The sequence below is a fragment of the Flavobacterium sp. Leaf359 genome (assembly GCF_001423985.1).
Classification (GTDB): Bacteria; Bacteroidota; Bacteroidia; order Flavobacteriales; family Flavobacteriaceae; genus Flavobacterium; species Flavobacterium lindanitolerans.
In genome coordinates this window covers 283,127-340,797 of sequence record NZ_LMPW01000010.1, presented here as the reverse complement: position 1 = coordinate 340,797, position 57,671 = coordinate 283,127, and the positions used below count along the sequence as shown (strand labels likewise).

Sequence of the window (57,671 nt, the reverse complement as noted above, 5' to 3'; positions counted from 1 at the left end):
ATTGTGCATTTAAATCATCCAAACCAGAAACCAAAACTCCTTTTGATCCTGCCGATTTAAGCTGCTGCGCCGCTTTTATCACTTCTTCTTCTCTTGCAATTTTTTGAGTTCCAACAGAAGCACCTGTGATGATATTATAAATTTTAACCAAAGCATGTTTTTGGTCTGTAATTGTCAATGGTATACGCTTATCAGCATTTGCTCCTGATAAAGACATATTTGACTCTAACTGGATGTGCTTAGACATTTTTCCGTTTTTCGGAACACGTCCTTTTGCATATCCTGAGTCAAATCCTCCACCTTGCCAGTCTCCCAAGAAATCAGCACCAACAGAAACGATTACTTCTGATTTAGAGAAATCATAATCTGCCAAAGCTCTTTCTCCATATGCCATTTGGAAAGCATCCAAAGCATTGGATTCAGAAACCGCATCATAAACTACATGTTTTGCAGAAGGATTCTTTGCAATGAATTCAGCAATCAGCTTATCAGTAGATGGACTCGCCATTGTTCCTGTAAGCAATACTACCTGACCTCCATTTGCTTTTGCATCGTTTAAGCTAGCTTTAACTTTTGCATCAACATCAGACCATGAAGCGGCCTTTTTTGCAATTTTAGGCTGTTTTAGACGAGTACTGTCGTATAAAGAAAGAACGGAAGCATGAACTCTTGCATTAGCACTAAGTTTTACTCCGTCAACAATATTGTTTTCAACTTTAATTGGACGACCTTCACGGGTTTTGATCAAGATGTTAGCAAAATCAAATCCGTCAGCCATAGTTGTTGCATAATAATCTGCAACACCAGGAATAATTTCTTCCGGCTGTACTACGTAAGGAATCGACTTAATTACCGGACCTTCGCAAGCCGCCAAAGATGCTGCTGCTGTACTAAATCCTACATATTTTAAGAAATCACGACGTGATGTTGATGTTGCTGATAATGATTCTTTGTCTCCTAAAAACTCTTCCACAGGAATTGGTTCTGCGAATTCGTTATTTCTGAGCGTCTCAACAATAGAACTATTATCGTTTAGTTCTTCAACACTTTTCCAGTATTTTTTGTTTGATGACATCGTATATATATATTAGCTTCTTAATAATTGATTAATAGTGACACTTACCGCATTCCAATCCGCCCATTTCAGCGGCAGTAAGTTTGTCTTTACCATACTTCTTAGCAAGCTCAGCATGGATTTTTTCGTAGTATGCATTACCTTCCATCTTAACATCTGTCTTGCGGTGGCAATCTACACACCATCCCATTGTAAGCGGTGAGTGTTGTTCCATAAGTTCAAATGTTTCAACCGGACCGTGGCAAGTCTGACATTCAACACCAGCAACAGAAACGTGCTGAGAGTGGTTGAAGTAAACAAAGTCAGGAAGATTATGAATTCTAACCCATTTTACAGGCTGTGTTTTTCCGGTATATTTTTGAGCTGCCTTATCCCAACCCACCGCATCGTATAGCTTTTGGATTTCTCCATCATAGAAAGCTTTACTGTGCTCCGGAGTTGCAGTAGTTTCGGCAACTTCTGAGATATTCTTGTGACAGTTCATACAAACATTCAAAGAAGGAATACCTGCCGTTTTACTAACTCTTGCAGAAGAGTGGCAATATTTACAGTCGATACCGTTATCACCAGCGTGGATTTTGTGAGAATAGTGGATAGGTTGGATTGGCTGATAACCCTGATCAACACCAACCTGCATTAAATAACCATATACGAAGTATCCGCTGGCTAGCATCAGGAAGATTACAGTAACCAAAACCAGGAATTGGTTTCTGGCAAAAGCAATCCAGATTGGAATAGTAGGCTCTTTCTTAATTGGCTCAACACCGTTTGCTTTAGCAATCTTGCCAAGAACATTGTTCACTAAGAACAACATCACAACCAACATTGCCATAACAAGAGCTAACGCACCAAGGATTACATTGTTAGAAACACCAACACCGCCTTGTGCCATTTCGCCACCTGCAGCACCAGGACCAGGCGCAGGAGCTTCAGCTTTTGGCTCAGAGGTATATGCCAGGATATTGTCAATATCAGCATCAGACAACTGAGGGAATGCAGTCATTACCGACTTGTTGTTTTCGTTAAAAACTTTTACCGCAGCAGCATCACCGGCCTTAATCATTGCCTGGCTATCTTTAATCCAGGCATGAAGCCATTTTTTGTCATGTCTTTCAGTCACGCCTCTCAAAGCCGGACCTGTCATCTTCGCGTCTAATTTGTGACACGCAGCACAGTTGGCATTAAAAAGCGCTTTACCGGCAGCAACATCGCCAGCACCTGCAGCAGGAGCCGCGGCTTCGGCAGCTGGAGCAGCTGGATCTTGAGCAAAAGATGAAACGGAAAATGTTAGCATTAGCGCTAAACTGAACAGTAATATTCTTGAAATCGAATTATGGTTACCCACCTTTTTCATATTTAAAAATGATTATCGACTAATTTTGGTATGATTTTTTCTCATAAGAAAATAACGAGAAAATTCAATACGTTCTTTAAAACTTGCACAAAAATACGACTTATGAACTATTCTCAAAACCTTAAATAAGTCTTAAATACCAATTTATATTAATTCTAAATAATTTTTTTAGATTTGGTTAAAAACAGAAATATTACATTTGTACAAAATTAACTTCATTATGAGAATTTTAAGTCCGAAATCCCTATTCTTAAACGCTTCTTTCATAGCATTTTTAACAGTTTCAGCCCATTCACAAGAAAAAAATATTAAGGTCACACAAGACCCAAAATTTGAACAATTGCTAAACGAAAAGCGTAAAATCAACTCTTCTTTAACCGTAAATGAAAGGTATAAAATTCAGATTTTTAATGGCGATAGTGAGAACGCCAAGAAAATGCTGCAGGATTTCAAGAAAGAGTTCAAAACCCTGGATGGTACCATTGTTTTCAATACGCCAACCTACAAGGTATGGATTGGAAATTTTAAGACCAAAATTGAAGCTGAACGCAATCTGGCCGATTTAAAGAAAAAGTATCCAAACGCACTGCTTATAAAGCCCGGCAAATAGATTAAACGATAAAAACAAAAAACCCGATGCTTTCGCATCGGGTTTTTTTATCTAATTATTTCAGTTTCTTCTTAACTGCAACTTCCTGGAAGGCTTCGATAATATCCATCTGTTCGATGTCATTATAACCTTTAATCTGGATACCGCAATCATAACCTTTCGACACTTCTTTAACGTCGTCTTTGAAACGTTTCAAGGTTGCCAGTTCTCCGGTGTAGATAACTACTCCGTCACGGATTAAGCGGATTTTAGAACTTCTGAAGATTTTCCCGTCTGTAACCATACATCCGGCAATTGTACCCACTTTAGAAATCTTGAACGTTTCACGAATTTCAGCAGTTCCGGTGATTTCTTCCTTCATTTCAGGAGAAAGCATTCCTTCCATCGCATCTTTCAGGTCATCAATGGCATCATAGATGATAGAGTAGTTACGGATATCGATTTCTTCTTTCTCTGCCAATTGTTTTGCATTTCCGGAAGGTCTGACGTTAAATCCGATAATAATCGCATCAGACGCAGAAGCCAGGTTGACATCGGTCTCAGTAATCGCACCAACACCTTTATGAATGATCTTGATTTCGATTTCTTCTGTAGACAGTTTAGAGAACGAATCTGCCAATGCTTCAACAGACCCGTCAACGTCTCCTTTAATAATAATATTCAATTCTTTAAACTGACCTAAAGCAATTCTTCTTCCAAGTTCTGCCAGGGTAGTATGTTTCTTGGTTCTTGCAGACTGCTCACGGATTAACTGTGTTCTCTTAGCCGCGATTTGCTTCGCTTCTCTTTCGTCTTCAAAAACGTTGAACTTGTCACCCGCTGTTGGCGCTCCGTCCAAACCAAGAATAGAGATTGGTGTTGAAGGTCCTGCTTCTTTAACGGCATTTCCTCTTTCATCATACATAGCCTTAACCTTACCGTGGTTTTTACCGGCCAATACATAATCACCTACTCTTAATGTTCCGGCCTGAACCAGAATTGTAGTCACATAACCTCTACCTTTATCCAACTGTGCTTCAACAACAGTTCCGACCGCAGCTTTAGAAGGATTGGCTTTCAAGTCAAGAATTTCTGCTTCAAGCAATACTTTTTCCAAAAGCTCCTTAACTCCGGTACCAATTTTAGCCGAAATATCATGCGATTGGTATTTTCCACCCCAATCTTCCACCAATAAGTTCATTCCTGCCAATTGTTCCTTAATTTTTTCAGGATTAGCAGCCGGCTTATCAATCTTGTTAATCGCAAAAATCATTGGAACACCAGCTGCCTGAGCATGGCTGATTGCTTCTTTGGTTTGCGGCATAATATCGTCATCGGCAGCAGCCACAATAATGGCGATATCGGTTACCTGAGCTCCTCTGGCACGCATCGCCGTAAACGCCTCGTGACCCGGAGTATCAAGGAATGTAATTTTTTGTCCGTTATCCAGAGTTACCGCATAGGCTCCAATGTGCTGTGTAATTCCTCCCGATTCACCCGCAATTACGTTTTCTTTACGGATATAATCCAAAAGGGAAGTTTTACCGTGGTCAACGTGACCCATCACCGTTACTATCGGAGCTCTTGTTACCAAGTCCTCTTCTTTATCTTCGATAATTTCCTGAGCTTCTTCAATATCAGTTGTAATAAATTCAACATCATAGCCAAATTCATCAGCCACGATTGACAATGTTTCTGCATCCAGACGCTGGTTCATGGTCACCATGATACCCAAAGCCATACAAGTACCGATAACTTTAGTAATTGGCACATCCATCATGGTAGCAACTTCACCAACAGTAACGAATTCTGTTACCTTGATTGTTTTGCTTCCTTCTTCCAGTGCTCTTTGCTCATCATCAGATTTCTGACGGTGCGTATCTCTTTTATCTCTTCTGTATTTGGCAGCCTTAGATTTATTTCCTTTACCCTGAAGTTTTTCCAGGGTTTCTCTGATTTGGTTTTTAACCTCTTCTTCTGTTGGCTCAACTTTTGCCACAACAGCAGGTCTGTTACCTTTATTGAAACCAGGTCTGGCATTTCTATTGGCGTTGTTACCGCCTGCATTATTGCCCCCCGGACGCGGACCATTTCCGGTCTGCTGACCTTGACCACCTCCTTGCGGAGTTCCAGGCTTACCAGGAATTCTCTTCCTTTTATTCTTGTTATTGTTGTTGGCATTAGCACCCGCAGCACCAGGAGTACCCGGCTTATTTGGAGCCGCCTTCGGATCTTCCTTCTTCTTTTTAGGCTTGTTAAATTGAGACAAGTCAATTGTCTGGCCCGTGAAAGTAGTTCCTGATAATTTTTGATATTGTGTTGCTATCGCTTCTTCAGCAACAGGCTGGTCATTTTCAGCCTTTGGCGCAACTGTTTCTTTTTTAACTTCCTTCACAACCTCAGGCTTCACCTCTTCTTTTGAAACTTCAACAGGCTTTGGCGTTTCAACCGGAGCCGCTTGTTTTTCAACAACTTCCTGTACAGGCTCAGCAGGTTTTTCTGGAGCAAGAGTTGGCTCAGTGGCTTTTGGAGCTGGTTCTGTCGCCGGAGCTTTTTGCTCCAAATCGATTTTCCCCACTTGCTTAGGACCGCTCAATACAGCCTTAGCTTTGATGACTTCCTGACGTTGGCGTTCTTCTTCCTGTTTGCGTTTTTCCTCTATCTCACGCTCTCTTTCAATACGCAATGCCTCTTTCTCTTTTCTTTTTTCTTCCCCAACTTCTTTAGAAGCCTCTTTTCTCCCCTTATCGCCAGCAAATTGACTTTGCAGAATGTCATACTCCTTATCAGATATTTTTGCGTTTGGGTTAGCATCAATAGCAATACCCCTATCCTTAAGATAGTCAACGGCTCTATCTAACGAAATATTCAATTCCCTTAAAACCTTGTTTATTCTTATTACTCTTTCTTCAGACATAAAATCTTTTTATTATTACCTTTTTTGTTGTGTTGTTGCTGAGTTTAGTCTTCGAACTCTTCTTTTAGAATCCTTATTACATCAAGAATTGTTTCTTCTTCCAAATCTGTTCTTCTAACTAAATCATTAACATCTTGTTTCAAGATACTTCTTGCAGTATCAAGGCCAATTTTTGCAAATTCCTCGATTACCCAAGCATCGATTTCATCAGAGAATTCTGTTAATTCAACATCATCTTCTTCTTCAGCGATATTACCCTCACGGATAACATCCAATTCATATCCGGTCAAAAGACCAGCCAGCTTGATATTGTGTCCGCCTCTACCAATTGCTTTTGATACTTCTTCCAATTTCAGGAACACATCAGCTCTTTTAGTTTCTTCGTTTATTTTAATTGAAGAAACTTTTGCCGGGCTTAATGCTCTTGTAATAAACAATTGCGTATTGGTTGTATAATTAATAACATCAATATTCTCATTTCCTAATTCACGAACAATACCGTGAATTCTTGAGCCTTTCATACCAACGCAAGCTCCAACAGGGTCAATTCTATCATCATAAGAATCTACAGCTACTTTTGCTTTTTCCCCAGGAATCCTAACCACACCTTTAATTGTAATCAGTCCGTCAAACACTTCCGGAATTTCCTGCTCAAACAATTTTTCCAGGAACTTTTCAGATGTTCTAGACATAACAATCTGCGGCTTATTTCCTTTTAGCTCCACATTCTCGATTATACCTCGAACGTTATCTCCTTTTCTGAAAAAGTCTGACGGAATCTGTTTTTCTTTAGGAAGCACAATTTCATTTCCTTCATCATCCACCAAAATTACGGCTCTTGGACGAACATGGTGCACTTCTGCAGTATAAATATCGCCAATTAAATCTTTAAATTGCTTATACAGGTTCGTATTATCGTGTTCGTGTATTTTTGAAATCAGATTTTGGCGCAAAGCAAGAATAGCTCTTCTTCCCAGGTCAATTAACTTTACTTCTTCAGAAACTTCTTCGCCAATTTCGAAATCCGGCTCGATCTTTCTTGCTTCCGTCAATGTAATTTCTTCATTTTCGAAATCCAGATCTTCATCGGCAACAATAACTCTTCTTCTCCAAATTTCCATATCGCCTTTATCAGGATTGATAATGATATCGAAATTATCGTCAGAACCATACTTCTTCTTCAATGCATTTCTAAACACATCTTCCAAAATCGCCATAAGCGTTACACGATCAATCAGCTTGTCGTCTTTAAACTCTGAAAATGACTCGATTAATGCAATATTCTCCATGCCTATTCTTTAAATTAAAATGTTATTGTAACAATTGCTTCTTTTATGTCAGTATACGGAATCTCCTGTCTTTTCTCAACAGTTTCTTTTCCTTTACCTATTTTTTTAGGTTCTCTTGCAGTCCATACCAATGTGATGAATTCCTCATTTGCATCAGCAAGTTCTGCAGTTATAATATCGGTCGCAGTCTTTACCTGTAGTGTCCTACCTATGTTTTTCTTATACTGCCTTACCAGTTTCAGCGGAGCCGAAACACCTCCCGATGCCACTTCCAAAGAAAAATCCTGTTCTTCACGGTCGAGATTATGCTCTATAGCACGACTGATGTCAATACAGTCCTGCAAAGTTACACCATTATCACCATCTAAAGTAACAATAATTTTGAAAGCATCGGTTATCGTAAGATCGATAAGAAAAATGGATGGTTTTTCTTCCAGGCCCGCTTTTAATAACTCACTAACTTTTTCCTTAAATGTCATATTTTTATAAAAAGAGGGGACTATTTGTCCCCTCATTATTTAAGTTTTAATAAATAACGCTGCAAATATAGTGTTTTTTTTCTATATTGAAAATCATTGTAGTATATTGTGCCATATTAAATTAAATTCTTACCTTTATGTAAGAAAAAACAAACTGTATAATCACATACTTATACTTAAAATTATGAAAAAAATTTTAGTTCCAACCGATTTTTCTGACCACGCAGAATATGCCCTGAAAGTTGCCGCCCAGATTGCTAAAAAAAATAACGGAGAAATCGTGCTTCTCCATATGCTGGAACTTCCGGGACAAGGAAGTGATGCGATAGGCTCCGGAAGCGACATTCCTGAAATCATGTTTTTCAAAAACAAGGCCATCGAAAAACTGGAAAGCCTGATGGACATCAGCTATCTTGAAGGAATTCCGGTATCAGAAATTATACAGTTCGAAAAAACATTCGAAGGAATCATTAACATCAGCAAAAAAAACAATGTGGACCTGATTGTCATGGGCTCTCATGGAGCGAGTGGCTTTCAGGAAATGTTTATCGGGTCCAACACCGAAAAAGTGGTTCGCTCTTCAGACATTCCTGTATTGGTCATCAAAAAAGAAGAAGGAGAATTTAGCGTAGAAAAATTTGTTTTTGCCTCTGATTTTACAGACGAAATAAAAGGTTCTTTTGCCAAAGTCGTAGAATTTGCAAAAAAATTCAACGCACATCTCAACCTGGTAATGATCAACACCCCGAACAGCTTCAAGTCTACTGAAGTTTCCAATAAAATCATGCAGGATTTCGTTTCCAATTTTGACATTAGCGACTATACTTTCCACATCTACAACGATACGAATGTGGAAAAAGGCGTTCTGAACTTTGCAAAAAGCATTAATGCCGATTTAATTGGAATGAGCACTCACGGAAGAAAAGGACTTTCCCACTTCTTCAACGGAAGCATCAGCGAAGACTTAGTCAACCATGCACAAAGACCGGTCGTTACTTTCAAAATTTAATAAAAACCGATTATAAACAAAAAAACCTCTCAAAATTTGAGAGGTTTTTTGTTGGCCTACTAGGACTCGAACCTAGAACGACTGAACCAAAATCAGCTGTGTTACCATTACACCATAGGCCAGCAGTGCTTGATTGCGGGTGCAAATTTAGCACAAAAAACATATTGCGCAAATTTTTATTCAATTTTTATTGAATATTTTTTTTTTAGCTTTTCGTTACATAAAAAAGCATTTTCTTTGCAAGTATAAATTTTATTAGTTCTGTATGGTATCTTTCAACTTTAAAAAATGGAATACAATTTTGGGATGGACAGCTTTTGCTATTGCATTGGTGACTTACTCCCTGACTGTTGAACCCACATTAAGTTTCTGGGATTGCGGCGAATACATCTCTACTGCCGCCAAGCTCGAAGTAGGCCACCCACCGGGAGCCCCGCTTTATCAGATGATGGGCGCATTCTTCGCCATGTTTGCGACAGATGCCTCAAAAGTGGCTTTAATGGTTAACATGATGTCTGTTTTTTCAAGTGCATTTACCATTCTTTTTATGTTTTGGTCGCTGACCTTATTATTAAAAAAGCTGGTTTCAAGATTTTCCGAAATCGACAAAAATACCTCAATCGCAATTTTAGGCAGTGCATTTGTAGGTTCACTGGCTTATACTTTCTCAGACAGTTTCTGGTTTAATGCCGTAGAAGCAGAAGTTTACGCTATGGCCAGTTTGCTTATAGCCGTATTGTTCTGGTTGGGATTACGATGGGAACAAGATATGGACACGCCTCGCGGAAACAGATGGCTGCTTCTTATTTCATTGATTGTGGGACTTTCTTTCGGGGTTCACTTCATGGCATTGCTTACTATTCCTTCTATCGGATTCTTATACTACTTCAAGCATTACAAGACCGTTACCGTAAAGAATTTCATTATTGCCAACATAGTAGTCGTTTCAATATTACTTTTCATCTTCAAACTGCTTTTGCCTTTAACAATGGGATTCTTTGGAAAAACCGAAGTTTTCATGGTCAACAGCTTAGGAATGCCTTTTGATTCAGGAACTATTTTTGTTGCATTGCTGCTTGTAGTCTTATTCTACTTCGGATTAAAATACACCAAACAAAAAGGCTATATACAGTACAATACTATGATTTTGTGCGTCCTTTTCATCCTGATTGGATTCTCTACCTGGATGATGCTTCCAATACGCGCCAATGCCAATACGGTTATCAACGAAAACAAACCATCAGACGCGAGAGAAGTTCTTGCTTACTACAACAGGGAGCAGTATGGTGTAAACCCATTATTCTACGGTCCGCAATTTTCGGACACCTATGCCGGATTAGACAAGGACAACCCTTATCTTGACAAGGCTCCAAACTACGAAAGAGACTATAAAACCGGAAAGTATGTAATCGTAAACAATTACAAAAACGCCGAACAAAATACAGACGACAACCATAAGGCTTTCCTGCCAAGAATGTGGAGTCCGGAGCATGCTGAAAACTACATGACATTTACCCATGTATTGAATTTCAGAATGAATCCTAATTATGCCTACGAAGAAGAACTTCCAAGATACGGCATTAATCCAAACGATTTGTCTGAAGAGGAATTGGCACACTACACCTCACAATTGCGTGCCGAAATGGAGAAGAATGTGGATGAGTTCCGCAAAGCCTATGCTTCGGGACAGATTGATACTGAAGGATACCATAAATTTCTTAAATCCTATGGTGATTACCTAATCATTGACAAACCTACAACAGCAGACAACTTTAAGTTCATGTTCGAATACCAGTTCGGATATATGTACTGGAGATATCTGATGTGGAATTTCACAGGAAGACAGAACGATAACCAGGGAAAATATGACAACCTGGACGGAAACTGGATGAGCGGAATCAATTTTATTGACGAAGCGCGTCTGGGCTCTCAGCAAAACCTTCCAACGGACGTTTTGAACAACAAAGGACGCAATCTGTATTATTTCCTTCCTTTCATTCTGGGAATCATCGGATTAATCTATCATGCAAATAAAGACCTGAAAAGTTTTTACGTATTGCTTGCCTTATTCTTATTTACCGGACTGGCATTAAAAATTTACCTGAATGAAAGGCCGTTTGAGCCCCGCGAAAGAGATTATGCTTTGGTAGGTTCTTTCTATGTGTTTGCCATCTGGATAGGATTTGGTGTCTATGCGATATTTGATTTTATCAAAAAATGGCTCAACCCTAAAATTGCTGGGCCGGTTGTTATTGCAACTACCTTATTGGCTGCTCCGGTTTTAATGGCTTCTCAAAACTGGGACGACCATGACCGTTCCGGCAAATATACAGCAATTGCAATGGCAAAAGCGTATCTGAATTCCTGCGAACCAAACGCCATTCTGTTTACTATTGGAGACAATGACACCTTCCCGCTTTGGTATGCTCAGGAAATCGAAAACATCAGAACCGATGTTCGTATTGTAAACACCAGCTTATTTATGACGGATTGGTATATCGACCAGATGAAGGCAAAAGCCTACAGCTCTGAGCCATTACCAATAACCTTTAAACACGAGCAATATGTGGGAGATAAACTGGATTACTCAATACACAGGCCTCAAACAGACAAGAGATGGAACATTAACGATTTTATGAATTTCCTTTCTCTGAATGACCCAAGAGCGCTGTATGAGCTTCCAAACGGACAAAAAATCCACTATTTCCCGACTAACAAAATCAGGATTCCTATCAATAAGGAGGAAATTATTGCCAACAAGGTAGTTTCTCCTAAATATTACGACTCGATTGTTCCTTATATTGATATTGACATCAAGGACAGGGCACTTTACAAAAACCGTTTGATGATGTTAAATGTCGTGGCCAACAATAACTGGAAACGTCCTATTTATTTCACCGGAGGAAGCTTTGGAGATGATGATTACTTATGGATGAAAGATTATTTACAGTTGGACGGAATGGTTTACAAACTGGTTCCTGTAAAAACAGCGCTTTCAAAAGCTCCTAGCCCAATGGATATGGGTCAGATTGATTCTGACAAGATGTATGATATTGTCATGAAATGGGATTGGGGCAATGGTGGAAGTACCAAGATTTACCATGACCCTGAAACGCGCAAAAACAGCATCAGCTACAGAACAAATCTTGCCCGACTGATGGAACAGCTAATCAATGAAGGCAAGCCTAAAAAGGCAAAAGACATTATTGATTTGGCGATGAAGCAAATGCCAATAGACCAATACGGATACTATGCTTTCGTTGAGCCATTTGCCGGAGGTTATTATGAAGTGGGCGAAAAAGAAAAAGCAAGGGAAATTCTGAAGAAACTAATGAAAAAGTACCAGGAAAGCCTGACTTACTTCAAAACCTTCTCCGCTACAGAACAGAACGATTATTATGTTGACATTGTTACCGACATTGAGCGTTACAGAGGACTACTTGAAGTCATGAAAGACCGCGGCGATAAGGAATTCTATGAAGCAAACAAAAAAGACTTCAATTCTTACAACGCAATGTTTAAACGTTTTGAACGAGATAACGAATAAATAAAATTCCCTGTATGGGATTCCCGATGTGCCAATTTGAAATTCAAATTGGCACATCTACTTTAAAAAGACTTGAGATGGGTTTATGGGTAAAAACAAATCGGTTAATTAAATGGGCTTTTCCAAAATACATCTGGGACATTCCTAATAACGCCAATACAATTTATCTTACGTTTGATGACGGCCCGATTCCCGAAATCACAGAATGGGTGCTTGATGTATTAAAAGAACACGACATAAAAGCCACTTTCTTTTGCATTGGCGACAATATTGAAAAGCATCCTGACATCTTCCATAGAGTAATCCGGGAAGACCATGCGATTGGCAACCATACCTTCAACCATCTGAAAGGTTGGTCGACACCTAAAAAAGACTATATTGAAAACAGCATGTTATGCGAAAAAGCCATCCAACAACACGTTAAAGGCGACGGACAGGGAACAAAGCTTTTTCGCCCTCCGTATGGAAAAATAAGTCCATCCCAATCCAGATTATTGAGAAGGCTTGGCTATAAAATTGTTATGTGGGATGTTATAAGTATGGATTTTGATAAAAACACCACGCCGGAGAAATGCCTTGAAAATGTAATGAAGAATACGGCAAGCGGAAGCGTAATTGTTTTCCATGACAGCATAAAGGCTTTCGGAAACCTTCAATTTGTATTGCCTGAAGCGATACGCCGTCTGAAAGAGAAAGGATTTGTTTTTGACAAGATTAGCTAAAGCTGCTCCTGCACCAAACCGATTATAGTATTAGCATCCAGCTCTCCGGATTGTCTCCAAACCATCTGGCCTTCCTTATATATCATAAGCGTCGGGAGCCCTTTAATACGCAAAGCATCAGCCAATTCCTGGTTTTTGTCTACATCAATCTTAATTACTTTTGCCTTGTCTCCCAAAGCAGCGGCCACATCTCTAATCACGGGATGCATTGATACAGACTGTTCATTCCAATCTGTATAAAAATCAATTAAGACTGGTACAGAGGCGTTGATAAGTTCTCCAAATTTTGACATAATTGAAAATTTACTTTGACTTTATTTCTAAATTACAACAATTTTTTATACAAATGTAGCATATTTGCTGAATTATGCTACATTTTCACCTTTTTTTAGTGTAATGACTGTAATTTCCGGCCAAATACCCACCCTTCCCGGATAGGCATGGAATCCAAAGCCCCTGTTTACGTAGATATAACGCCCCACATTTTCATATAATCCGGCCCATTGTTTGTAAATATATTGGACCGGGCTCCACTTGAAAAAACCGGGAATTTCAATTCCAAACTGCAAACCGTGCGTATGCCCGCTTAATGTAAGGTGGTATTTTGTCTGGTGATTTTTTATCTCATATTCCCAATGCGAAGGGTCATGGCTCATCAATATCTTAAAATCGGAATCTGTCAAACCTTCCGACGCTTTTGTTAAGTCGCCTGCTTTTTTAAAATTATGCCCCCAGTTTTCAACTCCAATCAAAGCAATTTCATCGGTCCCGTTACTGATTTTTACATTCTGGTTGAGCAATAACTTAAAATCAATCTGCCTGTGCAAATCTTTAATAGCTTCAAAATTTTCTGATTTCGCCTTGTCGGATGGCCATTCCACATACTCGCCATAATCATGGTTTCCTAAAACAGAATATTTTCCAAGTTTTGGGTTGTGTATTTTTTTAAATGTATCAATCCAGGGATGCATTTCTGTAGCATGTGTATTCACTATATCGCCCGTAAACAGAACCAGATCCGACTGCTGTTCATTAATCAAATCAACCGCATATTGGATTTTCTCGGGGTTATCAAAACTGCCACTATGCACATCAGATATCTGGGTGATTGTCGTTCCGTCAAAACTATCTGGCAGGTCCGGAAAAAACAAAGTCTGCCTTATAACCTTAAAATTGTACTTCCCTACCGTCATACCATACAAAAGAGAAACAAAAGGAACCGCGGCAATTCCAAGTGCCACCTGACTTATAAACTTTCTTCTGTCCGGAAGAAAATGTCCCCTGTCATTATTACCCAAAAAATGAGTAATGATTCCTGAAAAAACACGATAAATATCTTCTCCAAACAAAATAAAAGTCAGAACCAATTTTGGCAAAAAGGTCAACAAAACAAGTCCGATAGTTATTAATGATTGCCGATTCTGCCCCACAGTCCTGTCAAACTGGGTAAACGAATAAATGACAAAAATAATGATGGCAAGTGAAATAAGTTGGTACGGAATCAGAATCCATTTCGCTCTTGTAATTGTCTTGAATGCCTGAAATGCATATAGTTCTACCAAAACAACAAAAGCAATAAAAAATATCCAGCGAAGCATTAGTTTGATTTAGAATTTAAGCAAAGTAAATAAATAATGCTACTGCTCTGGATTTAATTGGATAAATTTTAACTATAACAGGATTTAATTACCCGAATTGGCTTCCTATTTTATAACCGAATTATCACATAATAAAATTTGTATGTTAAAATATTTAGAAATCGTAAATACGGAAAGCCGTAAAAAGAATATTTGACAAAACTAAATCTTGTCTTATTTTTATTTAATCTAAATAAATAACTTTGTGGCGTTTAGAAACCCACAAATTATGAAAAAAATATACTTAGTAGTAACAACAATCTTTACCTGCAGTCTTTTACAGGGTCAAATATTTCAGGAAGTCACCAACCAGACGTTTCAAGGCGTGTTTTATGGCGATGCTGCTATAGGCGATTTTGACAGCAACGGAAGAACCGATTTTATCATTTCGGGTGCCAGGCCGGGCTATACAGGATATTCAGGACTCTATAAAAACAATAATGGTGCTTTTACTGAAAACCTAAATGCTGCCATTAGCCAGATAATGTATTCCTCAATAGCTGTTGGTGACCTCAACGGCGATAACAAACCGGATTTCATCATTACGGGAACTAAAACAGGAGAAAATGCTTCTGTCGTTTTCGAAATTTATTATAACAATGGCGACGGTACATTTACTAAAAACACAACTTCCGGAATTCCGGGTGTAAACTTTGGTTCGGTAGCAATTGCAGACCTGACAAATGATGGTGTGGCAGACATTGTTGTGAACGGAAACTTAGGCACCGAATACATCACAAAAGTTTTCCAACAAAATTCTGACGGTACTTTTTCTGACCTGAATGCCGGACTAATGGGTACTTACTTTAGTGCTATAAAGGTTTTTGATGCCAATGCAGACGGATATCCAGATATTCTGGTAACCGGATTCAGCACCAATTATATCCCTGAAACCAAATTATATACCAATTCAGGAAGCGGTTCTTTTACAGAAAAGCCGACAACTATACCAGGCATTTATTTTTCATCTATCGATGCTTTAGACATTAACAATGATGGACATTTGGATTTGTTGATTTCCGGAACCGATTATACGCCAACTCCAAGCCTTACTATATACACGAATGACGGTTTCGGAAATTTCATTCTCCAGGAAAACAACTTTACAGGAACCTATAACGGGAACTCAAAATTTGTAGACTATAACAATGATGGACTAATTGACATTTTTTCAATTGGGAGTAATGCAGCCGGTACAAACACAGTAGTATTATACAAGCAGAACCTTGACGGCAGTTATACGTTAGACACAGAAAACAGTGCTCCTATTGTTGGTGTGAATATGTCAAAAGGTATATGGCTGGATTTTGACAACGATGGCGATTTGGATTTGCTTAGCATTGGTTTTGAAGGTGGCAATGTGGCACAAACAAGGTTATACAAAAACAAAACAATCAATCAGGAAACTTGCGGCGAGCCGGGTAACAATACCGGAGATTTAGGCTGCGTGACTTTCACCTATGAAGGAACAAGCGTAACTTATACTACCGTTCGTGGTAGCGACGGTAATATCTGGCTGCAACAAAATCTTGGAAGTGTCAGCGTTGCCACTGCTCAAAACGATGAAGCTTCTTACGGCGATTTGTTCCAATGGGGAAGATGGGACGACGGACACCAAAAAAGAAATTCAGTTACAGGAACAGTTCCAACACCAAACAATCCGTCCGGGCTAGCTACAGGAAGCGAAACTTATTATACAGGTTGGTGGACACCAAACGCTTTAAGCGACAAATGGGAAGCTGCCACTCCTTCAGCTGCAACAGAAGTAAACGGTTGCGACCCATGTAAGGCATTAGGAAACGGATGGAAACTTCCAACAGAAGCAGAATGGACCGCAATCAAGGAATCGCAAAACATACAAAACCCTGCGACAGCTTTCCAAAGCGTTTTAAAACTTCCTGCATCAGGATACAGGGCTGCATCGGGGTCATTTAGTTTCATTGGAACAAGAGGTTATTTCTGGAGTTCTACAACAAGTTCATCAGGAGCTAAATATATGTATGTAGGCAGTACAATAGCCAACCCATCAGCAGGTGGTCCGAGAGCTCAGGCAGCAGCCATCAGATGTATGAAATATCCGCAAACCACATCAACCTATTGCACTGTTTCGGTAGATTATGATGTAGAACCCATCACAATGGTTAATTTCTCTGACATCAACAACCTAACTTCAGAAGTTGTAAATATGACTCCGGCTTATGAAGATTTCACTTCAATTGTAGGAAACGTAGTCAGAGGCAATACCTATCAATTAACTGTAAAAGGAAACACAGTTGGCCAATTCGAACATGATATAAGAGCATTCTTTGACTGGAACAAAGACGGGGTTTTCGATATGCAGACAGAATACTATCATGCCGTACTGATGCCTTCATCCGGAGTTGATGCCATAGAAGCAACAATAAGCATTACTATTCCGGCTACAGCAGTTATAGGTGATACAAGAATGAGAATCATCAAAGACCAATGGAATATTTATGAAGAGGGAGAATTTGATGCCTGTCTGAATGCCTATTACGGTCAGATAGAAGATTACACTATAAACATTCAGGAAAGCCTGGGTACAATTGATTTCAGCAAAAATGATTTCATAGTATATCCAAACCCAACCAATGGCATAGTGAATATCCAGACAAAAGAAGCTATTAAGAATATTAGCCTATACAATCATTTGGGGCAGCTTATTGTTACACAAAAACAAGAACAGCTAAACCTGACAAATCTTGCCAGCGGCATCTATATGGTTCGCGTCGATTTTGAAAACGGACAAACCGCCAACAAAAAGATTATCAAAAAATAATACCAATAGCGCTGGCCCCATTTTTTTGAGGCTGGCGCTATAATTACAATACGGAAAGCAGTAAGGAATAATATCTGCAAAACTAAACTTCCGGTTATTATATTATTGAGAAAATTATAAACCATATACAAATACTATACACCATGAAAAAAACATTCTTTCTATTCATCACAATTTTAAATGGCGGTTTTATGTACAGCCAAATTTTTCAAACAGTTACTAACCAGACATTCCAGGGCGTATTTTACGGTGATAGCGCCGTGGCAGATTTTGACAACGACGGAAAAACCGATTTTATCATTTCAGGAGCCAAACCGGGATATACAGGATACACGGGAATATTCAAAAACAACAACGGAATATTTGCAGAAAATACCAATACTGCCCTCAGCCCGATAATGTATTCTGCCATTGCTGTTGGTGACCTTAATGGCGATAACAACCAGGATTTCATTGTAACAGGAACAAAAACCGGGGAAAATTCACCGATAGTTTTTGAAATCTATTACAATAACGGCGACGGTAGTTTTACCAAAAACACAACATCAGGCATTCCGGGTGTAAAATACGGTTCGGTTGCTATTGCCGATTTGACAAATGATGGTTTACCAGACATTGTTGTAAACGGAAATCTGGGTTCACAATACATCACAAAAGTTTTCCAACAAAATCAGGATGGCACTTTTTCAGACCTGAATGCCGGACTGTTGGGAACCTATTTTAGTGCTATAAAGGTTTTTGATGCCAATGCAGACGGAAATCCCGACATTCTGATAACGGGATTAAGCACAAACTATAGGCCTGAAACCAAACTTTACATAAACTCAGGAAGCGGAACATTTACAGAAAAAACTACAACCCTACCGGGCATCTATATTTCTTCAATTGACGCAATGGACATCAATGGTGACGGTTATCCTGACCTATTGATTTCAGGAACCAACTACTCTCGCATTCCAACATTGACGATATACACAAATGATGGTTCCGGAAATTTTACGATTCAGGAAAATGGCTTTACAGGTATCTATAATGGAAATTCAAAATTTATAGATTACAACAACGATGGTCTCATTGATATTTTCTCAATTGGACGTAATGCTAACAACGAAAATACAGTACTGTTATATAAGAAAAACAGTAACGGAACCTATACTTTAGACACTGAAAACAGTGCTCCCATTATAGCCGTATACATGTCTAAAGGTCAATGGCTTGATTATGATAATGATGGAGATATGGATTTACTAACCATTGGCTTTGAAGGTGATAACGTAGCACAAACAAGGCTTTACGAAAACAAGACAATCAATGACGGAAATTTAAACACCGTTATTTTTAACAAAAACGATTTCAAACTATATCCAAACCCAACAAACGGTATTGTCAACTTATTAACCGATTTAGAAATCAAGGAGGTAAAAATCTACAATCAGCTTGGTCAGTTAGTTTCCATCCAAAAAACATCACAGATAAGCCTGTCTGATGTGGCCAACGGAATTTATATTTTCCATATTGATTTTATAAACGGACAGACAGCCAAACAGAAAGTCATTAAAAAATAAATTACATGTTAGTTCCATATCCTTATTAGTTAGTTTTTTGTTTTTTTATGAAGAACCGGTGCTGATTATTTAGCATCGGTTTTTCTATTTTTACACCTTAAGTTTTGTATTTTTGAAAGCTATAGAAACCATTTTTTATGTCACAGCAAAAACGCCTATTTCTTCTTGATGCCTACGCTTTAATCTTCCGAGGCTATTACGCATTTATTAAAAACCCAAGAATCAACTCTAAAGGAATGGATACCTCAGCCATTATGGGGTTTATGAATTCCCTTTTAGATTTGATTAAAAGGGAAAAGCCAGACCATCTGGCAGTAGCATTCGATAAGGAAGGGAGCCATGTAAGAAGTGAAATGTTTGCCGATTATAAAGCCAATCGTGATGCTACACCTGAAGCCATCCAGATTGCGATTCCTTATATTCATGAATTGCTAAAAGCAATGCATATTCCTATTATTGAATATGCCGGATGCGAAGCCGACGACTTAATAGGAACTATTGCAAAACAGGCCGAAAAACAAAACTACAAAGTGTTTATGGTGACGCCTGATAAGGATTTTGCACAATTGGTTTCTGAAAACATCTTTATGTACCGTCCGGCCCGAATGGGGAACGGTATTGAAATCTGGGGTGTTCCGGAAGTCTTGGCAAAATTTGAAATTGAAAGACCAGAGCAGGTAATCGACTTCCTCGGAATGATGGGTGATGCCGTTGATAATATTCCCGGACTTCCCGGCGTAGGAGAAGTAACCGCCAAAAAACTGTTGAAGGAATTTGGCACAATGGAAAACCTTCTCGAAAACACACATCTGCTGAAAGGCAAAATGAAAGAAAATATAGAAGCCAATAAGGAAAAGGGAATCCTGTCCAAAAAACTGGCTACTATTATTACAGATTGTGATGTGACATTTAATGAAACGGATTACGAGCTTACACGCCCGGACATTGAAAAAACCGAAGCGATTTTCCAGGAACTTGAATTCAGGAGAATGGCAGAGCAATTTGATGCGATTTTCAGACCCGGTAGCTCTTTACCGGCGGCAAACAATCAGCCGGATGCCAAGCTATATAAAAAACCGCAGGCAAAAAACGAAGAGCAGTTTGACCTTTTTGCTACCACAACAGACGAAACAACGGGAGAAGTTAAAACCAGTTTTTATAAGACACTTAAAGACACCGAGCACTTCTATCAATTGGTTGAAGGCGACATGGCGGTAAAATTCCTCATGCAAAACCTGCTCAAGCAAACAAGCGTTTGCTTCGACACAGAAACAACCGGAATCGACCCGTTGACTGCTGAATTGGTCGGAATGTCATTTTCATGGGAAAAAGGCAAGGGTTTCTATGTTCCTTTTCCTGAAAACCAAACCGAGGCTCAAACTCTTGTCAACAAATTTATCCCGTTTTTTGAAGCAGAAGGAATCGAAAAAATAGGCCAAAACCTAAAGTATGACCTGAAAGTCCTGGCCAACTATAATATTGAAGTCAAAGGAAAAATATTTGACACCATGATTGCCCATTATCTTATTAACCCGGATATGCGCCACAATATGGATATTTTATCCGAGACCTATCTCCAATATTCTCCGCAGTCTATCGAAGAACTGATTGGAAAAAAAGGGAAAAACCAAAAAAACATGCGAGAAGTGCCTGTTGAAGATGTCAAGGAATATGCGGTAGAAGACGCAGACGTGACACTCCAGCTAAAAGACATTTTCAGCAAAGAGCTGGACAGCACCAATACTAAAAAATTATTTGAGGAAATAGAAGTACCTCTGGTTCCTGTTCTTGCAGATATGGAAAGAGAAGGTGTCAATCTGGATGTCGAATTCCTGCACAACCTGTCTAAAGAACTAAAGGACGATATACAAAAACTGGAAAACCAGATTTATGAAAATGCCGGAGAAAAGTTCAATCTGGCCTCTCCAAAACAATTGGGAGAGATTTTATTTGACAAGTTAAAGATTGGCGGAACCAAACAAAAAAAGACCAAAACCGGACAATATGCTACCGGTGAGGAAGTTCTTTCTTATTTAGCATTATCAAGTCCGTTTGTTCAGGACATTCTGGATTGGCGACAATTGGTAAAACTGCTTAACACCTATGTGGATGCTTTGCCTTTACAGGTATGCTCCAAAACAGGAAGAGTTCACACGGATTATATGCAGACTGTAGCCGCAACAGGGCGTCTTAGCTCCAACAATCCGAACCTGCAGAATATCCCAATCCGTACGGAAAGAGGCCGTCTAATCCGAAAAGCATTTATTGCAAGAGACGAAAACTACACTTTGGTTTCTGCCGATTATTCTCAAATTGAATTGCGAATTATTGCAGCACTGAGCGGCGATCCGGAAATGGTAAAATCTTTCCAAAACGGTGAAGACATTCACGCTTCGACCGCTGCGAAAGTTTTTAATGTTTCTCTGGAAGAAGTCACCCGTGAGCAACGAAGCCACGCCAAAACCGTAAACTTCGGGATTGTCTACGGAGTCTCTGCTTTTGGATTAAGCAACCAGACATCGCTTTCGCGTTCCGAGTCTAAAGACCTGATTGATGCCTATTACCTGACCTATCCAAGATTGAAAGCCTACATTCAGGAACAGATTGAATATGCCAGACAGCACGGTTATGTTCAGACCATTCTGGGAAGAAGACGCTATTTAAAAGATATTAATTCACAAAATGCCGTTGTTCGCGGTGCGGCAGAACGAAACGCTGTCAATGCCCCAATACAGGGAAGCGCGGCAGACATTATCAAAATAGCCATGATTAATATCCACAAACGCTTAAATGAAGAAAACTGGAAGAGTAAAATGTTACTCCAGGTACACGATGAACTTGTTTTTGACGTTCATAATAGTGAACTTGAAAAAATACAGCCAATGATTAAGCAGGAAATGGAAAATGCATTTAAACTGGATGTACCCTTAATTGTAGATTTGGGCAAAGGACATAATTGGCTGGAAGCACATTAAAATAGCAAGATGTAACAGAAACAGACAAATTGCGTCATATAAATAACCACTCAAAACCCTACAATGAAAAAAACTGCTTTATTTCTATGCCTGCTTTTATGCCTGAATTCTTTTGGACAGGAACAAATCAATAAAACAATCTCCATTCCCTTTACGCTGCTTGGAAGTGGTCATATTTTAGTAAAAGCAAAAATAAATAATGTAGAAGGAAATTTTATTTTTGACACCGGTGCCGGACTTAATTTATTGACAAAGAAATTTGCGGACAACGTGAAAGACCTGAAAAAAACGGATGGCTTTTATACCGGCCACAGGGCTACAGGCGAAGAGATTGTAGCGGATCTTTGGGATACGAAAAGTTTAGAAATTGGCAACCAAAAATTAAACGCTGAAAAATTTACTGTTATTGATTTGGATTTCCCTGTTGATGGCCTGATATCGTTATTACCTTTCAGAAACATTCCCATCACCATCGATTACAAGAATAAAGTATTGGTTTTAGAAACAGAAAAATCAGTCAAAGAACTCGCAAAAAAAGGTATTTCTATCCCTATCCAGATTTCAGATGATTTAGGAAAAACCTTAGGGATAGCCACCTATGTTCAACTCAACGACAAACTTGTTGTACAAATGAATTTAGACAGTGGCGCCGGCTTCAACGTATTCAGATTCAATTCGAGATACATGCAATCGTTAGGAATCGACCCTTCAAAAACAGAAATGAAACATCAGAAAAGCGATTTCAAGCCAACTGAAGGAAATAATTATTATTACACCAACCTTTCCAAAATAAATACTGAATCGAGCAACAAAATTTCAGCCACTAATTTTAAGGCTACTTTTATTGATGGGTTGATTTATGAAGCGATTGGAAGTATAAACTGGCTTGGCGATAAGATTACAATTGATATCCGAAATAAAAATATGATTATTAATAATTAGGACACTGTTTTTATCATGAAAAAAATATTCTTATTCCTATCCATCTCCTTATCCTTAAACACATTTGGACAAAGTGAGACACGATTTGACAAAATCGACAGTCTGTTGAATTATCTTAGTTCGAATAATAAATTCATGGGAAGCGTTGCCATTCGAAATAACGACGAGATTATTTTTGAAAACACCTATGGCTATGCCGATGTGAAAAACAAAATCAAGGCAGACAACCAAACCCGATATAAAATTGGTTCTATCACAAAAACATTCACGTCGGTTGTCATTTTACAGCTTATTGAAGAAAAAAAACTGACGCTCGACACCAAACTGTCCAGATTCTTCCCGACTATACAAAATTCAGAACACATCACTATCGACAATCTTCTCAGCCATTCCAGCGGTATTTACAGCTTTACAAATGATTTGGATTATCCAACCTATGCAAAACTGCCAAAAACACGTAGCGAACTGATGAAGAAAATCAAAGCGGGCAAGCCTGTTTTTGAACCGGGAGAAAAGGCAGAATACAGTAATTCCAATTACGTCATTCTGGGCTGGATTATTGAAGACCTGACGAAAAAAAGTTATGCGGACAATATTAACACCCGAATCATCCAAAAATTAGGGCTAAAAAACACAGGGTTTGCCACCGGAGCAAAAAATGAAGCCCTTTCTTATGAATGGGATGGAAAAAACTGGAAAGACGCTTCAAAAGAAGATATGTCTATTCCGGGTGGTGCCGGTGCTATCTTATCATCTGCTTCCGACCTGACTGCCTTTATCAACGCATTATTTTCCGGAAAATTATTAAAGCAGCCTTCCCTGGACACTATGATTACTATCGAAAAAGGATATGGAAAAGGAATATTCGCCATGCCTTTTGCAGAAAGGAGATTTTACGGACATTCAGGCGGAATCGAAAGTTTTACGTCCTCTTTGATTCATTATCCAAAAGAAAAACTCAGCATTGCATTGCTTGACAACGGGCAAGGTTATGACACAGACGGAATAATGATAGGAATTTTGAGTATTTATTATAAAATGCCTTACCGATTCCCTAATCTGAAAACGGCTACCGTTGATGTTGCCATTCTTAAAAAATATGAGGGCATCTACTCCGACCCTAATTTTCCTTTAAAAATTTCAATCAAGGAAGAAAACGGCGTGTTAATTTGCCAGGCAACCGGTCAGGAATCTTTTCCGCTTAATCCTTTAAGCGACACCAAATTCAATTTTGACCCTGCCGGTTTAGAATTGGTCTTTTCGCCAAATGCAATGACGATACTGCAAGGCGGGCATGAATTCAAGCTCACTAAAGAAAAATAAACCTATAAAAAAACAAAACCCGCTAATCGCGGGTTTTATTTTATGGTAACTTTCGGGTAGAATCTCTTTGGCGCAGTTCGGTTTTGATAACCGTTGTACGGTAAGCATATTCTTCCTCCTTACTTTCCAGTTTTTCAATAAGCATCTTGGCCGCTTCTTCTCCTATTTCAATTCCGTGCTGGCTGATAGTAGAAAGACTTGGTGTTAATCTTCGGGACCAAACACCGTCTGCAAAACCAATTACACAGAGTTCATCAGGGATTTTAATTCCTTTTTTGATAGCCATTTTCATTGCCATAGTCGAAGCATGCTCGTCTAACGCAAAAATACCGTCAATTTTTTGAGTATTGATAAGTTCATTCAATCGGAAATCAAACTCATCCGGATTATCAGTACGGATAATCAAATTTTTATTGATTGCAATATCATTATCAGTTAAAGCCTTTGCATAACCTTGCGCCCTTAACTTCGCTACGCTCAGGTTGTCAATCGCTGTTAGCAGCGCTATATCTTTACAACCCAGTTGTATCATATGATTCACGGCATTTACCGAAGAATCGAAATCATCAACAATCACCTTATCGCAATTTACTTCATCAGAAATCCTATCGAACATAACAATAGGAATACCATCTGAAATCGCATCCTTGAAATGCTTAAATTCCTGCTGTTTCTGCGTCTCTTCCGCAATTGACAAGATAAACCCATCAATTGTTCCGTTGCTAAGCATATCCATCGTATGGATTTCTTTTTTTAGAGATTCATTAGTAATACAGGTAATCACATTATAGCCTTTTTCGTTTGCCTTCTTTTCAATTCCGCTAAATACTTTGGCAAAAAACGGATTCAGGATATTCGGAATAATAACCCCAATGGTCTTTGTGCTTCGGTTTTTCAGGTTGATGGCAATATTATTCGGCTTGTAATTTTTAAGCTTCGCAAATTCCTGAATTTTAATTTTTGTAGGCTCGCTGATTTCCGGGCTGTTGCTCAATGCTTTAGAAACAGTAGAGACAGACACATTCAATTCTTTGGCTATTTGCTTTAAGGTTGCTTTTGGTTTCATCGCTGTTCATATAATTAAGGAAATGTAAAGTAAGTGAAAAAATAGAAATTACACTTAAAATTCGTATTAAACCTTACAATAAGTAAACCAGCAACTATCTCCTATTCTTCCGGTTTTTTAAAAAGTAATATGCTTCCTGATGAATAGCACACTTTTGACACAGGTTAAATCAAAAAAAACAAACATTCACACTCCTGCCAAATAAAAACACAAAATAATACCGGTATAAATGGTAATTATATAACGTTTTATGAAAACCACTAACACAATTACTACGTAAATGACTCAATCAGGCTCTTGTTGAAGCCTGAAATCAACCAATGAATTATTAACCTTTAAATGTCTAACTTTATGAAAAACGTAGTAACTGTAAAAGAACAGCTAACTTCGGGAACCAATCGAAGAAGTTTCTTAAAGATTAGCGGACTCACTATGGCAGCCACAGGATTGCTCTTAACCGGCTGTAATAATGACGATGATTCCATGAACAATGGCCCTTATGCTCCCGGAGTACGAAACGGCAAATTTGATCTTGGTAGCGGCGACCTGGGTGTTTTGACTTATGCCTATGCACTGGAACAACTTGAAGCCGATTTTTATACGCGTGTTGTCAACCTCAATAATTTTGGGGCACTTTTTAACAGCGAAGAACAACAGATACTCTCTGATTTATACGCCCACGAAGTAATCCACAGAGAATTCTTCAAGGTCGCTTTAACCGGAGCCCTGCCTAATCCTTCTACTCAACTGCTTCCTGCCTTGCAATTTGATTTCAGCACTGTAAACTTTAGCAGCAGGAGTTCTATTCTGGGAACAGCAAAAGCATTAGAAGACACAGGAGTTGCAGCTTATAACGGAGCAGGAAAATTAATTACAAGTACTGATTATTTATTGCTGGCAGGTAAAATTGTTTCTGTTGAAGCAAGGCACGCCTCCGCTATAAGGAGTTTGATTAATCCTAATTCGAATGATTTTGCAGGCGATGATGTTGTCAACGCCTCAAATGGTCTGGATGCCGCCAAAAATCCATCGCAGATACTTCCCATAGCCGGCAGTTTTATCACAACGGAGTTCACGGCTACCTATTTACCTTAAACACTAACCAAAAAAATTAGAAATTATGAATCTATTAAAATTTATAGAGTCCTTTACTGATGACCATTTAATGAACAGTAAAGGTTCCCGAAGAGATAGTTTCGGGCAATTTGGACAGCTAGGTAAAAATTTAGCACTGGCTTCAATACCATTAGGATTGGCCGCATTTACCAACAAAGCATTTGCTTCAGATATAGGTCCTACGCCAAGCACACCTATTGGAGCCTTACAGCTTGCGTTAACATTAGAATATCTTGAAGACGAATTCTATCGATTAGGATTGGAATCCGGAGTTATTCCAACCGGCGGAAGAGACGAAAAAGTATTCATGCAGATTGCAAAGCACGAAGCCAGCCATGTGGAGTTCCTGATTGCAGGGCTCGGAGCCAGCGCGGTTGCAAAACCAACGTTTGACTTTACAGTGGGAGGCGCTTTTGATCCTTTCAATACTACAGGAATAGGCGCCACCGCCGCATACCAGCAATTTTTAGTATTGGCACAGGCTTTTGAAGATACGGGAGTAAGAGCCTATAAAGGACAAGCCGGCAATTTGATATCGACACCCGATTTACTGACAGCCGCCTTGCAGATTCATTCTGTAGAAGCCCGCCATGCCTCGGAAGTGCGAAGATTGCGAGGGCTTAAAGGATGGATTACGGGAAACCAAAGAGGCGCCGGAATGCCATCTGCAACACAAGCAGTCTATGACGGAGAAGAAAATGTAACCCAGGCAGGATTTAATACCAGCACCGTAAACAACGGATCGTTAGGACCTGCCATACCGGGATTGGCCGGATCAGAATCCTATGACGAACCGCTAACCACACAACAATCTGTGAACATAGCCAATTTGTTTATTGTATAAAATCACTTATTCATACATCCAGTAAACCATCTAAGCCTTTTAGATGGTTTTTTATTTTTAAAAATCAACCACCGTCCTTATTGAATCCGTAAATTAAAAATAATGCTTACATTTGCCCTTCTTCATTTACAGATTTTCAATCTGATAATCAGCCTCTAAAATAATCTTTTATAGGTGTTTGCATTTAAAAATAATTATTGTACTTTTGCAACCCCTTTATTGGGGATGGAATGTTTAATTAAAATAAATTATTGTGAACACATTAAGCTACAAGACAATTTCAGCAAACAAAGCCACTGTAAAGAAAGAGTGGATTGTTGTTGATGCTGAAGGTCATAACTTGGGCCGTCTTGCTTCAAAGGTCGCTATGATCCTTAGAGGTAAATACAAGCCGAGTTATACACCGCACGTGGACTGTGGAGATAACGTAATTGTTATCAACGCAGAAAAAATCAACCTTACAGGTAACAAATTGGATGACAAAATCTATATGCGTCATACAGGTTACCCAGGAGGACAAAGAACTTTGACTGCTAAAGTATTACAGACAAAAAACCCTGCATCTTTAGTGGAAAAAGCAGTAAAAGGAATGCTACCTAAAAACAAATTAGGCGCACAACTTTTCAGAAATTTAAATGTTGTTGTAGGTTCTGAGCACTCTCACGAAGCTCAAAAACCTAAAACTGTTAACCTTAACGATCTTAAGTAATGGCTACAATTCACAAAATCGGTAGAAGAAAAACCGCTGTTGCCCGTGTTTATGTTACAGAAGGAACTGGAAACATCACGGTAAACAAAAAAGAATTTACAACTTACTTCCCGACTGCAACTTTACAGTACAAAGTTTTGCAACCTCTTTCTATGACTGAGAATGCTTCAAGCTTTGACGTAAAAGTAAACGTTTATGGTGGTGGTTCAACTGGTCAGGCAGAAGCTGTAAGAATGGCAATCGCTCGCGCAATGTGCGAAGTAAATGCTGAAAACAGAGCTATCCTGAAACCAGAAGGTTTATTAACAAGAGACCCTAGAATGGTTGAACGTAAGAAATTCGGTCAGAAGAAAGCTCGTAAGAGATTCCAGTTCTCTAAACGTTAATATTACCGTCTTTTCGGTAACAGAAAAGACACCGTTCATTTATTATTCAAAACAATGTTGTTATTCCCTGTCGAGGCAGGAAATTAGTTTAGCATCTAAATGTATTCAGCCGGTAATCCGCCATTTATACATTGCTAATCAACAGAACGTAAACTATTTATTAAAATGGCAAACAAAGTAGAAGTTAAAGAATTACTAGAAGCAGGTGTTCACTTCGGACACATGACTAGAAAGTGGGATCCAAACATGGCTCCTTACATCTATATGGAGCGTAATGGAATCCACATTATCAATCTATATAAAACTGCAGCTAAAATCGAAGAAGCTAATGAAGCTTTGAAGAAAATCGCTGCATCAGGTAGAAAAATATTATTCGTTGCTACCAAAAAACAAGCAAAAGATATCGTAGCTGAAAAAGCAGCTGCAGCAAACATGCCTTACATCACTGAAAGATGGCCAGGTGGTATGTTGACTAACTTCGTAACTATCAGAAAAGCGGTTAAGAAAATGGCTTCTATTGATAGAATGAAGAAAGACGGTACTTTCATGACATTATCTAAAAAAGAACGTTTACAGGTTGATCGTCTTCGTGCAAAATTAGAGAAGAACTTAGGTTCTATCGCTGATATGTCAAGACTTCCTGCTGCATTGTTCGTTGTAGACATTAAAGCTGAACACATCGCGATTAAAGAAGCTCAAAAATTAAACATTCCAGTTTTCGCAATGGTAGATACAAACTCTGACCCAAGAGAGGTAGATTATGTAATACCTGCAAATGACGATGCTTCTAAATCAATTGAGAAAATTTTATCTTTAGTAACTGCTGCTGTTATCGAAGGTCTTTCTGACAGAAACACTACTTCTGACAAAGAAGTTGAACAGCCAGTTGACGAAGCTACTGACGCTCCAAACGAGACTGTAGAAGCTTCTACTGAAGAATAAATTAAATTAGATTCCAAATATTTAAATTCCAATTTCCAGATAAATTACAATACGTTGATAATTTAATAAACTTGGGATTTGGAATTTAGACTTTGGAATTTTTTATTTTTAACCCTTAAAAAAACACACTAAAATGGCAACTATAACTGCTGCAGATGTAAATAAATTAAGAACCCTGACTGGTGCCGGGATGATGGACTGCAAAAAAGCGCTTGTTGAGGCTGACGGAAATTTCGAACTAGCTATCGAAAACCTACGTAAAAAAGGCCAAAAAGTAGCTGCTAACAGATCTGATAGAGAATCTACTGAAGGTGCTGCTATCGCTGTTGTAAATGCAGACAAAACTTCTGGTGTTGTAATCTCATTGAACTGTGAGACTGACTTCGTTGGAAAAAATGAAGGTTTCGTAAAGTTGGCTACAGATTTGGCTAACCTTGCTTTAAACTTCCAGACTAAAGAAGAATTTTTAGCAGCTGATTTCAACGGAATCACTGTTGCTGATAAATTAATCGAGCAAACCGGAGTTATCGGAGAGAAAATCGAAATCGGTTCTTTCGAAAGATTAGAAGGTGCTTTCGTTGGATCTTACATCCACGCAGGTAACAAAATCGCTACTCTAGTTTCTCTTTCTGCTAATGTTCCTGGTGCTGAAGAAGCTGCCAGAAACGTTGCTATGCAGGCTGCTGCTATGAACCCAATCGCGTTAGACGAAGCTGGTGTTGATGCATCTATCATTGAAAAAGAAGTAGAAATCGCTAAAGATCAATTGCGTCAGGAAGGAAAACCAGAAGCTATGCTAGATAACATCGCTAAAGGTAAAATCCAACGTTTCTACAAAGACAATACATTGGTAAACCAGGATTACATTAAAGACGGTGCTGTTAGCGTTTCCGGATATGTAAAATCTGTTGACCCAAGCTTGACTGTTACTGGTTTCAAAAGAGCTGCTTTAGGATAATCTCCTGAACACTATCTTATATACTGATCCCGCTTCTTCCGAAGCGGGATTTTTATTTATATTTGAACTAAAATCGAAGCAATGGAAAAAATCAGATGCAGATGGTGTGTTGGTGACAGCCTGTATGAAAAATACCATGACGAAGAATGGGGCGTTCCTGTTTATGACGACCAAAAACTCTTCGAATTCCTTACTTTAGAAACTTTTCAGGCCGGATTAAGCTGGATTACCATACTTCGCAAGAGAGAAAACTTCAAAAAAGCATTCGATAATTTTGATTATAAAAAGGTAGGTCAATATACCGAAGAAAAAATTCAGGAACTTTTACAGGACACAGGAATTATCAGGAATCAGTTAAAAATACGTGCTGCCGTGACCAACGCCCGGGCTTTTATGGAAACACAAAAAGAATTCGGAAGTTTCTCAGATTATATCTGGAAATTTACCGGAGGCAAGCCCATTATAAACAATCCAAAAACATTGGCTGATGTTCCCGCTACAACTCCACTTTCTGACGAAATCAGCAAAGATTTAAAAAAAAGAGGATTTAAATTCGTTGGCTCTACCGTTATTTATGCGCATATGCAAGCCACTGGAATGGTTAATGACCATGTTGGTGAATGCTGGACCAAAAAGTAAGGCGACAGCATTCTCAAACATCATTTTTTTACGACATCTCCGGGTTTTAAACTTCCACTTTTGTAATTCTCTGTAAAGTCAATTTCTATAGGTTCAGATTTCCAATCTGTATTTCTGAAATAGGCAACAAAATGCAAATGAGGAGTTGTAGTCCAACCTGTCATTCCGCATAAGGCAATAGGCTGTCCTGCTTTCACAAAATCACCTACTGCTACCTTTGCACCATTCTCTTTCAAATGCACATATTCTGTAAACAGACCCGTTTCCGGATGGTAAAGCGTGATAAAATTGGCATAATCTTTCCATGAGCTGTTTTTGCCATAATATTTATACTTATCGACAAGACCTACAACATAACCGTTCGCAGCCGCACATATAGTATCACCCACTTTTAAATCAAAATCCAGGGCTAGTTTTGACAATCCTTCATTATGGGAAAAGTTCCCGTTATGTCCCTGTACTATCTTATATTGTTTACCATTCTGAAATGGTAAGGACAGCTTATTATCTTTTGGATAGCTGATGGCGTTTCCTAACATATAATTTGCCCCGGCAGTATATTCTTTACGCTCTAAAAAAACACCAGCCCTTCTCTTTTCTTTGGGTTCCAGCACTACAATTCCTTTGTTTTCAAAACGCTTATTTAAAGAAGAATCATTTAAGACTATCCGCACCGGACATTCCAACCTGTTGTCCAGCGTAATAATCAGGCTGTCTCCTTCTATTTTCTGAGAATAGCCTAATGGATATGCATTAACCTTTACATCTGGCAGTTTAACCGAATGACAAGCGTATAAAACGGATAGCAGCAACCCAATAATTATAGTGTGTTTTCTCATCAATATTCTTTTTTAAGAATTGTCATAAAATCTTCTCTCGAAATTTCCCTGGCACCCAAACTTTCCAAATGGCTATTATGAACCTGGCAATCCAAAAGTTTATAATTTTCTTCTTTTAATTTCCTGACCAACGAAACAAAAGCTACTTTAGAGGCATTGGAAACCTTGGAAAACATACTTTCACCACAGAAAACATGTCCTAAATCAATACCATAAAGCCCTCCAACCAGTACTTCATCCTGCCAGACTTCTACAGACTTTGCAATTCCCATTTCATGGAGTTTCACATAGGCTTCAATCATCTGTTCAGAAATCCACGTTCCCTGCTGACCGTCTCTGCTGATTGTGCTGCAGTTGGAAATAACATCCCTGAAATTTTGGTTGAATGTTACTCTGAAAATACCACGGTTCAATATATTCCTCATGCTTTTAGAAACTTTAAACTCATCAGGAAACAAAACCATTCTTTCCGGCGGCGACCACCAAAGAATAGGCTCATCATCATCAAACCAGGGAAAAATCCCGCTCCTGTAAGCCAATACAAGCCTTTCTGGCGACAAATCACCGCCAATGGCCAATGTACCATCCGGATTAGCTTCTTTCACCGGAGGAAAAAACAATTCTTTGCTAAGGAAATACAATCTCATTTTTCTTAAAGTCACAAAAAAACCGCAATAGTTGCGGTTTTTACAATTTTCTATTTTTTAATTAGAAAGGCAGGTCGTCGTGCTCTTCTTCTTTATAGTCATTTGCCGGCTCAAAAGCCTCTCTGGCTGGCATTGGCGGTGCTTGTTGAGCAGAAGGTGCTTCAGGCTGCAATTTTTCAATTCTCCAGCCCTGAATGCTGTTGAAATATTTGGTTTCACCTTGTGGATTTACCCACTCTCTTCCTCTTAGGTTGATTGAAACCTTTACAGGCTCTCCAGGTGTATAATTATTCAACAAATCGCATTTATCCTGTGTAAACTCAATCATGATATGTTGCGGATACTGTTCGTCTGTTGTAACGACCAATTCTCTCTTTTTAAATGACGCACTAATTTGCTGTTCGGCATTTATTACCTTAACTCTTCCTGTAACTTCCATAATCTTCTATTGTTTTTGTTATTTATATGGCTTGTAAATTCAGCCGTCTCATTATATTTTTTCAGACAACAGCACTTTCCATGCCGCCATCACTTCATTATTGTCAAGATATTCTTTTGCCTTTAAATGCACTTTCTCCTGATCGTCAGAACTTAACACTCCTTTTACGGCAAAATTCTGGTCTACAAATATAGCAACTTCTTCGCTTGTAGGCAATGCTTCAACATTCCCCAGTTTGCCTAAATCATTACCATCAAAAACCGGGCTTTCTTTTATAAAATCCGGAATCTGGTCTACTCCAATACCCAAGGTTGTCAATGGTTTTTCAACTTCAAACAATCCCATATTCGAACGTGAATACCAATTTCCTCCCAAACGCGAAACCAAATCAATTTTATGCTGGTCCACACTCCCGTTTTCATCTAAAATCTTCTCATCAATATGCATCTTAACGATTTCACAGATAATCAGATTTCCGGCTCCGCCTTCTGTTCCAAGGCTGATGATTTCCTGTATCTTGCATTCAAATTGCACAGGAGATTCCTTTACGCGATAAGGCTTTACCAAATCCGAAGGAATAGCCGTAAATCCGGCTTTTAAGAACTCATTTACTCCATCTCCATATTCTGTACTTGCCAAAGATGCTTGTTGTACCATATCATAAGTAACAACATTGATGACTACTTCACGGGTAGCTTCGGCATTAATAAGCGTATGTTTTATAGTATTGTCCCGGACTCTTCTTGAGGGCGAAAAAATCAAAATTGGCGGATTCGCACTGAAAAGATTAAAAAAACTAAACGGTGACAAATTCGGTTTTCCGTTATGGTCTATCGTGCTGGCAAAGGCTATTGGCCTTGGCCCTACTGACCCCTGAAGATATCCCTGCAATTTTGCAGTCGGGATTTCCTTCGGTATTATACTAATCATAAAATTCTGCGTTTAAACAAAAGTAATAAATTGCATCAAGAAGAATAAGCGAAGTGTTTATGATTTATAAACAGTTTCAAAATTTGACTTTATATCTTTTGCTTATATTTATACCTCAAAATAAAATTTATGCAGTTTTCTGAAAAACGAAATGTCACTCGCTGGATTATTATCATAATCTCTTTTATTATCATTTCCCTGATTCTTTGGAACACTTACACTTTCTTCCAGATTTTTAAAAACGAGGAACATGTCAAAATGCAAATTTGGGCTACTTCCTTAAAAACCATCAATAACGCTGATTTGGAAAATGATGATATTGAACTTCCAAGACAGATTGTTGATAAAAACACAACTATCCCGATTGTATGGACAGACCAGAATGGAAATATCAGAGGGATGAGAAATATTGATGACGAAATTGCCAACGATTCTATTAAGGCCAAGGCTTTCTTTGAAAATTTCAAAAATGAAAACGAGCCAATAGCTCTTGAATTACCCGGAGAAACCCAATATGTCTATTATGGAAATTCATCACTTTTAAACAACCTGAAATATTATCCTATAGCCCTGTTTCTGATTCTGGTTTTATTCGGGCTTTTAATTTTTAATTTCTATCGCGCCAGCAGAATGGCTACCCAAAACAAGCTGTGGGCGGGTATGGCAAAAGAAACTGCCCATCAAATTGGAACGCCACTTTCCTCATTGCTTGGCTGGATTGAAATCATGAAAGCAGACAATGTTGACGAAACTACCGTTACAGAAGTGGAAAAAGACATCGTAAGGTTGCAGACCATAGCAGACCGTTTTTCAAAAATCGGGTCAGAACCGGTTTTGGAGGAAAAAGATATTATTGCCGAAACAGAACAGTCGTATGACTACTTGAAATCAAGATTTTCTAACCAGATTAATTTTTCGTTTAAGGCGCCAAACCATCCTATCATGACTTCAATCAACCCGATATTGCATAGCTGGACGATTGAAAATCTGGTCAAGAATGCCATTGATGCCATGAAAGGTCGCGGCGATTTATCGATTGTTATTGAAGAAGACAGCCGTTTTGTAAAGATAAAAGTGAGTGATTCCGGAAAAGGAATTCCTAAAAAAGAATTCAAACAAATTTTCGAACCCGGATTTACGACCAAAAAACGCGGTTGGGGATTGGGACTTTCCTTGACAAAGAGAATTGTTGAAGAATACCACGATGGAAGAATCAAAGTGTTTTCATCAGAATTAGGAAAGGGAACCTGTATGCTGGTTAGCTTAAGAAAGCTATAAAAAAAGCCGCAAATTCAATTTGAATTTGCGGCTTTTATACTTTTAAAAAGAATTTACAAGTTGGCCTGGATTTCCTTAGCCAATGCTTCAAATTCTTCTTTAGTCAGTTTTACTTTGTTTTGGAAACGCATTTCATCCATTTCGTTAAGCGGAATCAAATGCACGTGCGTATGTGGCACTTCAAGTCCTATTACGGCCATACCTATTCTTTTGCATACCACAGTTTTTTCCAATGCTTTTGCTACTTTTCTGGAAAATTTCATCAATCCCAAATAATGGTCTTCATCCATATCAAAGATTTTGTCGATTTCCTTTTTCGGAATGCACAAAGTATGACCTTTGGCATTTGGATTCACATCCAAAAACGCAAGATAGTCTGCATCTTCGGTAATTTTATAGGCAGGAATTTCTCCGTTGACTATTTTAGTGAAAATCGAGCTCATTCTTTTTAGATTTAGGATTAAACTTTAAATGATTAGTCTCTGGTGATTTCTAAAATCTCAAATTTCAGGATACCGTTTGGTACCGTAATTTCTGCAATTTCGCCTACCGATTTACCAAGCAGTCCTTTTCCGATTGGTGATGTCACGGAAATTTTCCCCGATTTCAGGTCGGCTTCGCTTTCTGCAACAAGCGTATATTTCATTTCCATACCATTGGACTGGTTCTTGATTTTCACATTTGACAATACCAAAACTTTAGACACGTCAAGCTGCGACTCGTCAATCAAACGTGCGTTAGCATAGACTTCTTCCAGTTTTGAAATTCTCATTTCGAGCAAACCCTGAGCTTCTTTAGCCGCATCATATTCTGCATTTTCAGACAAGTCTCCCTTATCTCTAGCTTCAGCAATAGCCTGTGACGCTTTTGGGCGTTCAATACTTTTTAGCTGTTCCAGTTCCTCTTTCAATTTTTTTAAGCCTTCCGCTGTATAATAAGATACGTTACTCATAATTTCGTCGTTTATATAAAATAGAAAAAATCCCATCACGACGGGATTTCTTTTCACAAAGATAGTATTTTTAATTCAATTTAATATTTAATACTGCTAGTATATAAAACCAAAGTTAATTAAATTAAATTTGTTTCAACAAATTTATAGAACAGAAATTTTTGCTATGAAAAAGATTATTGTCCTTTTGCTTATCGGCATTGCGATTTCAGCATGCTCCGACAGCAAAATCAACAACCGGAATCCTTATATCCCCAACTATTCTTTTAGTGTCGATATCAATTTAAATCTTCCGCTTTACAGCGACCTGCAATATACAGGAAACGGCAAGCTGATTACGCTTAATGGCGCCGGTGCCAACGGTATTATTGTTTTTAATGCCGGAGCCGGAAATTTCAAAGCTTATGATGCCAGCTGCCCCAATCAATACGCCAGTAGCTGTTCGAGACTTGTAGTTGAAGGAATCAATGCTGTTTGCCCATGTGATGATGTGATGTACAGTCTGTTCACCGGACTCCCGAATGCCGATGTTGAATATCCGCTAAAGCCTTACCGAATCCAGGTTACCGGAAACGTTATCCGGGTGTATAATTAAAATGCCCCGAATCTGTTTAAAAACTGCAATTACAGCTCCACTGGATGTCGTTTTTGACCTATCCCGGAGTATAGACCTGCATACCATTTCGACAGAACAAACTCAGGAGAAAGCCGTGTCTGGCAAAACTTCAGGGTTAATTGGATTAAACGATACTGTGACATGGCGTGCAAAACATTTAGGATTCACGCAATATCTGACTTCCAAAATAACCGACTATAATCGTCCTTCTTTTTTTGCCGATGAGATTATTAAGGGTGCTTTCAAAAAATTCCGGCACGAACATCATTTTGAAACTGATGGCAATCAAACCCTGATGACCGATATTTTTGAATATGAATCGCCTTGGGGTATTTTGGGAAAATTAGCCGATTTTATTTTTTTGGAAAACTATTTGCGTTCTTTTTTAGCTCAAAGAAATAAGGTTATAAAAGAATTTGCCGAATCGGGCGAATGGAAAAATATCCTGAAATAAAAAAACCTGACAGGTCATATATCCTGCCAGGCTTCGGGAAATAATTAAAAAACTAATTTTTAAAACTTCAATGTCATTCCTGCCAGGAAATTAATCCCTGCCTGTGGAAAATATCCGGCTCCTTCGATTGTTTTTATAGTACCCGGATTGGAATAATCGTCATCATAAGTATAGAAATAACCATTTGATTCATATTCATAATCAAAAATATTATTCACCAGCCCTGAAAAGATAATCGATTTAAAAACCGTATTGGTTTTAATTTCATAAGAAATATTCAAATCATTCACAGCATAGCTTTTCAATTTTGAGGCTTTTGAATCAATATTACCCATATATTGGTCTCCTACAAATTTTGTCAAAAGAGAAACCTGCATGTTTTCTACAGGCAAAAACGTAATGGCATTACCAAAGATCACATTTGGTGAAAAGGCGATATCTGTATTCCCCAATTTTTCCAGGACTCCGTCACGCTGAAAAACAAAATCTTCATTTTTGTTAGTACTTATGGTAAGATTTGGACGGAAAATCCATTTCTCTGCTACAAAAAGAGTAGCATCGATTTCCAATCCAAGCCTGTAACTTTCTCCGCTATTTTGGCGTATTGGCGCTCCAACATCGTTTAAAGCACCCGTCAGGACAAGCTGGTCCTTATATCTCATGTAATATCCGTTGACATTGATTTTTGTCTTAGGCGAGCTGTATCTCCAGCCCAATTCAAAATCATTCAGCTTTTCAGGTTTTGGATTTCCGGATTCGTAGTCGCTTCGGTTTGGTTCGCGGTTCGCACGGGCATAGGAGAAATAAATATTGTTTTCGTCATTGACAAGATAAGTAATACCTGCTTTAGGGTTAAAGAAATTAAAGTTGTCATCCACAAGGCCGGTGTCTGCCCCATTGGCTTTATATCCTACATTCCTGTATTGCAGGTCTCCAAAAAGACTCCAGTTTTCATTCAGCCTGTAATTGATTTTTGCAAAAACATTAAAATCAGTTTTGGTCGAAAAATCGTCATAGTATTTAAAATCATATTCCGGAAGGATAACACTTCGCGTCCACAAAACATTCCCAAAATGGCTTCCTTCATACTTATTCCAGCCACCACCTAAGATAAAATCTATTTTTTCCTTTTTATAGTTTGCAGAAAATGTAGTTCCGTAAAAATCATTATCCAGCCATTTTCTTCGAATCAGGTCGCTTTTCTTTATTTCTACACCATCAATTATCTGTGGTTCAATCCCATATTCTGATAAATCCTGCTTCTTTTTGTAGTTTTCATAATACCCTTTTCCTTTTGTATAGTGAAAGGCAAGGTTTGTGCTCCAATTGTCTGAAAAACGCTCGTTCCAGTGCAACTGATAATGGTCCTGGTCGTAGTTATCCGTCTCATTATCGTAGAAACGCGTCACACCGTTATCATCAACATATTCTCCTGCCGTATTGTAAGTCCTGTCATTTTTAAGCTTTTCCGGGTCTTCGAGTCCGTTCCAGGCCTGATATGTTTTTTCTTTTCCTCCAAACACCAACGCTTTTATTAATGTCGAGTTGCCTACATATGTTCCCTGAAAGAAATAGGATTTCAAATCTGATGATGCCCTGTCAATATAGCCATCAGATTTAATATTAGAAACGCGTCCGGCCAGCTCAAAATGGTCTTTAATCAATCCACTACTGAATTTCAGTGTATGCTTTCTGGAATTAAAACTTCCGAAAGAGTTGGAAATTTCGCCATTGGCTTCGGTTGCATACGAATCTGTAAGCAGGTTCAAACTGGCACCAAAAGCTCCGGCTCCATTGGTAGAGGTTCCTACCCCACGCTGCAATTGGATGTTTTGAACGGATGATGTGAAATCGGGCATATTGACCCAGAAAGTACCTTGCGATTCAGAATCATTGTAAGGAATACCGTTGAGTGTTACGTTAACTCTTCTGGAATCAGAACCTCTGACACTGATTGCTGAATATCCAATTCCGTTACCGGCATCGGAAGTCACTACCACAGATGGCAGATAATTCAACAAGGCCGGAATATCCTGCCCTAAATTTCTGGATTCCAATTCTTTTTTGCTAATGTTACTGAAAGTAACGGGAGTCTGCGCCGTAACACGTACGGCAGAAACCAGAACCTCATCCAGATTCCTGGTTTTTGTAGTGTCGGAAACCGTTTTTTCCTGTGCGAAAAGAGAGGCTGAAGCAAAAATTGCAATTCCGGCCATTGTTTTGGCATCAAGAAATGATTCCGACAAGCTTAGGTTCTTTTTCTTCTTTGACCCAAGCTCATTTTTTTTGAATAAAGTTTTCATTCGTAAATTTTCTTACGAATAAAAGGGGTAATTATTCTTTTGTTTAAATTAATTGATTGTACTTAACGACAAGTTTTAAGCGTGCACTCTAAAAAGTTGTCATTCTCCCTTGGCAGCATTACCCGCCCAGGTTCGTTGGGTATAATCTCAGCTCGTTATTTAGAGCACCCCTTTGAGACAGGGCAAAGATAGAAAAGTATTAAGATAAAGCAGGCTTGAATCGGGATTTTTTAATCAAAAATCAGGTTTTCTTCTGGACTCCTTTTTTTCAGACAGTTTTCTTTTGTTTTGGATTCGCTTTTTAATAACAGCTTTGGGCACTTTTGTGGCCTTTCGTTCTTTTGGGACAATAAGATTCTGCTGTAGTAAATGGAGCAGTCTTTTTATGGCAATCTCCTTATTTTTTAACTGGCTTCTGTCTTCGTCGCTATTCAGGATAAGTATTTTATCATTGGTAAGCCGTGGTGCCAGTTTTTCTTCAAGAATCGCAATTTCATCTACCGAAAGTGCTTTTGAGTTTCCCAAATCAAAAGACAGGACAATTTTGGAGGAAACCTTATTGACATTCTGTCCTCCTGCCCCGCTGCTCCTGACAGCCTTAAACTTTAGCTCTGATATTATTTTTTCCGTATCCAAAATTATTGCGGCTGATGTGCCGGTTTTAGTAAATCGTTTACTGTTTTTACAGGATTAAAAGTAATGAGGGGCACTTCTACAAAAATGGTAATCCATTTTGCCATAGCTCCGTTCCAAAGCCCCGGCAATTCATAGGCCTTGATTGGTTTTCCGTTTTTATTTTTTTCTACAATAAATCCGCTTTGATTATCAACAAACTCCTTCAAATCAAATTTTTCACCTCTGTAATCCTTTGTACCACAAATGAGGTCGACAGGATTAAAATGTGTTGCGCTTGACAATATTTTAGCCTGCGCAGGATTTTGAGTATCAACCTGTGAGGATTCTACTATCTGCAAGGAAACATTTCCTTTTGTATCTCTCACCCAAAACGGACCGCCACCGGGCTCTCCTTCATTTTTGACCATTCCGCAAACCCGAATTGGCCTGTTCAGGATTTCCTGAAGATGACTCACTTTATTTTCACGTGTATATTTCTGGAAATCGGTATTGATAACCATCTGAAGTTTTGACTTTACAAATTCTACGATTTCGTCAATTGTTTCTTTTTGGATATTTTCCGTTGACAGCACTTTAAGAAAAGTAAAAATCCTGTCCTGAAATTCCAACAGGATACCCGCCAATGCTTTTTTATACAAACTGATAATGTGGATGTGGTTCTGGATTACATTGTCAATATTTTTTATAAAAATAACATCCGCAAACAGTTGATTAAGATTTTCTATCAGGGCACCATGTCCACCCGGCCTAAAAAACAAACTGCCATCATCCAGACGGAACGGATTGTTTTGAAGGTCGACTGCAAGCGTATCTGTTGTTTTATGCTGATAAGAATAATCCACATGAATCTGCACATTTGTATTGGCTTCTACCTTTGGCTTGACGTCATTTATAATTTTATCAAAGGAGTCCTGATGTTCTTCAGAAATTGTAAAATGCAAACCGGAAATACCTGACGAAAACGCATACGAACCGCTTTCATTCAAATGTTCTTCTATTGGCGTGGCAATATAATCGCCATATTGATGAAAAGGCAATACTGCTTTAGGTTTGGAGGCAAAATCAAAATGATTGGAGGAGAGCAATGATTTTACAAAATAGAAAAAACGCGTGTCTTTGTCCCATTGTTTATACTCGGGATATTTCACCTGCGTATATTCCAAAACCGTTTTATGGAACGGAAATTTTTCTATACCAATCAGGAAAACCGGCATAGCCCCACAACGTTTTCTGTTGATATAAGCATTTATGGTTTCATTGCCTAATTTGTATTCGTTGACAAATTCATTCAGGAATTTAAACATTCTGCTGGCCGCTCCTGAGGCAGGTACAAACTTCTGAATTTTCAGCCTGTCTTTTTTAGATTCAAATAGATTGGCATAATAAACCGCTTCTTCTTCAGAAAGTGGCATAATTCCATCTGTTAATGAAGCCGGCCTTTCTAAAACTGCTTTTGGAATGCCCGTATTAAATACTTTAAGATAATTCGCTACGGTATCAATTTTTATTCCCTGATTGTATATCTGCACAAAATCGTAAGAATCAAATCCCAATGCTTTTGATTTTTCCAAATCTTCCAGAATGGCAATTGCCTTTTGCAATCTTTCTTCTTTATTCCCAGAAAGCAGTATATAGGGTTTATTATTTTCAATCAGGGCTTCTTCAAATTTACTGATAAGCATTTCTCTTTCATCAGGCTTATCCCGCAAATCGTCCTTTTCAAAAGGAACGTCAATGTCTGTTAAGAAAAAAAGGTCGTATTTGTGCTTTCGGGCAGCCTTATCTAAAGCAGAATCACAGAAACTGTAATAGATTTCCGAAAAGACTTTGGTACACATCAAATTCGTATCGGCAAAAAGATATTTACCGGTTTCAGACAGAGCTTTATTTTCGAGTTGCATTTGCCCGATTGCAATAGGAAGCAAATCTTCCGGTTGGCAAATTTCTTTGGAACGATTCCATTTTTCCTGTAAATAGTCACGGGCAAATTCGGGAATCCATACCGACTGAAAATGTTCTGCCAATTGTTTTGCTAATGTAGTTTTTCCGGTAGATTCCGGTCCATACAATGCTATTCTGATTTTATCTGTGGGCTGCTGTTTAAGATTTTCCTCCATTCTATGTAAGCTAAAATAGCCAAAATTGTAAAAAACACATATTGCAATGACAACATCCCCATCTCTCTATAGGCATACAAAGGAACCGCTATGAAATCTGCAATAATCCATAGTGTCCAATTTTCAATCTTTTTCATTGCCATATACCACATTCCCGTAAAAAACAATCCTGAAATAAATATATCTATATAATTCTCAGGTTTGATTTCCTTACCAAACAGGTGATATACCAAATATGTAACAACAATAGTAAGAAAAAATAACAATACCCCAATAATTTTCTGCTTTGTATTTGTTCTTGAAATTTTGACAATATAGCCTTCATCTTTCTTCCTCGTCCAATTAACCCAGCCATATATGCTCATAACCGAAAAATAAATATTAAGCGTCATCTCGGCAAAATAGCCTACTTTATAAAGCAGATAAACGGTGATTACAGTGGCAATAATACCGGTTGGATATACCCATATATTTTCTTTCTTCGCAAAATAAACACTCAGGATTCCGGTAATAAGAACAATGGCTTCTAAAACAATATCAATGACAGGTTTATCTTTATAGGCATTGAGGAAAAAATCAATCATGAAGCATCAGGTTAGAATTTATAAAAAAATTGGAGTCGTTTTCAAAAGCAGTTCCTATCACTACCAAATCTGCTCCGGCGGCGTAGGCATCTTCAATTCCCTGGATGTCTTTTATGCCTCCGCCTACAATTAATGGTATTTCTATGTTTTTTGAAACCAGAGAAATCGTTTCTAAAGGAACTGAAAGTTTTGCACCGCTTCCTGCTTCCAGATAAACCAACTTGTTTCCTAAAAATTCGCCCGCCAATGCTGTAGCTGCTGCAATATCTGAATTGTGCCTAGGCAATGGTATTGTCTTACTCACCGAAGCTACGGCAGTCTGGTTGCCGCCATCAATCAATATATAACCTGTAGAAATAATTTCCAGATTGGTTTTTTTTAAAATTGGTGCTGCCTTGACCTGATGTTCAATTAAAAAATCCGGATTTCTGCCCGACAGCAAAGTAAGGAATAAAATGCCATGGGCTTCAATGGAGATTTGCGACGGGTTGCCCGGAAAAAGTAAAACAGGAAGTGTTGTTTTCTGTTTTAATTCCCGGATGATTCCATCAATAGTATTGGTAAGCACCAGACTTCCACCAATAAAAATATGCGTAGCCGGGGACTGATTTATCTTAGGAATAATACTTTGTAATGAATCCTTAGAAATCTTATCGGGATCGAGAAGAATGGCCAGAAGCTTTTTTTTCTCTTTTTTGGACTGTAGTATTTCGTTATAGATGTTTTGCATTGGGCTTACTGATTTCCTTTTTGAAAGGCATATACGAGCGTATAGTTCTCGATTTCTTCAAAACAGATATCAAATTCTATATTTAGGTTTCCAAAAGTCAGAAGTGCTTTTGCTTTTTTTTCTGTCATTTCAAAAGGTGCTACAAAAATATGGTCTTTGAAGCTGATTCCTTTTTCATTACGAATTTTAAAAATGGCTTCCTTTACGCCCCAGATTACGGTTAATCTGGAAACATAATCGTCTTTTTTTTCTTTATCCAGAAATCTGAATTCGCTTTCGTCAACAAATTTTTCTGCGATAAGCATTACTTTTTCGCGGCGAAGCTCAATATCTATCCCCACATTTTCATCACTTAGGATAATTGCAGAAAAATCAAACGAATGGGTAATAGATATATGGGTTTCATTTTCGAGATGTGGCTTGCCAAATTCATCATAATGAAGCTGCAAATCATTATGTCCTGCCTCCTGGAGCAGTTTCCTGACGCTCAGGAAAGCCCTTTGATGCACTTCTGATTTCATGGATTGCAGTCTGCCAAGCGTTTTTTCTTTCAATAGGACTTGAGAAAAAAGCTCGTCAAAAGGTTCCGTGATTTTCCAAATCAGGACTTTTATGGACGGACTAAAATGTATGACTTTATATAAGGGCATTTCTAATTATAAAATAAATCAACCTTGCGGTTTTATATGAGAACCTCAGAAGTAAAATTCGTGGCAGGCTTTAATAATCAAACAATTACCTCTTATTAAACAAACCTTAAATAATTTTTTCCGATTATTTTAATAAAAAGTAATTCCGTAAATTTGCAAAAAATTTGATAATACAAATATATACAAATAGATGAGTACAACGACATTACCTTTTGTGGCTTACAAAGTGAAAGATATTTCTCTTGCAGCCTGGGGAAGAAAAGAAATTGAATTAGCAGAAGCTGAAATGCCAGGTTTGATGGCGCTTCGCAGAGAATACAAAGACGAACAGCCTTTAAAAGGTGCCAGAATTGCAGGTTGTCTTCACATGACAATCCAGACTGCGGTGTTGATTGAAACATTGGTTGCTCTTGGAGCTGAAGTAACCTGGTCATCATGTAACATCTTCTCTACGCAAGACCAGGCCGCTGCTGCAATTGCTGCTGCAGGAATTCAGGTTTATGCCTGGAAAGGACTAAACGAAGAAGAGTTTGACTGGTGTATTGAGCAAACTTTATTCTTTGGTGAAGACAGAAAACCATTGAACATGATTTTGGATGATGGTGGTGACCTGACTAATATGGTTATTGACCGTTACCCTGAATTGGTTGCCGGAATCAAAGGTCTTTCTGAAGAAACTACAACAGGAGTTCACAGACTTTACGAAAGAATGAAAAACGGTACATTGCCAATGCCTGCAATTAACGTAAACGATTCTGTTACTAAATCTAAATTTGATAACAAATACGGTTGTAAAGAATCTGCTGTTGACGCAATTCGTCGTGCAACTGATTTGATGTTGGCCGGAAAAAGAGTTGTAGTTTGTGGTTATGGTGACGTTGGTAAAGGAACTGCTGCTTCTTTCAGAGGTGCAGGTTCTATTGTAACTGTTACTGAAATCGATCCAATCTGTGCATTGCAAGCAGCTATGGACGGATATGAAGTTAAAAAACTGGATACTGTTATTGCTAATGCTGATATTATCATCACTACAACAGGAAACAAAGATATCGTGGTAGGTAAGCATTTCGAAAAAATGAAAGACAAGACTGTTGTTTGTAACATTGGTCACTTTGATAACGAAATCGATATGGCCTGGTTGAACAAAAACCACGGTGCTTCAAAAATCGAAATCAAGCCTCAGGTAGATAAATATACTATCAACGGAAAAGATATTATCATCCTGGCTGAAGGACGTCTTGTAAACTTAGGATGTGCTACAGGTCACCCAAGTTTTGTAATGAGTAACTCTTTCACAAACCAGACTTTGGCTCAAATTGAGTTATGGAAAAACAGTGCTGCCTACAAAAATGAAGTATACATGCTTCCTAAGCACCTGGATGAAAAAGTAGCTGCCCTTCACCTGGCAAAACTAGGTGTTGAGTTGGAAACTTTAAACGAAGAACAAGCTGCTTACATTGGAGTAGAAGTTCAAGGTCCGTTTAAGCCTGAATATTACAGATATTAATCTATTTTAGATTTCTGATTTGAGATTTAAGATGTATGATTTAAGATTTTGGAATAACGAAATAATCTTTTATATCTTCTATTATCTTTTATCTTACTTAATATTCTGAATTTAGATTTAACATAAAAAAACCTCGCTTTAGGCGAGGTTTTTTAGTTTATCAGAGTTTGGCAAATTTGCCGTCAGGAGTGATTTTATATTTGAGATATTGGGCAAAAGTAACACCTTCTTCATCCGACTTAAAATCTTTGAGATGGATTATCCTGTCAGAATCAATATAAAAATATCTTGCTGACTGCCCTAAATCGCTTCCGTTAAAGTAGGACACAGGTAATTTGTCAATCACTTTTCCGTCTTTAATGCTCAATAATACATTCTGGGTTTGACTTTCGGGATATTCGCAGGTCTTACAGTCTATTTTTCCTTCATAGAGTACGGAAACTATTTTGAAGTTCTTGCCATCAAAAACCTGAGCGCTTTTGATTTCTATTTTTGACTTCCCGTTTTTTATTTCATTTGAGGGAATGAAGTCTTTAGCTATAAAAGTTTTTGCTTCAGGATAATTTATTGCAATTGTGTTTCTGGCGGGATTGTCCTTATCCTGAAATAAAAAAAAGCTCATCTTATTATATAAAGAATCCTGTAAGGCATCACCTCTTGACCAATCGGCAGGGAATTCATGAAGTACATTTTTGTCACCATAAGGCAGATTTACTTTAGCAGATTCGCTTATTTTTTTGACAGTACTAACCTGACTGATACTTTTACTACAGGAAAGAGTGGCTATAAAAACGAGTATGGGAACTATTTTTCTCATTGGTAGATGTTATGAATCGAGTTACTGTCAAAATCTCCGGAATGCAAATGGTCATTGTGGTCTCCCGCATATCTGTGCGCATTTCGTAGCCAGGCCTGCTGTGTTGTTCCGGCAATTACCTGGGCAAAATTCCAGTCTACGAAAGCATTTAATAAATCCTGTTCGTTTTGTCGATTGGCCAGATAGCTAGTGTCTACGCTATCTCCATTGGGGTGTGCCAAACTAGGATAGCTGGTTGCATCGCCAAAACACATCCCTGTTGAATTTACACCTGCTAATCCGTATTGCGATAAAACACCCACAAAAGCTGCGAAACAATCCGGATTACAGAATCGTCTTTGCGTATTGGAGAATCCATAGGCAATAACCCTACCGTTTACAGTAACATTAAGCGTATCCGGCATTCTGACCAAAGGTACATTGGTTCCGGAAGCCGTATAGCGGACAATCCTGAGTGCGCCCGGAAAGGCTCTGGCATTTCTGTCGTTTCTGTGCGTTCCGGTTGTGACGATAGCATTTGCAAAAATATGGTTGGTTTGGGCCGCACCTCCGGCAGGAGCATTTTCTGTACGAAGCGCCCCAGGCGGCACTGCTCCAAGCTGCTGTCCGTTATTCCTGCCCATGACCGATGTTTTGTCACAGGTAGCAATAAATACTTCATTGCCATAAATATCGTAATGGTAATAGGTAACCTGCGTCGAACTTGGATTTTCAAGCTTGCTGATTTTCCTCCTGACTGTACCGTTCATAGGAAGGAAATTATAGGTGCCATCTGTGTAGGTATTTCTGTTGTTGGTTCTTCCTGATAAAACTCTGGCGTAGATTTCATAAAAATTCCTGTTGCCAACCCGAAATCTTCCCTGAGCATCACTATTGAGGAAAATACCCGCTTCTTTAACTTCTTCTGTACTGTCAGGACCGTAAGCACAAGGCTCATTATCTGTTCTTTCCACAACTACTTCCAGATTAGCCGTGTGTGTAGCAGCAGCCGCTATATTGGCTGCCCAGGTATTGAAATCGGTTCGTAAGGATGGTCTGAGCTGTAATTTTATAATAGCTTTGTTTTCATGGTCTGCCAAATTAGTATAATGGTCATGTGAACCGGATGGATTTTCGGTTGTTCCCTTATTGTTCAGGGCATCAAAATTGCCAACAACAGCAGTCATTTTTCTTCTTACCTCAAAATTCTGGGTTGCCGGATTGAACCACATCAGATTCAGTGTTTCTGTATTTCCTGTCAATGTATTGTCTGCCGGACGAATCACAGCATCTATAGACAAGGTTGCCATATTTTCGGTTTCGATAACCAGATAAACAGTCTTACCCAAAACAGAATCATAAGGCAGGTTTTGTCCTCCTTCCTGCTGTGCATGAAGGGAATCTATCCTTGTAAATGCCACATTTGCTCCTTCTCTCGTAACAGTCTTTTTTGCAAAATAAACACGGGTTATCTTTTGCAGGCTATCGTCTGGCGTAACTGGCGAATACGGCGGATTCAGCGTTACTGTTTGTCCTGTATCATCAATTGTTATCGGCATCGTTTAATTCATTTAATTGATAGCTTATTGTTTTTCTATAATTGTTACCGAGTGAAAATTCAATCTCGATACTCGCTTTTTTAACCGTTCCGGTATTCATATTAAAAATAAAACTGCCTTCATATTTGTCAAGGCTGGGTATGTCTTTTTCAGAATCAAATGAAATTTCTTTCTTTTTTATTGACTTAAAAATCATGTCGTTGTAGAATGGCGCAATCATTTTTCCCTTTACTCCAACTTCGAGTTCCCGTTCTTTTAATTTTATTTTTTTTACCCGGGCTTCTTCCCCAATATTAACGACCGCATTTTCAACAAAATTCAAATACCTTACACTTCTTTTTTTCACCGATAAAGGCGTATATCTGTCATAAAACGGATTCAGAAGCAGACCATGCTGTCTATAATTTTTTATATCTAAAAGAATCCTTCTATCGTTGCTGTAAAACTCCCTTAGATATTGAAACATTTCTTCTACTTTAGGCCCAACATTACTTTTGGCTAATCTTTCTATTTTTTCTTCCAGCCTTTTTTGAATCTGATGCTGGTTTACTAATTTATTGATATTTAAATGCTCGTCTGTTTCTAGAATTATATCATCATTTACCTCAGCAATCCGTCCTAAAAAATCTTTCTCAGTCAGTGAAACGGTTCTGTTTTTATACTCGATATCAAAGACTTCCAACTGGATCAGATAGGTTTCAAAATCTTTTTTTAATATTGTTGAGTGTATTGTTTTATTAACTTCACTTTTTAAAACATTGCCGTTTTCTGTGGTTATTTCCATCATTGAAAATTTATAAAACTGCAAATGCTCTTCAAGATACAAGCTGATATCTAATTCTTTTATGCCTTCAACTGTATCGGTAATATTTCGCATAGTACGACTTTTGCTTTTGAATTATGAAATTTAAAAACGATTACTCCCAATTCATTTTAACACCTTTTTTTCTGTTGGCTATGCATTCTTCAATTGTATATTTTACCGGACAATCAAAACAATCTTTAGTTGCAAAAACATAGCTGTCATTTAGTGTAATTGTATCTTTAATTTTAATCTTCTTTTCGCTTTGGCATATTGAGTTGGCCTGAAATGATGCATAGTCATTTTCTCCAATTTTTATATCCTTTGAACCATAACTGTAATTCAGCATTCTAACAATATAATCTTTGTTCACCTCTAGTTCATAAGCTTTGGAAGAGGATGTACTTGAATATTTAATAACCGTATTATTACCATTTTTGATGACTTTGTCAATGGCAAAATCCTGTTCTAACACGGATTGATTATTGATCACCTTATTTGAAACCGGAACTTTAATTTTTATGTTCCCAATTTTGTTTATTATATAACATGCTTTGCAATTATAGGTTGTTGGTTGGGAAATTTTACCAATGACCTTGTTATTTTCATATACCAAAGTTGAATCTGCAACAAGAGTGTTTTTCTCAGTTACACTGTGATTTTGGGCCTTACATGAAAGCAGAATCATACAAGTAATTAATAAGCTGGTCGTTATCTTCTTACGCATTCGGTGTCATATTTAAAAAATTCCTTAGTCCATTTTGTATAATTTTTCCTTTCAGCCAAATTGGTTTCTCCTCCATTTATCGCTACAGTAACCAATCTTATATTTTCATCTTCGAGTCCTTTATCCATTTCGGCCAGGGTAGTTGGTTTATAAACCGTAGAAAACCATCCAGCAGAATTAAAGGCGTGGAATAATTCCTGAGATATTTTTTTTGCAAACGTTTTTAAACCATCATAAAAAGCGGTGTCTAATCCTGCAGTAGTGGCGGCCGGTCTCTTTGCAACACAATCGCCAACACTTTCATAACCGCTCCTTGTGGCTATATAGGTATCATAAAAGGTGGTTGTATTGATATAATCATAGTAAGCCAGGTAATTGTAATCATGCGTTATTTGCTTCATACCTCTACCCTGGAAATCCACTCCTCCTTTATAATTGTCCGGCACAGAAGTTCTGCTTTCATAAGTGTATGTAAAACTTATCGTTTCTAAATACATCTGCCCTATAAAATGAATCTTTCTTTTGCATGTATTGATGTTGAATTTTTTAAACATGGCGTTCATCTCATTGACGAATAGTTGAATTTTATCTCTATTCTCTGAAATCTTACCGGTAGAAATTGAAATTTCTGTTATTTTTTCACTTCCGTTATTAAAGAAATGGTCTCGTTTGCTTACATAATTTTGTTTGTCTCTAAGATGATAAATCAGATTTATCATTTCATCCACGGTAATATCCCTATTACAATAACATGGCGTTCCTAAAACTTCAAATCGTTCCTGTTCTTTATTTAAGAACTCATGTGTTTCATCAGGAAACTTTATTTCGTCTGAGGTTTCTGTCACTTCCCCCTTTAAATATACAAAAGCATTTTTACCGGTTCTCTTATCAAATTTTTCTACCAGCTTTTTTAAATCGGCATCTGTTTTGGGTCGTAACGTAATTTCCTGCTCGTATTCACTCTTATCTTTTGTAATTGAAAATTCAACCTTGTCTTTTTCCTGATCTCCAATCAAAAATTTAACCGGGGCATCATAAACAGCTTCCGGATTGGCCAATTTATTTTCATTGATTTGAACTGTCAGTTTTGCCTTATCGCCATGACAATTTGCTACGATGTAAACCTTTTTCCCAATCGTTGCTTTTGGGATTTTTACCATTTCAAATCCATCTTCCTCTTGTTCTTCCCAGGTTACTTTTATCTGATCATTTGGTTTTAAAGCCGCTGTATGATCAGGATCTGTCGCCAGATTCCGGATGGTCTTTTTTTCGGCTTTAAAGGTATCTGTATATTTTTTTTTGACATCGGCAATTTTTCCACCTTTATTTACCGTATAGGTTTCTTCTTTGGGTGTCCATTTAAATTTCTTCTTTTTTTCGGCAAAATAAATGGCAATAACATCCACTAAATGATCAACAACATGTGGCGTATCATATACTTTTTGATTCGGATTTGCTGAATACGATTCGTTATTTTGTTCTTCACTTTGTGCCATTGCAATTTGGTTTTTTAGTTGAAGTCACTTCCTTTTTTATAGTGGGATTTAATTTTCTTTATGAGTTCCGTCCTTATTTTAGGATTCAAATCACTCATGGATTTATTTAAATCTGCATTCAGAACACAATCGTCTTCTTCTGTACATTTAAAAGGAATGTGATACAAATACTTTTTGTCGTTATATAAAATAATATAAGAGAGCTTTTTCTCTGAATCAGAATTACTGCAATAGGAGAACGGAATAAAAACTACCCTGGCTTTTTTTAAGTTATAAAACCAAATGTTTTTCTCACTAAAAGCAATCATTTCCATTTGATAATCCGGATCATCGAATTGCACATTTAAGGAATGCTTTTTGTTTTTGAGGCTTACATCAATCATTGTTTTATGACCATCAAAAGGAGGCTCATCAGGATTACATAAAGCATTTACGTTTACTGTCAACCTGTTCATTCCGTTGCAATCTTTCCATTCTTTAGAAATTGAAATCGAATCAACTTTTACGACTTGTGATACAACTTCATTTGGAAGAAAAGCAACCAGTAATAAAAGCCTAAGTAACACTTTCGCCTTTAAGTTCTCTATAATAGATTGGTAATTCATAATCTTCTTCGTTAATTGTATACTCTATTGGATAAATACTTGAATTTCTTACACTGTAAGCACTAACTTTAACTGCATCTCCCTGATTTCCTCCTAATCCAAAAAAATGGGTTCCTTCCTTATTTTTAGCTACGGCAAAAGTGACATGCTTTTTATTGTTTACGACACATATCGAGCCCAAAGCTAATTTGCCGCCATTGGTAGTTTTAGCCCAAACCGGATCATCAAAATGGTCTGGCAATGTGACCGTTTTTCCGTCTTTTACCACTTTCTTATTTCGGTATCTCGTATTGGTGTGTCCATAACTGAAAGCTCCGGGATCACATTGGGCAGAAAAACTGTTTTGGGTCAAGCACCAGCCCACAAATGAAGCGCACCACGCATTGGTAATCGTTGCACAGCCGGAAGGTTTGTGTTCCCTGTTTACCTGATGGTAATCATTAATGATAGTGTTGCAATGAGTGGCTTCTGTTACTCCTTTTTCCATTTCTTTTCTGGCTGTTGTAAGCCAGGCCTGTTCTTTGTTTTTTATTTTGAAATACTTACCCTCTTCTTTTAAGAAGGCATTTTTGGTGCCTGAACCACTGTCAACTCCCATGTATTCCACATTAGGTTCTGAGCAATTTATTTCTACATAAACCAACGCTTCTTTACTGGCATCGGCTGCAATGAGTTTTGCCAAATCAAATGACAAATCATCCGGTTTTTGGTTGAGCATTAATTTTAAAATGCCTTTATCTTTAAAAGTATCTTTATTTGATAATGTAGCATCAGACGCTAATTTTCCTATTTCCACTTCAAATTCGTCTTTTGCTTTTACATTTTTATAGTTTTCAGGTTTTGTGATGGCATCAATATCTTTTAAATCAATAAAGCTTATTGCGGTATCCACATCTGAAAGCACTTTTCTGACACCGCTTTTTATTTTTACTTTCAATTTTTTTCCGGCTAATCCAACGGTTTCAATAACTAAGGCAACACCATAACTTAATCCGCGTTCATCTACTTTGGTTAAATTGAAGTTGGTAACATTCTTTTCCGTTTTTAGTTCAAATTTTGCGAAATAGGCATTTATGATTAGTGGAGATGGCTTAATCGCAATACTTTCAACATTGGGTATCGGGCTTGCTACTGCCGTATTAAATTCAGGATTGCAGGTTATCGTTGATTCTTTGACCAGCACTTTCTGATTCTGTACCTCAGTAGTTCCCAGATTTTCCCATGGACTTAATTTTATCACGCTCATACAGGGTGGCGGCTGCATGTTTCTTGCAGGCCATTTGGGATGTCCACAGGTTCCTTTAAATTGTAGATTGATCATATTATTGCCATCGCCTTGTGTAGCCCATAATTGATCCTGAAGTTTTAATTCGTTCGAAGTTACTTTTAATTCGCCCAACTGTTGTGCATATTCACATTTTAGCTTGGCGCCATGCATGACTACTTCTCGCTTTTCTGAAGGAGAATCTCCGGAATCCTTTTCTTTTCGTTCCGCTCTTTTCTTTTCGAGTTGAGCCTTGTGTTGTTCTGTAGCCATAACTTATACTATAAATAAGATTATCCTTTACTAACTTTCACATCTTTACCGCCCTGGATTACCGTTAGCGTAGTTCCTCTCAATTTTAAATCACCTTTAGAAGTCTGGATATCCGAATTTCCTGTAATCTGCCTGTAACTTTCTCCAACATTGTCGGTTTTATTATTTTTAACCGTAACATTTTTATTTTCAGAAGATTGAACGTAGTTTTTCCCAATAGTTTCTGTTTTATTGCTACCAACTGAGATATTTTCGTTGGCACCTATTGTAGTGGCCATGTTTTCTCCAACATTGATATCCAGATTTTTGCCCACCGTTATTTTCATGTTATTAGGCGCATTGACATCAATATTGCCTTGACCGTCCATAAGCCAGGTATTTCCGCTTGGGTCTTCAATAAATACACTTCCGGCCGCATCGTCCATGATAATTTTTGTTCCTGAACGGGTCTGGATTACTTTTTTGTCGTTTCCTGACGTGCTGTATCCGCTGGAAGCGCTTCCGTTATACATTGCTCCCAATACAAAAGGTTTTTCTGCATTGCCACCTTCAAAAGCCACCAATACTTCTTCGCCAACTTCAGGCACAAAATAAAATCCTTTGCCTCCACCGGAATGTGAGTTTACCATTCGTATCCAGGGCGTACTTTTACCGGAATCTTTCTGCCAGGCGAAGGCTACTTTAACGCGTCCGAGTCCGGCAGGATCAGCATTAGAAATCACGGTTGCCGGTTGTGATTCAGCTGTTGGAAAACTATGCACATTTCCATAAGGCGGAGCAACAACACTTTCCGGAACAGCATCAAAAGTATTATGATAGGTGCCCGACTCATCACAAACATGCATGATATCGGTAATGATATAATTTCCAAAATTCTGCTCCTGCAGACCATCCAGAATATTTCCAGTCAGGGAAAAAGCAGGTTCCTTAATCGATACTACATCACCAATACGCAAACCGGTCTCATCGGATTCACCTTTGGCCGTAACCATATCTGCGGTTCGCGATTGCAACTGCGTGGTAACACGGTCGATCAGGTGCGTTCTGGAATTCCCTTCTTCTAGAGAATGGGAATACAGCATAGTAGAAGTGTTTGTAAAAAGTTTTTTGGAGGACTCAAAAATCGCTTTTGAATAGCCGTCCTGAGGTTGGTAGTCTACTTCGGCCGAGCTGGCTTTCTGAGTATCTCCATTGGATGGGTCATAACCAAGGTATTCAAATCCGAGTGATTTTGCCCTCATCTCAATATTGAAAGAATGCAGACTTCTTCCGTAGTCCAATGTGAAGTTTTTAGATTTCGGTTTGCCAAACTGTAGCTCTTCACCATTAAAAAAGAACCATTGTCCTTTTTTTTGCGCTATCCTGCAAAGGAATGAGAAATCACTTTCCGCATATTGAACGGTATAAGGCAGTGCTGTGTCTTTTGAAATTTCTACAGTCGGTTTCAGACTGTCGCCTGAATAATCTTTCAATATTTCCTTAACTATTCCTGATAAGGTTTCGTCATTGAAGGAACGGGTGTTTGGCGGACCTTCCAGTAAAATTGTAGGGCTATAACCATTGATAATGATACCACCTGAAGCTCCGGACGTTCTGATCATTTGGGCTTCTGTGATGATTCCGTTAAAAATCAACGGAGAGTTTGTCATCATGTTAGAGGGCTTGATATTGATAGTGACTGACTGCCCCACATATTTTTGAGCCTTGTCTATAGCCTGACTTACAAATTCTTTTGGAAGTGGCTGTAAAATAGAAAAATGATGGTGCGAATGCACCTTCTGGTTGATGACAAGTTTAGAAAAGCGGGTCAGGTTTTCTCCCCCAATCTGAATCTGAATCTGAGTGCTGATCGACATAGCATTAGATTTTAATGGTTAATAGATTTCGAGGGGGGAAGTTTGTCGAATTATGTGTAATTTACTATTTTTCCTGTTTCAAAAGCGTTTCTTTAACATTAAATTATGTTAAAATAATTTTTAACATACTGATTTTAAAACCCTAACATTTTCAAATGATTTAATTGGATAATTATAAAAATTACTGCCTGAGTAATGAATTTATCTTTTCATTTAAGTCACCCTTCAATTCTTCATATGACATGAATACATCATTATCTAAAGGAAGTGTGCCTCTTGGAACCCCATAATCTATCTTAAATTCGATTCCTTTTTCAAGAATTTTAAAGGATTCCAATTGTTCTTTTGTAAAAATAGCCGAAGAATTGGCCAATAATCCATCTACTATTTCCTGTTGCTCCAACTCTTTGCTTTCTTTATTGTATTCTTCAAGCTTTTCTTTCAGTTCCTTATTTATTCTGTGAATAAGATTAGGAATCTTGTCTTTGCTAAACACTTCATCAACTGTCAATACTTTCTTATTGACAATATCGAAATTATAATATTTTTCTTCTATAGTTAAATTCCCCGCCAGTATCTCGTAATGCATTGTCAGGGATAAAACTTTACCGTTGTTGCTACCTATTTCAAAACTTACCGTATTTAATCCGCTGTAATTATCTCCTTTTTTGCATGCTTCTGTTCTTGATTTTACTATATTCTGAAGTAACTGCTCAGGAGTTTTTATTTTCCCCATGGAAATGCCTGAAGCTTCAACATATCCGGCAATAATTTCCTGATTGAAAAAATTATTTTCATTTTTAGCACGGATATCTGGAAAATGGTATGTCAATTTTTCTGATTTGCATACAATTGTTTTTTTGAGATCTGCAACAGCAACTCCTGATTTTGCACTTGAATTTTTCGGAGATTGGGCGTTACACTGTATAAAAAAAAGACTTAAGATAAAGAAGCAGATATTTTTCATTGATTATTTTTTTTGTACAGGTTTATCCAATTCATCTAATAAGGGCTGAGCGTTAGTATCTTTAGTATTTACAATTACTGTCTTGCCATTTTTTTTAATACCGTCTGCCTTTTTGTTATCTTTTACTAAAAATTTCAACAGTTTTATGACTGTCGCTTTTTCTGTTTCTGTTCCGTTTTCATGCATTTGTTTATAATGATTAAAAACGTTTAAGCCGCTTTCCTGTCTTGCATTTTTAGTATAGTTATCTCTGTTTTCCAAACCATTATAACCTCCGTTTATGGCTTTTGTAGCTCCAATCACATTATCTGAGTCTGCATTTGCGTAAACTTTTCCATTCCCTTCTATCCAATACCAAAGTGCCGATTGGACTCCATACAACAGATTCGCAGCCAGCTTATCGAATGTCCCTGTCAATTTTGCTGCATCTTCTGTTACCGTAAAATCAATTTTTCCTGTAGTATCATCGGGGAACGGATATTTATTCCTGAAATTTGTAAAGCTTTTATAATTTGCTTTAAAAGTAATTTGTTTTAAGCCCCTTCCTCTGAATTTCCAGCCATCCCTGCTTAATTCGTCTTCATTTTCATATCTGCTTGCGTAAGCCCTGGATAATGTTTCCATTCCGAAAGCGCTATGGATTTTTAAAAATATTTTATAGTCGACCGTTTTATCTGCCTTCACAACTTCTTTAAGCAGTTTAGGCAATTTTTTCTTTTTATCTGCCGGATCGGGAACTCCTGCAAATCTCGCATAGATCTCCTTTTCATCGACAACAACTTTCTGATCTTTTAGAATAGTTTTTAACTGCTCATTTGTTTTTGCAATTTCTTTACCATCCTTATCCACAATTTTAAAAAGTTCGGTCAATTTTGACGATAGCGAGCTCAAAACGGTATCATCAATCAGGACTCCAGACCTAAATCTTACCTTGTCACTATTAAATATACTTAGCGCATCAGGCGAATAACTTGATCCTTCTGTGGTATTTTTAAATTTTGATTCTGCCCCTACCTGTGCTATAAAATGTGCTTTTCGCAGGCAGGTATCCAATTTATAGTCTTTTCTATATTTATTGAGCAATGTCAAAATTTCTTTTACATTTTCTTCTTCTGCAAGTTTGCCATCTGTTTCTCCTGTGATTACATATTTGATTTGTTCCAATGTGATTTCGTCGTCACAATAGGTGCATTTATACTCTTCGTCTGTTTTTTTAGGCAAAGGTGCTCCTGCCGGAAGTTGAGTTGGCTCACTTCTCTGTCCGCTATCTGTAATTTCAATAGTACTTCCGCCATAATTACACGGAATCGTACTTTTTTTCAACAACGGGAATTGATCCTGAACTTTAAGCGTTCCTACATCTTTCCATTCTCCCAACTGCATTACTGAGGCACACGGAACTGCACTATTTGGGCTTTTGGTACAGGTCCCCATAAAAATCAGGCTTCGCATGTCTTTTTCAACAACCGTAGCAGTCAATTTATCCTGGGTTGTAGGCGTGTCAAAATTGACCTTCAGGATTCCCTGCGGATTTGTACAAAGCGTACATTGTATTTTTGCCATATCAATGACAAGCTTCAGATCTTCAGAGACTTTATCCTCTTTTTCACGCTCTTCCCGCTTTTCGGCTATTTCTTTTTTATTATTTTCTTTGACATCTTCCATGGCAACATATTTTGTGCTTTTCTAACCTAAAAAAAGCGTGGCATATTTTACAGATTGCATTTCGTCTTCAATTTCAATTAAGGCTTCCTGCAATTG

The 57,671-nt window shown here is 38.1% G+C and carries 50 protein-coding genes, 1 tRNA gene and 1 riboswitch (1 of these 52 cut by a window edge); of the genes, 20 read left to right on the top strand and 31 right to left on the bottom strand.

Annotation, left to right across the window (positions count from 1 at the left end; all coding sequences use genetic code 11):
• Both ASG38_RS05785 and ASG38_RS05780 read right to left on the bottom strand, forming a co-directional pair.
• Positions 1–1,075: the 5' portion of a TAT-variant-translocated molybdopterin oxidoreductase gene (locus ASG38_RS05785; RefSeq protein WP_056068050.1), read on the bottom strand. The gene continues 1,997 nt to the left of window position 1, outside the view; 1,075 of the gene's 3,072 nt are visible here — the first part of the coding sequence; its start codon is at positions 1,073–1,075; the stop codon falls past the left edge of the window.
• Between the two features lie 31 nt (positions 1,076–1,106).
• Entirely contained in the window at positions 1,107–2,429 is a 1,323-nt protein-coding gene (locus tag ASG38_RS05780; RefSeq protein ID WP_056068047.1) for a c-type cytochrome, read from the bottom strand.
• Between the two features lie 220 nt (positions 2,430–2,649).
• Here ASG38_RS05780 and ASG38_RS05775 point away from each other — a divergent pair, with 220 nt between their 5' ends.
• Positions 2,650–3,039 carry an SPOR domain-containing protein gene (locus ASG38_RS05775; RefSeq protein ID WP_056068045.1) on the top strand — a complete coding sequence of 130 codons (390 nt, stop codon included), beginning with the start codon at positions 2,650–2,652 and terminating at the stop codon, positions 3,037–3,039.
• A gap of 55 nt (positions 3,040–3,094) precedes the next feature.
• On the opposite strand, the gene infB is transcribed toward ASG38_RS05775, so the two are convergent.
• Genes infB through rimP form a run of 3 tightly spaced genes read right to left on the bottom strand, consistent with a single transcriptional unit; the run spans position 3,095 to position 7,703 of the window.
• The gene (gene infB, locus ASG38_RS05770; protein WP_056068043.1) at positions 3,095–5,935 is read right to left on the bottom strand and encodes a translation initiation factor IF-2; all 2,841 of its coding nucleotides are present in this window, start codon (positions 5,933–5,935) and stop codon (positions 3,095–3,097) included.
• Between the two features lie 44 nt (positions 5,936–5,979).
• Positions 5,980–7,224 carry a transcription termination factor NusA gene (gene nusA / locus ASG38_RS05765; RefSeq protein WP_056068041.1) on the bottom strand — a complete coding sequence of 415 codons (1,245 nt, stop codon included), beginning with the start codon at positions 7,222–7,224 and terminating at the stop codon, positions 5,980–5,982.
• A gap of 14 nt (positions 7,225–7,238) precedes the next feature.
• Positions 7,239–7,703, bottom strand: a complete 465-nt coding sequence (rimP, locus tag ASG38_RS05760) for a ribosome assembly cofactor RimP (RefSeq protein WP_082482170.1) — start codon at positions 7,701–7,703, stop codon at positions 7,239–7,241.
• A gap of 184 nt (positions 7,704–7,887) precedes the next feature.
• Between rimP and ASG38_RS05755 the strand changes: the two genes are divergently transcribed.
• Positions 7,888–8,712 carry a universal stress protein gene (locus ASG38_RS05755; RefSeq protein ID WP_056068458.1) on the top strand — a complete coding sequence of 275 codons (825 nt, stop codon included), beginning with the start codon at positions 7,888–7,890 and terminating at the stop codon, positions 8,710–8,712.
• A gap of 51 nt (positions 8,713–8,763) precedes the next feature.
• On the opposite strand, the gene ASG38_RS05750 is transcribed toward ASG38_RS05755, so the two are convergent.
• Positions 8,764–8,834: transfer RNA gene (locus ASG38_RS05750), tRNA-Gln, on the bottom strand.
• A gap of 143 nt (positions 8,835–8,977) precedes the next feature.
• Here ASG38_RS05750 and ASG38_RS05745 point away from each other — a divergent pair.
• Positions 8,978–12,259 carry a DUF2723 domain-containing protein gene (locus ASG38_RS05745; RefSeq protein WP_056068037.1) on the top strand — a complete coding sequence of 1,094 codons (3,282 nt, stop codon included), beginning with the start codon at positions 8,978–8,980 and terminating at the stop codon, positions 12,257–12,259.
• A 77-nt stretch (positions 12,260–12,336) separates the two neighbouring features.
• Positions 12,337–12,981, top strand: coding sequence for a polysaccharide deacetylase family protein (locus ASG38_RS05740; protein WP_056068456.1), 645 nt, complete (start codon positions 12,337–12,339; stop codon positions 12,979–12,981).
• Here the strand turns inward: ASG38_RS05740 and ASG38_RS05735 are convergent.
• Entirely contained in the window at positions 12,978–13,274 is a 297-nt protein-coding gene (locus tag ASG38_RS05735; RefSeq protein WP_056068034.1) for a co-chaperone YbbN, read from the bottom strand. The two genes, ASG38_RS05740 and ASG38_RS05735, sit on opposite strands and share 4 nt — an antisense overlap.
• Before the next feature lie 72 nt (positions 13,275–13,346).
• Entirely contained in the window at positions 13,347–14,579 is a 1,233-nt protein-coding gene (locus tag ASG38_RS05730) for a metallophosphoesterase (RefSeq protein ID WP_056068031.1), read from the bottom strand.
• A 268-nt stretch (positions 14,580–14,847) separates the two neighbouring features.
• On the opposite strand from ASG38_RS05730, the gene ASG38_RS05725 reads away from it, so the two are divergent.
• The 5 genes from ASG38_RS05725 (at position 14,848) to ASG38_RS05705 (ending at position 24,223) form a co-directional block, all read left to right on the top strand.
• Positions 14,848–17,418 carry an FG-GAP-like repeat-containing protein gene (locus ASG38_RS05725; protein ID WP_056068029.1) on the top strand — a complete coding sequence of 857 codons (2,571 nt, stop codon included), beginning with the start codon at positions 14,848–14,850 and terminating at the stop codon, positions 17,416–17,418.
• Between the two features lie 143 nt (positions 17,419–17,561).
• Entirely contained in the window at positions 17,562–18,983 is a 1,422-nt protein-coding gene (locus ASG38_RS05720) for an FG-GAP-like repeat-containing protein (RefSeq protein WP_056068026.1), read from the top strand.
• A 137-nt stretch (positions 18,984–19,120) separates the two neighbouring features.
• Positions 19,121–21,958: a DNA polymerase I gene (gene polA, locus ASG38_RS05715; RefSeq protein WP_056068024.1), complete on the top strand. Its 2,838-nt coding sequence runs from the start codon at positions 19,121–19,123 to the stop codon at positions 21,956–21,958.
• A gap of 63 nt (positions 21,959–22,021) precedes the next feature.
• On the top strand, positions 22,022–22,900 hold the full coding sequence (locus tag ASG38_RS05710) for a retropepsin-like aspartic protease (RefSeq protein WP_056068021.1): 879 nt from the start codon (positions 22,022–22,024) through the stop codon (positions 22,898–22,900).
• 15 nt (positions 22,901–22,915) lie between these two features.
• A complete protein-coding gene (locus ASG38_RS05705; protein WP_056068019.1) occupies positions 22,916–24,223 on the top strand; it encodes a serine hydrolase in 1,308 nt (435 codons plus the stop codon).
• A 40-nt stretch (positions 24,224–24,263) separates the two neighbouring features.
• Here the strand turns inward: ASG38_RS05705 and ASG38_RS05700 are convergent, their stop codons facing one another.
• A complete protein-coding gene (locus ASG38_RS05700; protein ID WP_056068018.1) occupies positions 24,264–25,289 on the bottom strand; it encodes a LacI family DNA-binding transcriptional regulator in 1,026 nt (341 codons plus the stop codon).
• A 351-nt stretch (positions 25,290–25,640) separates the two neighbouring features.
• On the opposite strand from ASG38_RS05700, the gene ASG38_RS05695 reads away from it, so the two are divergent.
• The 7 genes from ASG38_RS05695 to ASG38_RS05665 all read left to right on the top strand — a co-directional run bounded on the left by ASG38_RS05695 (position 25,641) and on the right by ASG38_RS05665 (position 30,883).
• The gene (locus ASG38_RS05695) at positions 25,641–26,384 is read left to right on the top strand and encodes a ferritin-like domain-containing protein (RefSeq protein WP_056068016.1); all 744 of its coding nucleotides are present in this window, start codon (positions 25,641–25,643) and stop codon (positions 26,382–26,384) included.
• A gap of 25 nt (positions 26,385–26,409) precedes the next feature.
• The gene (locus ASG38_RS05690) at positions 26,410–27,249 is read left to right on the top strand and encodes a ferritin-like domain-containing protein (RefSeq protein WP_056068014.1); all 840 of its coding nucleotides are present in this window, start codon (positions 26,410–26,412) and stop codon (positions 27,247–27,249) included.
• Positions 27,250–27,502: 253 nt separating this feature from the next.
• A complete protein-coding gene (gene rplM / locus ASG38_RS05685; protein ID WP_056068012.1) occupies positions 27,503–27,958 on the top strand; it encodes a 50S ribosomal protein L13 in 456 nt (151 codons plus the stop codon).
• Complete coding sequence (rpsI, locus tag ASG38_RS05680) at positions 27,958–28,344, top strand: 30S ribosomal protein S9 (RefSeq protein ID WP_056068009.1); 387 nt, start codon at positions 27,958–27,960, stop codon at positions 28,342–28,344. The genes rplM and rpsI overlap by 1 nt, the downstream gene beginning before the upstream one ends.
• Before the next feature lie 165 nt (positions 28,345–28,509).
• Entirely contained in the window at positions 28,510–29,286 is a 777-nt protein-coding gene (rpsB, locus tag ASG38_RS05675) for a 30S ribosomal protein S2 (protein ID WP_056068008.1), read from the top strand.
• Between the two features lie 133 nt (positions 29,287–29,419).
• Positions 29,420–30,244 (top strand): translation elongation factor Ts, encoded by an 825-nt coding sequence (gene tsf, locus ASG38_RS05670; protein ID WP_056068006.1) that lies wholly within the window; start codon positions 29,420–29,422, stop codon positions 30,242–30,244.
• A gap of 81 nt (positions 30,245–30,325) precedes the next feature.
• Positions 30,326–30,883: a DNA-3-methyladenine glycosylase I gene (locus ASG38_RS05665; RefSeq protein ID WP_056068004.1), complete on the top strand. Its 558-nt coding sequence runs from the start codon at positions 30,326–30,328 to the stop codon at positions 30,881–30,883.
• Positions 30,884–30,903: 20 nt separating this feature from the next.
• On the opposite strand, the gene ASG38_RS05660 is transcribed toward ASG38_RS05665, so the two are convergent.
• From ASG38_RS05660 to ASG38_RS05645, 4 genes are all read right to left on the bottom strand, one after another.
• Positions 30,904–31,722 (bottom strand): M23 family metallopeptidase, encoded by an 819-nt coding sequence (locus ASG38_RS05660; protein WP_056068003.1) that lies wholly within the window; start codon positions 31,720–31,722, stop codon positions 30,904–30,906.
• The gene (aat, locus tag ASG38_RS05655; RefSeq protein ID WP_056068454.1) at positions 31,722–32,363 is read right to left on the bottom strand and encodes a leucyl/phenylalanyl-tRNA--protein transferase; all 642 of its coding nucleotides are present in this window, start codon (positions 32,361–32,363) and stop codon (positions 31,722–31,724) included. Before aat ends, ASG38_RS05660 begins: the two co-directional genes overlap by 1 nt.
• 67 nt (positions 32,364–32,430) lie before the next feature.
• On the bottom strand, positions 32,431–32,808 hold the full coding sequence (locus tag ASG38_RS05650) for a DUF3127 domain-containing protein (RefSeq protein WP_056068001.1): 378 nt from the start codon (positions 32,806–32,808) through the stop codon (positions 32,431–32,433).
• 51 nt (positions 32,809–32,859) lie between these two features.
• Entirely contained in the window at positions 32,860–33,738 is an 879-nt protein-coding gene (locus ASG38_RS05645; RefSeq protein WP_056067999.1) for a flavin reductase family protein, read from the bottom strand.
• A 129-nt stretch (positions 33,739–33,867) separates the two neighbouring features.
• On the opposite strand from ASG38_RS05645, the gene ASG38_RS05640 reads away from it, so the two are divergent.
• Positions 33,868–35,016, top strand: coding sequence for a PAS domain-containing sensor histidine kinase (locus ASG38_RS05640; RefSeq protein ID WP_056067997.1), 1,149 nt, complete (start codon positions 33,868–33,870; stop codon positions 35,014–35,016).
• A gap of 53 nt (positions 35,017–35,069) precedes the next feature.
• Here the strand turns inward: ASG38_RS05640 and ASG38_RS05635 are convergent, their stop codons facing one another.
• On the bottom strand, positions 35,070–35,459 hold the full coding sequence (locus tag ASG38_RS05635; protein WP_056067995.1) for an HIT family protein: 390 nt from the start codon (positions 35,457–35,459) through the stop codon (positions 35,070–35,072).
• Positions 35,460–35,491: 32 nt separating this feature from the next.
• Complete coding sequence (gene greA / locus ASG38_RS05630) at positions 35,492–35,968, bottom strand: transcription elongation factor GreA (RefSeq protein ID WP_056068452.1); 477 nt, start codon at positions 35,966–35,968, stop codon at positions 35,492–35,494.
• Positions 35,969–36,134: 166 nt separating this feature from the next.
• Here greA and ASG38_RS05625 point away from each other — a divergent pair, with 166 nt between their 5' ends.
• Both ASG38_RS05625 and ASG38_RS05620 read left to right on the top strand, forming a co-directional pair.
• Positions 36,135–36,563, top strand: a complete 429-nt coding sequence (locus ASG38_RS05625; protein ID WP_056067993.1) for a hypothetical protein — start codon at positions 36,135–36,137, stop codon at positions 36,561–36,563.
• Between the two features lies 1 nt (position 36,564).
• Positions 36,565–37,038 (top strand): SRPBCC family protein, encoded by a 474-nt coding sequence (locus tag ASG38_RS05620; RefSeq protein ID WP_056067991.1) that lies wholly within the window; start codon positions 36,565–36,567, stop codon positions 37,036–37,038.
• 59 nt (positions 37,039–37,097) lie between these two features.
• Here the strand turns inward: ASG38_RS05620 and ASG38_RS05615 are convergent, their stop codons facing one another.
• The 6 genes from ASG38_RS05615 to ASG38_RS05590 form a co-directional block, all read right to left on the bottom strand.
• Complete coding sequence (locus ASG38_RS05615) at positions 37,098–39,341, bottom strand: TonB-dependent receptor (protein WP_056067989.1); 2,244 nt, start codon at positions 39,339–39,341, stop codon at positions 37,098–37,100.
• Between the two features lie 88 nt (positions 39,342–39,429).
• A riboswitch (TPP riboswitch) is annotated at positions 39,430–39,523 on the bottom strand.
• 52 nt (positions 39,524–39,575) lie between these two features.
• The gene (gene arfB / locus ASG38_RS05610) at positions 39,576–39,977 is read right to left on the bottom strand and encodes an alternative ribosome rescue aminoacyl-tRNA hydrolase ArfB (protein WP_056067988.1); all 402 of its coding nucleotides are present in this window, start codon (positions 39,975–39,977) and stop codon (positions 39,576–39,578) included.
• A gap of 2 nt (positions 39,978–39,979) precedes the next feature.
• Positions 39,980–42,094 (bottom strand): DUF4301 family protein, encoded by a 2,115-nt coding sequence (locus ASG38_RS05605; protein ID WP_056067985.1) that lies wholly within the window; start codon positions 42,092–42,094, stop codon positions 39,980–39,982.
• Positions 42,049–42,678: a nicotinamide riboside transporter PnuC gene (gene pnuC, locus ASG38_RS05600; protein WP_056067983.1), complete on the bottom strand. Its 630-nt coding sequence runs from the start codon at positions 42,676–42,678 to the stop codon at positions 42,049–42,051. Before pnuC ends, ASG38_RS05605 begins: the two co-directional genes overlap by 46 nt.
• Positions 42,671–43,408, bottom strand: a complete 738-nt coding sequence (locus ASG38_RS05595) for a geranylgeranylglyceryl/heptaprenylglyceryl phosphate synthase (protein WP_056067981.1) — start codon at positions 43,406–43,408, stop codon at positions 42,671–42,673. The genes pnuC and ASG38_RS05595 overlap by 8 nt, the downstream gene beginning before the upstream one ends.
• Before the next feature lie 5 nt (positions 43,409–43,413).
• Entirely contained in the window at positions 43,414–44,058 is a 645-nt protein-coding gene (locus tag ASG38_RS05590) for a 4'-phosphopantetheinyl transferase superfamily protein (RefSeq protein WP_056067979.1), read from the bottom strand.
• 190 nt (positions 44,059–44,248) lie between these two features.
• Between ASG38_RS05590 and ahcY the strand changes: the two genes are divergently transcribed.
• Positions 44,249–45,565, top strand: coding sequence for an adenosylhomocysteinase (gene ahcY, locus ASG38_RS05585; protein WP_056067976.1), 1,317 nt, complete (start codon positions 44,249–44,251; stop codon positions 45,563–45,565).
• A gap of 160 nt (positions 45,566–45,725) precedes the next feature.
• Here ahcY and ASG38_RS05580 read toward each other — a convergent pair whose 3' ends face one another.
• The 10 genes from ASG38_RS05580 to ASG38_RS05535 form a co-directional block, all read right to left on the bottom strand.
• Positions 45,726–46,382, bottom strand: coding sequence for a hypothetical protein (locus tag ASG38_RS05580; protein ID WP_056067975.1), 657 nt, complete (start codon positions 46,380–46,382; stop codon positions 45,726–45,728).
• Entirely contained in the window at positions 46,379–47,920 is a 1,542-nt protein-coding gene (locus tag ASG38_RS05575; protein ID WP_056067973.1) for a hypothetical protein, read from the bottom strand. The genes ASG38_RS05580 and ASG38_RS05575 overlap by 4 nt, the downstream gene beginning before the upstream one ends.
• Positions 47,904–48,797 carry a hypothetical protein gene (locus ASG38_RS05570; RefSeq protein ID WP_056067971.1) on the bottom strand — a complete coding sequence of 298 codons (894 nt, stop codon included), beginning with the start codon at positions 48,795–48,797 and terminating at the stop codon, positions 47,904–47,906. The genes ASG38_RS05575 and ASG38_RS05570 overlap by 17 nt, the downstream gene beginning before the upstream one ends.
• A gap of 40 nt (positions 48,798–48,837) precedes the next feature.
• The gene (locus tag ASG38_RS05565) at positions 48,838–49,449 is read right to left on the bottom strand and encodes a hypothetical protein (RefSeq protein WP_157486056.1); all 612 of its coding nucleotides are present in this window, start codon (positions 49,447–49,449) and stop codon (positions 48,838–48,840) included.
• A complete protein-coding gene (locus tag ASG38_RS05560) occupies positions 49,434–50,945 on the bottom strand; it encodes a hypothetical protein (RefSeq protein ID WP_056067966.1) in 1,512 nt (503 codons plus the stop codon). The genes ASG38_RS05565 and ASG38_RS05560 overlap by 16 nt, the downstream gene beginning before the upstream one ends.
• Positions 50,946–50,959: 14 nt before the next feature.
• A complete protein-coding gene (locus ASG38_RS05555) occupies positions 50,960–51,550 on the bottom strand; it encodes a hypothetical protein (protein WP_056067965.1) in 591 nt (196 codons plus the stop codon).
• Entirely contained in the window at positions 51,501–53,087 is a 1,587-nt protein-coding gene (locus tag ASG38_RS05550) for a PAAR-like protein (protein ID WP_056067962.1), read from the bottom strand. Before ASG38_RS05550 ends, ASG38_RS05555 begins: the two co-directional genes overlap by 50 nt.
• Positions 53,088–53,107: 20 nt before the next feature.
• A complete protein-coding gene (locus tag ASG38_RS05545; protein ID WP_056067960.1) occupies positions 53,108–54,943 on the bottom strand; it encodes a type VI secretion system Vgr family protein in 1,836 nt (611 codons plus the stop codon).
• Between the two features lie 181 nt (positions 54,944–55,124).
• Complete coding sequence (locus ASG38_RS05540) at positions 55,125–55,910, bottom strand: hypothetical protein (RefSeq protein ID WP_056067958.1); 786 nt, start codon at positions 55,908–55,910, stop codon at positions 55,125–55,127.
• Between the two features lie 3 nt (positions 55,911–55,913).
• Positions 55,914–57,575, bottom strand: a complete 1,662-nt coding sequence (locus ASG38_RS05535; protein WP_056067956.1) for a PAAR-like protein — start codon at positions 57,573–57,575, stop codon at positions 55,914–55,916.
• Positions 57,576–57,671 lie beyond the last annotated feature (96 nt).

Bases quoted from the DNA above. Each gene is read 5' to 3' on its own strand.
- ASG38_RS05745 (WP_056068037.1), top strand. From the start codon at position 8,978: ATGGTATCTTTCAACTTTAAAAAATGGAATACAATTTTGGGATGGACA.
- ASG38_RS05555 (WP_056067965.1), bottom strand. From the start codon at position 51,550: ATGAATTACCAATCTATTATAGAGAACTTAAAGGCGAAAGTGTTACTT.
- pnuC (WP_056067983.1), bottom strand. From the start codon at position 42,678: ATGATTGATTTTTTCCTCAATGCCTATAAAGATAAACCTGTCATTGAT.
- ASG38_RS05695 (WP_056068016.1), top strand. From the start codon at position 25,641: ATGAAAAACGTAGTAACTGTAAAAGAACAGCTAACTTCGGGAACCAAT.
- ASG38_RS05640 (WP_056067997.1), top strand. From the start codon at position 33,868: ATGCAGTTTTCTGAAAAACGAAATGTCACTCGCTGGATTATTATCATA.
- ASG38_RS05545 (WP_056067960.1), bottom strand. From the start codon at position 54,943: ATGTCGATCAGCACTCAGATTCAGATTCAGATTGGGGGAGAAAACCTG.
- ASG38_RS05775 (WP_056068045.1), top strand. From the start codon at position 2,650: ATGAGAATTTTAAGTCCGAAATCCCTATTCTTAAACGCTTCTTTCATA.
- greA (WP_056068452.1), bottom strand. From the start codon at position 35,968: ATGAGTAACGTATCTTATTATACAGCGGAAGGCTTAAAAAAATTGAAA.
- ASG38_RS05645 (WP_056067999.1), bottom strand. From the start codon at position 33,738: ATGATTAGTATAATACCGAAGGAAATCCCGACTGCAAAATTGCAGGGA.
- rimP (WP_082482170.1), bottom strand. From the start codon at position 7,703: ATGACATTTAAGGAAAAAGTTAGTGAGTTATTAAAAGCGGGCCTGGAA.
- ahcY (WP_056067976.1), top strand. From the start codon at position 44,249: ATGAGTACAACGACATTACCTTTTGTGGCTTACAAAGTGAAAGATATT.
- rpsB (WP_056068008.1), top strand. From the start codon at position 28,510: ATGGCAAACAAAGTAGAAGTTAAAGAATTACTAGAAGCAGGTGTTCAC.
- ASG38_RS05740 (WP_056068456.1), top strand. From the start codon at position 12,337: ATGGGTTTATGGGTAAAAACAAATCGGTTAATTAAATGGGCTTTTCCA.
- infB (WP_056068043.1), bottom strand. From the start codon at position 5,935: ATGTCTGAAGAAAGAGTAATAAGAATAAACAAGGTTTTAAGGGAATTG.
- ASG38_RS05540 (WP_056067958.1), bottom strand. From the start codon at position 55,910: ATGAAAAATATCTGCTTCTTTATCTTAAGTCTTTTTTTTATACAGTGT.
- ASG38_RS05580 (WP_056067975.1), bottom strand. From the start codon at position 46,382: ATGAGAAAAATAGTTCCCATACTCGTTTTTATAGCCACTCTTTCCTGT.
- ASG38_RS05720 (WP_056068026.1), top strand. From the start codon at position 17,562: ATGAAAAAAACATTCTTTCTATTCATCACAATTTTAAATGGCGGTTTT.
- ASG38_RS05650 (WP_056068001.1), bottom strand. From the start codon at position 32,808: ATGGAAGTTACAGGAAGAGTTAAGGTAATAAATGCCGAACAGCAAATT.
- ASG38_RS05565 (WP_157486056.1), bottom strand. From the start codon at position 49,449: ATGCGTAAGAAGATAACGACCAGCTTATTAATTACTTGTATGATTCTG.
- ASG38_RS05705 (WP_056068019.1), top strand. From the start codon at position 22,916: ATGAAAAAAATATTCTTATTCCTATCCATCTCCTTATCCTTAAACACA.
- ASG38_RS05730 (WP_056068031.1), bottom strand. From the start codon at position 14,579: ATGCTTCGCTGGATATTTTTTATTGCTTTTGTTGTTTTGGTAGAACTA.
- ASG38_RS05735 (WP_056068034.1), bottom strand. From the start codon at position 13,274: ATGTCAAAATTTGGAGAACTTATCAACGCCTCTGTACCAGTCTTAATT.
- nusA (WP_056068041.1), bottom strand. From the start codon at position 7,224: ATGGAGAATATTGCATTAATCGAGTCATTTTCAGAGTTTAAAGACGAC.
- ASG38_RS05605 (WP_056067985.1), bottom strand. From the start codon at position 42,094: ATGGAGGAAAATCTTAAACAGCAGCCCACAGATAAAATCAGAATAGCA.
- tsf (WP_056068006.1), top strand. From the start codon at position 29,420: ATGGCAACTATAACTGCTGCAGATGTAAATAAATTAAGAACCCTGACT.
- ASG38_RS05755 (WP_056068458.1), top strand. From the start codon at position 7,888: ATGAAAAAAATTTTAGTTCCAACCGATTTTTCTGACCACGCAGAATAT.
- ASG38_RS05690 (WP_056068014.1), top strand. From the start codon at position 26,410: ATGAATCTATTAAAATTTATAGAGTCCTTTACTGATGACCATTTAATG.
- ASG38_RS05570 (WP_056067971.1), bottom strand. From the start codon at position 48,797: ATGCGAAATATTACCGATACAGTTGAAGGCATAAAAGAATTAGATATC.
- ASG38_RS05635 (WP_056067995.1), bottom strand. From the start codon at position 35,459: ATGAGCTCGATTTTCACTAAAATAGTCAACGGAGAAATTCCTGCCTAT.
- polA (WP_056068024.1), top strand. From the start codon at position 19,121: ATGTCACAGCAAAAACGCCTATTTCTTCTTGATGCCTACGCTTTAATC.
- ASG38_RS05660 (WP_056068003.1), bottom strand. From the start codon at position 31,722: ATGAGAAAACACACTATAATTATTGGGTTGCTGCTATCCGTTTTATAC.
- ASG38_RS05725 (WP_056068029.1), top strand. From the start codon at position 14,848: ATGAAAAAAATATACTTAGTAGTAACAACAATCTTTACCTGCAGTCTT.
- ASG38_RS05590 (WP_056067979.1), bottom strand. From the start codon at position 44,058: ATGCCCTTATATAAAGTCATACATTTTAGTCCGTCCATAAAAGTCCTG.
- ASG38_RS05575 (WP_056067973.1), bottom strand. From the start codon at position 47,920: ATGCCGATAACAATTGATGATACAGGACAAACAGTAACGCTGAATCCG.
- rpsI (WP_056068009.1), top strand. From the start codon at position 27,958: ATGGCTACAATTCACAAAATCGGTAGAAGAAAAACCGCTGTTGCCCGT.
- ASG38_RS05560 (WP_056067966.1), bottom strand. From the start codon at position 50,945: ATGGCACAAAGTGAAGAACAAAATAACGAATCGTATTCAGCAAATCCG.
- ASG38_RS05620 (WP_056067991.1), top strand. From the start codon at position 36,565: ATGCCCCGAATCTGTTTAAAAACTGCAATTACAGCTCCACTGGATGTC.
- ASG38_RS05625 (WP_056067993.1), top strand. From the start codon at position 36,135: ATGAAAAAGATTATTGTCCTTTTGCTTATCGGCATTGCGATTTCAGCA.
- ASG38_RS05595 (WP_056067981.1), bottom strand. From the start codon at position 43,408: ATGCAAAACATCTATAACGAAATACTACAGTCCAAAAAAGAGAAAAAA.
- ASG38_RS05700 (WP_056068018.1), bottom strand. From the start codon at position 25,289: ATGAAACCAAAAGCAACCTTAAAGCAAATAGCCAAAGAATTGAATGTG.
- ASG38_RS05535 (WP_056067956.1), bottom strand. From the start codon at position 57,575: ATGGAAGATGTCAAAGAAAATAATAAAAAAGAAATAGCCGAAAAGCGG.
- ASG38_RS05550 (WP_056067962.1), bottom strand. From the start codon at position 53,087: ATGGCTACAGAACAACACAAGGCTCAACTCGAAAAGAAAAGAGCGGAA.
- ASG38_RS05615 (WP_056067989.1), bottom strand. From the start codon at position 39,341: ATGAAAACTTTATTCAAAAAAAATGAGCTTGGGTCAAAGAAGAAAAAG.
- ASG38_RS05710 (WP_056068021.1), top strand. From the start codon at position 22,022: ATGAAAAAAACTGCTTTATTTCTATGCCTGCTTTTATGCCTGAATTCT.
- ASG38_RS05780 (WP_056068047.1), bottom strand. From the start codon at position 2,429: ATGAAAAAGGTGGGTAACCATAATTCGATTTCAAGAATATTACTGTTC.
- ASG38_RS05665 (WP_056068004.1), top strand. From the start codon at position 30,326: ATGGAAAAAATCAGATGCAGATGGTGTGTTGGTGACAGCCTGTATGAA.